We start from the raw sequence: 48,009 nt of genomic DNA on the forward strand, positions 1-48,009 counted from the left end.
ACAACCGCACCGGCGAGTCGGGCGGACGGGGCCAAAACAGACCGTCCTACCGGGGCCAAATCAACCTGTCACAGCCAGGTTATCGACGTCTGTGAGCACCATTGGGGGAAATTCGTCACGCTCAGGCATGGGTTGATGATGCCCGTCAGGGGTGAAACGGGGCGGGTGCGGGGTCGTGTGACCAGGGCGTGGGGTTCGAGGCGGCCGGTGCCGGGATGGTTGGGGTGTCGGCCGACCAACAGTTGTGTTCGCTGATGCGGTGTGCATCATCGGTATGTGTCGCGGGTGATTGAGGGTTACTTTCGGTGCCCGTTTCCGTTCACGGTGATCACGTCCGCGCTGAGCGAGGAATTTGCGATCGAGGTCGGTGGCCACCACGCCGCGATCACGCTGCCGTCCGCGGACGGAGTGACGCCCGATCACATTGCGTTGACTGAGCCCGACTGGTTCTACCGTGAGGCCGAAGTCCCGCAGAGCCGGCTTGCGGGTGTCGATCCGTTTTGGGGGACCGCCGCCTTGTGGCGGGCAGACAACACTCCATTTGCGGTGCACATCGACAGGTTTCGGTTATGTATCGAGGTCGATTCCGATGGCGCGGGCAGCTCGCGGGTGGCGCGGGAGGTCGCGGAAGCGATGCCAGCGTGGTGGCTCACGGTTGGCGGCTGGGTGGAGGTCCTCTACGAGCAGGATCTGTCACGGCTCGGACCAGTCGATCCGGGTGTTCACTTCAACGGGACCACGTTGTGGACCAAGCTCGACCACGTCGACGAGGGCTTGTCGCGGGTGGATTCGACCTTGGGGCGGTACAACATGATCCGCTACACGCCAGTCGACGCCGCCGGGTTGCGGCGCTGTATCGCGCTCGGGCAGAAATCCGGGCGGCCGCCAGATGAGTGGCTGGTGATCCGGGACGCGCGGTCGTTCTTCAACGGCTACGACTTTCGTCGTGCGGTGCTCGACGCTGGCCTGGCCGCCGAGCTGGCCGTAACACGGCTGATCACCGCCCGACTCACCCAGGACGGGCTCGACGACGCGGCGATCGAGCAGACGTTGTCAGACAACCGGATGCTGGGTCGGCTCTGCCGCTACTGGATTAGCCGGGGTGGGCCGCTACCTGACGACTACTACGACCGACTCATCGCGCGACGCAATGCCGCCACGCACCAAGGAGCGGTGATCCGCCGCGACGACGCGCGCGACGCGATCGACGTCGCGACGCTGATCGTGCGGCAGGCGTTGCCGCTGCCCGATTAGGGCTGGATATCGCTATCGACTACTCACCACGCGACCATCGCAGTTTTGGCGCCGGGGGCCGCTGCGCCGCTTCTGCCCGCGCTCGTCAGGTCGCCACCACCTCCGTGGGTCCGAGTACCACCACGGAGTTGTGTCCTGCCCATTGACAGCGTCCGCTTCAGCCATTGCCCGCTCACCTCGGCTCGCGTCGGTGCGGGGAGCATGGTGTGCCGTGACCCGGCTGAGAATGTCGGCTTCCGACGCCGGATTGCGATTCATTCTGCGGTTCCGCCGAGGGCCGTCGTTAACGCCCGATCCAGACTCGTCATCGCCGCGACGAGGTCTTCAACGATCTGAAGATGCTTGGCGGCGCTGTCCTTTTCTTTTCGGGCAGCGGTCAGGGCGGCTTGGCTTGCGCTCCTCGCGGCGGCATGCGCGGCGCGCGCAACAGCAGCCAGATTCTGTGGCTTTGATGGTTGGACCGCTTCCTCGGTGAGGCCGGCGTTGCGAATGTGGTCGCGTGCGCGCGCAACCGCGGGGAGTCCAGGGTGGGCGTCGAGGAACGTGATCAGGTCGCCCCAGCGGATCAGAATCCGCCCACCGCTTTTCCGGAACGCCAGCGGCGCCTGGTGACGTTTGGTCCAATTCGTGATGGTTGTAGTGCCGAGCCCCAACATCTGCGCGAGGTGCCGCGCCGTGTACTGCTCTGAATCTTGAGGGGGCGCCACTCTGCCAATCCGTTCAACTGTGCATACTCGCGTGTCTAAGCGTCTCGCATATGTGCACATGTGACAACCTGCCGAAGTGGGCTTGCCGATGCACGTCGCAGAACCGGTAACGCCGCTACAGCTACAGATTGGGCGGTGGCTGCCGGTGCCAGGCGGGGCGATTGCCGCCGGCCACCGCGCCGACGCGTTGGTGACCATCGATGATGACGAACACGCTCGCCGACAGTCGGCCGGGATAGGGGCTGTAACGGGCCGCGGGCTCCTGTACGTGCTGTTGTCTCTTCCGTGGGGCACACCTGTGCACACTGGTGCGCTGCACGTGCGGGAGGTGGAGATTCTGCGCGCCGCACCGGCGGGGGTCGTTGATCTCGACGGAGATTGGGTGATCCGCCGGTTGCAGACTCCGCTGACGGTGGCCGCGGCGGTGGTCGAGGGCACGAACTGGCGGCGCGTCCTGGGTCGCGTGGTGCAATTCGCACCATTTTGTCAGATGGTCGCGGTGTTTCCCGCCGCACCGACCCGGTTCGGCGATGTGGCGTGGGAGGCCCGCTTCGACGGGGTCGGGGTATGGGTGCGCGACGACGGTGAGCTAGTGGAAGTGGTGCGGCCCGAACCGTTTCGGCTGCGCTGCCAAAAAGCCGCGGGATGGGCATTTCACGAAAACGCCTACCGCCGCTGGATCAGCACCACGCACCCTGTGGCGTCGTCACCCTGCCCTGAGGATCGTCCAGCTCGCACAGCAGCCGAAGCGTCAGATCCGCTTCAACTGGCGCTACCAACGGCTTGAGGCCGACGTGGCGCGTCAGCGCTTCGTTTCGGCGGTCGCTGAGATAGGCCGCGCGCTGAGCCCTCGGGCGACCGATCACTTCGGCGGCCAGGTCACCTGTGGCGTGCAGGTTGTGCTTGATCACTGCTATACGGTCGGCCTCGATGGCGTCGAGGCGGTCGGGGTCTAGGCCGCAGTCTGCGCACGTGCCCAGCGGGCGGTTGGCGAACCAGTCGGCCAGCTTGCGCGCACTGCGATGTTCCAGCAACGGCAGATAGAGCATCCCGGGCAGGCGATCAAGGGAAAAGCCGCGGGTGTTGTCGCCGGGACCGTCGGGGTGGCGGGTGGAGTGCCCGGTGCCGACCGCCACCAGGGCTGCACCGTGCGCCAATGCGTCGGTGCCCACCAGCGGATCGACCCCCAGGATCCAGAGACCGCGGTGCTGGTCGAGCAGTACACGCAGACCGGACAGTCGCTCCTTGTCGGCCAGCGGCCTTTTCGGACCGGTGAAGGTGACTGCCAACCGGCGACCGCGCGCGCTTTTCAAGCACGACAACAGCGATGAGATGCTCGCCTTCTCAAGGGCTGCGGCGTTAATCGGCACAAACGTGATCAAGCGGGGATCGGTTGCCCGTGCGGTGGTCTGCAGCAGCGCGTCGAGGACTTCCCATGCGTGGGGACGGATGTGATAGCTGGGGGTCAGCACGGCGGCCGCGCCAGTCGTGGCGGCAATGGTCGCCGCCCAAGTGTCCAGGTCGACGAGATCCAGGCCGCTGTGCAGTGCGGTGGGTTCGTCAACCGACGCGGAGCGACCACGCCAGTCACCGCTGTCGGCGATCAGAAAGGCTCCGCGGGCGGTCGCGCGCAGCCTCGCGGCTCCTGCCTGCCCGGAGTACGGGCCGGTCACCAGAGCATGACCGCTGCTGCGGGTGTGCTCGGCGGCCGTCGCCACCGCGTCGGTGCCTGGGGCGTGGGCAGCCACAAATCCCACATTCGGCACCTTCGGCTGGTCAGCCGGCGCAGCGCGCATCGCATCAACCCTTTCGTATGACCCCAACTGGGGATGCCGCAGAACACACCGGCTCCGGTGTATCACTCGCAGCCGACGTCCATTTTGGACCGCGCGTATGCCGCGCCTTTTGCAACGGAATATCTCGGCGCGTCACCGGCATCTACACGTGATCTTGCTCAGCCATATGGTTTGCATATCCGCAGTTCAATCACGGATCAGTGGTACATTTGGGGAACCTTTTACGCACGATTTACGCGGAGCTGATGGACGGTCGAGTGGTGCCGCTGCGGCGGTCGCGGGGCGTCGGCAGACCTACGCCGCCCGACACCGTGACCGCGGTCTGCGCTCGCCCGAAATGCCGCAACGAGTTCCAGCGCAACCTGACCCGAGGTCGACGCCAGCTCTACTGCACTGAGGAATGCCGACGCGAAGTCGACGCCGAACGCCGAAAGACCCGCGCCCGCCTGAGGCACTACGAAGACAACGTCGCGAAACTTCGCGCCGACAACAACACGTATGCACCCGACGGCGCCGACGCGGTGGCTGGCGCGGGCAACGCCGAGGAACTGCTGCGCACCCAGCTGGCCCGGGTGCAGGGACTACTGGTGTTCGCCGATGACGACGACCCGGTCGTGCAGCACCTCGCTGACCTGGCCACCGCGGTGGCGCAATACCTCGGCGCCGACGCCGAGGAGATCGGTTGACAGCCCAATCACCCGCAGCGGGGCGCCCACCTGGGCTGCGCCAGCGGTGGGGCTGCCTCAGCGATAACCGCCAAGACACCCGGTGGCGCCGTCGGAGTGTTGTCGGATGGCCATGCTTGACTCGAATCGATCATTCCGGGGGCGAGGGTCGGCACAATGGCCAGGTGGAGCGCGGTCGAGTCAATGAGCTGCACTACATGACGCCGATCGCCAATTTGGCATCCATCGTTCATTACGGCTTGCTGAGCCATCACCGCGCCGCTGAGGTCCCGCACGATTCCATCGCCGATCCATCGGTGCAGGGCAACCGGGTCGGCAAGCGCGTACCCAACGGGCGCCTGCTGCATGACTACGTCAACCTCTACTTCGACGCCCGCAACGCCATGATGTATCGCCGCCGAAACGTCCGATCGACGATTGCGGTGTTGCGTGTGTCGTCGGCGGTCCTCGACATGCCCGGAGTCGTGCTGTCCGACGGCAATGCCGCATCAGGTGCAACCCAGTTCCTGCCGTGCCCCGCCGGCCTGGCCGCATTGAACCAAGAGCGGGTCTACACCGACGACTGGGACCACTCCGACCCCTGGATCAAGCAGGAACAGAAGCGGCAACGCTGCGCTGAAGTGCTTGTACCCGACCGGGTGGGACCCGAACATTTCATCGGCTGCTATGTGTGTACCAACCAGGTTGTTGCCAACTGCGCCACGGTCGCGGCTGAACTCGCGGTGGAGGTGAACGCTCATGTCTTCTTCCAGTGACAACAACGTTCGGCTGGTGTCCGGCAACATTCTGGACTCATCAGCACAAACCCTGGTCAACACCGTCAATTGCGTCGGCGTGATGGGCAAAGGCATCGCCCTGGCGTTCAAACGCCGATACCCAGACATGTTCGACGACTACGTGGCACGCTGCGATCGCGGTGAGGTCCGCCTGGGCCGTCCCTACCTGTTCAAGGCTGACGACCACTGGGTCATCAACTTCCCCACCAAGAACCACTGGCGCGCAGTCTCACGACTACAAGACATCGTCGACGGCCTGGACTACCTGCAAGCCCACTACCAAGACTGGGGGATTACGTCGCTGGCCGTGCCCCCACTGGGATGCGGCAACGGCCAGCTGGAATGGAAGGTGGTAGAGCCAACCCTCGCAAGACATCTCGCGCGGCTAGACATCCCCGTCGAGCTCTATGTGCCTGCCGGCGAGTCACCCGACGTCGAGCAGCTGGCCCTCATGCCCGCCGAGCGCGCTACGACTGACCGGACCCAAGAACGGTTCGTTCCGCCCGAATGGGTGGCCATTATCGCCGTTCTCGATCGCTTGGAGCGCCAGCCACACCACTGGCCAGTCGGTCACACCATGTTCCAGAAATTGGTCTACTTCGCATCCCAGACTGGTATTCCCACCGGGCTGCAGTTCGAACGCAACAGTTACGGCCCCTTCGCGCGAACACTCAAAGGCCACATCGCCCGCCTACAGAACAACGGCCTCGCGATCGAGCAGCAGCATGGCAGGCTTTTCGAAATCCGCGTCGGCCCTACCTACCGCGATGCTGTCGAAAACTACCGCGGCCGAATGGAATCGTGGCGTGAAGCCGTGGACCGTACTGCCGATCTGATGTCACGAATGAATACCTCGACCGCCGAGGTCGCCGCGACGGTGCACTACACCGCGGCCGAACTCGCCGGCCAATACGATCGCCGCCCTACCGCCAGCGAAGTGATCGCCGGGGTCGAGCGATGGAAGGCCCGACGTAAGCCGCCGTTGGATCGCCGCGCCATAGTCGAAGCCCTGACCGTTCTTGGACTGCGCGGCTGGCTTGAGGTCGACCTCGACGAGGATGCTGAACAGCTCATCGACGAGTTCGCGGACGCCTGACCGACCCCATGCGCTAGCTGCGTGGCAGCACTGAGCTTGTAGCGGCACCGCAACGCAAGTCGTGCACTCCGGATATGCGGAGCCGACGATCACACTGATGCTTCGCCATGAGCATCGGCAAATACCGTGGCATTTTCCTGCTCAGGATGTTGTTGGTCGGTCAGCAAACCAGTGTCGGTCGGCACTCCTACTATGAGACGACGTTGTCCCGTCGGCGTTGCGGTGGATGTGCATGCAGGAAAATGGCAGTGACTGGCAGCTCCCGTCCGCGCCCGCGGAGGGGTGGACAGTCACGATTCCCACCGATGACGAGTCGATCTCGCGACGGCGGCGCGCGTTGGCGCCGATCCAGGTGCTGACCGACGTCGAGAGGAACAAGGCGCAGTACGACGGGGACTTCTGGGGCAGCTACGACTTATTCAACATCGCGCTGGCTGTGATCGATCAGGTGGCCTTGGCCATGGGAATCTCGGCTGGTCAGACATGGGATGAGGCGGTCGATTACGCCGCCGGCCAGGCGGCTCGACAAATTCCCGACGCCAGCGGCGATGAGTGGATGGCGGTGGCCGAGCGCGTAGTGGTGTCGCTGGTCACCACCGATGTACACATTGTCCCGTACGTGGTGCACGCCGAGACCGGACCGCGGTGGGTGGCGCAACGGTTCAGGCTGCTGTACGTGCATTCCGGTGGCGACGACGGCGGTGAGCATCTGCGCGCCTCCGAGCAAGCGATCAACATCTTTGTTGAAGCCCTCGATCTCGATATCGAAGCCGCACAGATCGCCAATGAAGCGCAGTTGAGTGCGTTGATCGCGCGGGGTGCGGTGGCTTCAGCGGTGCAGATAGCGCGGCACGCGCGGTACCGGTCGATCCAATACCAGGAGCGGGTCCGGCGCATCGTGGCCGACACCTTGATCAATCCTGATGCCCATGACTGGCTTGGCGATGTTCCTACCTTGCTGGAATCAGCGCTCGCGCACGTGCGGGCCAGGCTTGAAGCTGAGGCAGCGCTGATGGATGCGGTGGCCGAGCGACGTTCGGTCGTCGATGACTCGGCGCAGCTCATCGCGGCCAACCAGTTGATCGAAATCCTGCGGGAATGCCGGCATCGCCACAATGAGCTGCACCGGCACCTGATCGGCGCGCGCAGCAGACTTCGGGAGGCACTCAACGACCGGTTCGCTCGGCCGCCGCAGGCTGCCCACCGCGTCAACGTGGGGTCAGACCTACTCGGCCCGTTTCTGGCCCGCCCTATCAGCGATTGTCTGGTGGCCAGCGGGCGACTGCTCGCCGCCGTCGGCGGGGTGGGCATGCGTTGGTGGCCGGCATTGTCAACCCTCACCGACGAGTTGTGCGCCCCGCCCCGCACTCCCGACGCAGGAGAGGAGATCAGCGAACCCGAGTTCGGCGACGACGACCAGCCGCAGTGGTGGGAGCCTTACGAAGACACGACTGAGGCGTTGTTGACCAGTCTTGACACGCCAATTCGGCTCTCCCAACTCTTGACCCGCGCTCGCGAGGCCGAGGTCGCTGACTGCGACGGCCAACCGTTGGACTCTGATCTGTTGGCGGCGGCCGTTCTGCATGCCGCACATCGTGCGTGGGCAACCCATCTGTCGGGGCGCGCGGCCGGGGAACAGTTGGTTGTGGCGATGGCAACCGGCGACTTGATCGACGCCGATGGGATCCGTTCGGACGATCTGCTGCTCGTGCCGGCTGTGGTGTCTGCCGATATCGACACAGCGGCTGAGACCAGCGATGCGGGTCAGCTACTGGTTGAGGACCTCGAGGGTGCCTCCGAGGAGTTGAGTGCATGAGCTTCACTCGAGATGCCGCCGACATCGGCAGGTTGCTGGGCTGGGCGGCGCGGCCGCGAGAAACGCCGGCCCGCCACGAGGACTACCACCGGCTGGTCAGTCGCTACCGCGGCGATGCGGATTTCGCGTCCGCAGTCGACGCCGCTTTCGCCGCCGCTGGGCTGTATGTGACCGTCGATGAACGTGAGGGCGCCATTGTGGCGGCGGCGCCCGACTCACCGCTGCGGGTCACGTTGTCGGATGTGATGAAACGTGCGCAGCCCCTCCAGCGCGCGGTGGTCGGCGCGGTGATCCTCGCAATCGCTTACACGACCTACCCGGAGGCGGTGATGCTCGATGATCCCGATCGGATGGCGGTGTTCACCACCCGATCGGTGGTCGACGCTCTCGACCGTGCCGTGCAGGCCCACGCCGAAGCCGCCACCGGTGACGGCGGCGTGGATGAGGAGATGCTGGAGGCCTGGCGTGGCTGGCTGGCGCTGGCCCCGGCGCGCCCGAATGCTGCGCGCCGCTCAGGCAACGATCGGCCCGGGGTTGTCGCCAGGGTGTGCCGGCTGCTTGTCGAGGCCGGCTATCTCACGTCGCGTGGTGATGTTGATGGCGGCACATGGGTGGCGAGACCGCGGTTCCGCCACGCCGTCGCCGCACTGTGTGAGGACTCAGAGCTGTACGTGCTCGTCAACGGACTCGCAGACAACAGCGTTGAGATTACCGCTGCCGGCGGCGACCATGAGTAGCGCAGAGGCGGTGTTGCCGGTGCCACCGCTGCGGCTGCGGCGTCTACGGCTACAGGGTGTCGGACCGGACGGCGCCCGCTTCGATCCGCTGGATCTGGACTTCGCCACTGCCGCTGGCGCAGCCAGCCGAGTCCTGTTGTCCTTGACCAACACCGGCGGCAAGTCGACTCTGATCACCCTGATCTCCAGCGTGATCGTGCCCGCATCGAGAGAACAGGTCGGTAGAAAGAACCTCGGAGACTATGTGCTGACCGGTGACACGGCGCATGTGGTGTGCGAATGGGAGGACGCCTCCACCGGGGTACGCACCATCGCAGGAACGGTGATGGAATGGAAGGAGGGTCGTCGCCAACCCGGTCACAAGCAGCGATCGACGACGAACATGCACCGCGCCTGGTATCTATTCCGAACCGGCCCGGGCCTGCCCGGCATGGATGACCTCCCGTTCGTTAGCGATAGTCACCGCACCGTGTACGCGGCGTTCATCGACGCGGTCCGAGAACTGATAGCGCAGTACCCCGAGGCTCAAGGGGTGGCCCCCACCACAAACCAGAAGGACTGGGAACAGACACTGCAAGACCGCACCAGCATCGACCCGGAACTGTTCCGCTATCAGATGCGGATGAATGACTCCGAGACCGGCGCCGAGAAACTGGTGTCGTCGTTCAACTCACCCGACAACGTGGTGCGGTTCTTCATCGCCGCACTCAACGACGACCGAGACATCGCTGATTTCACCTCCAAACTCGCGGCCTACGCGGACCTGGCCGCTGACCGCCCACGCCTAGAGGCGCTGTACGGATTCAGCGTCGAGGTCGCCCCACGCATCGAACAGATCGCTGACCGAGACCAGGCAGTGGACGCGACGGAAGCGACAGCGATACGGGCCAATGCCGCCGGCTCCGATCTTGCGGGCGCACTAAAGAATCGCCTAAATCGTGATAACGCCGACCTAGTCGAACAACGTGCCGCAGTAGAGAAGGCCAGCGAAGAGCTGGGGGCGGCACGCAGAGACTACGGCCAGGTCAGCGACATCCGTCTGCAGCTGCAGCTCGAAGATGCCCGTGCGAGGGTGGTAGTCGCGAAAGAACATGAGACACAATGTGTTACCGAGGCCGAGCGGGACGGCCACGAGGTTGCTGCGTGGGAGGCGGTCGACGTCGTGATCGACATCGCGCAGCGTACCGCAGAACGCGATGAGGCCAAACTTGCCTACGACAACGCGCAAGCCGGTCTAGAACCGCTGCGCGACAACGTCACCGCGAAGGCCGCCTCCTTGGCTGGGCGACTGGATGCCCTGATCTCGCAGGCCCGTGTCGCCGCCGGCGCAGCCGAGCAACGTCAGATCGCCGCGAAGGCCATGTTGCAACAGGCGATAGATGCCGAGAAGGACGCCGACCAACGACTGCAGTCGGCTCGCCGCGAACTAACCGACATCGCCAACACGGTGCGCACCGCCGACGAAGCCACCGCTGCAGCCCAGGCCACCGGATGGCTGACGGCCGACGAATCACCCACGCAATGCCAGCGCCGCTGGCAAGACACCCGGCGCAGTGCCCGCCAGCGCGCCGAACAGGAACACGCACGAGCGCAGGAGGCCGAGCGCGCCCGCAGCGAGTGTGACATCCAGATCGGCACCGTTGACACCGAACTTGTTGAGCTGCGAAGTGTTGCGCAATCGCACCAGCGGAACTTCGACGACTACACCGCAGGCATAGACGAACTGTCGACACTCGATGCCATCGGCGCCCTGCTCGGCGGGCCGGCGCGATCCAACGGAGACGTCACGCGGGCCCGTGAATTGGCCGAGCAGGCAGCCCGCGACGCCGACCGGCGATACCACGACCACGAGACGATCGCCCGCGAGGCGCGCGAAGAACTGGCCCAGCTCGATCAAACCGGGACCGCGCCCACTGGCATCGACACAATCGCCGTCCTGGACGCACTGCGCGCCGTTGGCGCAGGGGTAGTCACCGGACTGGACTGGATTCAGCGCAACGTCGCCAACCCCGACGTGCGAGCCGAATTCATCAGAACACACCCCGACATCGGCGGCGGCGTGATCGTCTCTGACGCAAAACGATTCGACTCGGCGGTCGAGCATCTCAAACAGGCCCCACCGCGCACGCGGACCCCGGTCACAGTGACGACCCCGCCGTCCGGCATCAACGCGACAACCGATTCCGACGATCGCTCCCAGTACGTGGTGCTGCCGCACCGAGCCACCTGGGATCAGCAATGGGCCGAGGCGACCCGCGCTGAACTGGTCGACACTGCGAACAGCGAGGGTGCTGCCGCATCGCGCGCACGCGCGGCGGCCACCGCGCATCGCGAGGCCGCGGCAATGTGCGCAGCCTTCATCAACCGTTGGGATGCGACGAGCGACGATGCTCTGCAAGCCCTCGTGGCCAGTGCAACCAAAGCAGTGGAGGCGGCCGCGGAGCGGCGCCGGGGATTACTCGCCGATCGGGACACCCACGCCGCGACAGCACGTGAGGCCCGCGCCACAGTGATCACGGCGCGCGACGACGCGGCGCGCGCCGACGGACACGCATCCGAGGCGGGCCGACTTGTGACGCTGGCGGAGAGTGCTGGCGCAGCCGAAGCACGGCGTCCCGCCGCCGACGATGCACGCCGGAGCGCCGAACATGATGCGCAGATCGCCGCCGAGAACAGAGAGGAGGCCTCCAGCACCATAGCGTCCAGCGCCGAGGATCTCGCCCGGGCCAAGACCGACGGCGACAATTGGAAAAAGGAGCGCAGCGAGCTCGCGGTCGACGGTGCCCGCCCTGACCCGGGTGGCAATCTCGAAGTGTTGCGCGCGGCGTGGACAGCGGCTCGCGACGAATTGTCCACCGCAGCAGCGGGGATAGTCGAGATCGAACTACTGCGCCGTGCCGAACGCGTTCTCGGACAAGCACAGCGCCGCCGAGAGCGGGTCGACCCACCAACGTGGGCCCGCGCGGAGACGCTTGCCAGCACCACCGAGGCGTCCTCGCCGGAATCACTCATCGCCGCTCAACACCGCGCACAGCAAGTGTGGCAGGCACGCGAGCGACGACGGCTGCAGGCCGAGCATCAGCGCAGAATCGCCGAGGATGCAGTGCGTAAGGCGCAACCGGCATCCGGACACAATTACGTCGACCTCAGCAATATCCCCGAATGGAAACCGGCTACTCCACAAGACATTCCAGAGTTGCTGGTGCGATTGGAACGGCGAAACGTCGAACTGCTCGCCCGGCGCGATACCGCAGAGAAAGCAGAGACCGACGCAATCGAATTGCGCGACGCCTACGAAGCTGACGTTAAGACCATCGGCAGACTGCTGACGATGTGGCCGTACGGCGCTACCCCCACCGAGGACGTCTACACCGGTCCGGTAGACGACGCCGGCGACAGAATGGGGGCGCTCCTTGAAGCACGCAACAAAGCCGAGGAAGCCGCCCGACTGGCGCGTGAGCAATTGTCAGAGGCAGTCAACACCGCGCGGGCGATTGCCAACAGTGCGACTTGGCGCGATCTCGATGAGCCCGTACTCACGCGGATCCGGCTGTTGCGCGACGATGAACTCGTAGCCGAAGCCACTCTGCTGGGGCAGCGGGTGCGAAAGGCGGCCACCGCCGCCCGGGGCGACTTAGACGAGATGGACACCCACCGCACGATCTTGCGCGACGGCCTCGTATCCCTGTGCCGCGAACAACGCCGACTGCTGCGTGAGGTATCGCGATCTTCGCAACTGCCCGCGGGGCTGGGCGAACTCACAGGTCAGGCAGCGATCAAGATCCGATTCGACGAAGCCCCTGATGACGTTGCAGCGTCACGGCTCGCCGACCGCGTCGACGGGTGGGCCGTGGAGCTGGCTGACAACCCCAAACGCGTCGCCTCACCCGAGATCCGCACCCGCTGGCTGGCCGACGCCGTCCGCGACACCGTCGTCGACCGGTCCCGGGCAGGCGCGTGGACAGTGGAGATCCTCAAACCCCGCATCGACGGACGAGTGATGTACTGCCCACCAGAGCGCATCCCGGACGAGTTCTCCGGCGGCCAAGTCCTCACCCTGGCGGTGCTGGTGTACTGCGCGCTGTCGCGGGTCCGCGCGGCGCACCGCGCCGGCGGCGCCCGGCCACCGGGAACCTTGTTGCTGGACAACCCATTCGGCGCAGCATCGGCCGAGGCCCTGATCAAGATGCAGCATTGGCTGGCCGCACATACAGGTCTGCAGCTGGTGTGTGCCACCGGCCTCAACGACGCCAACGTCGACAAGGCGTTTTGCGGGCCTGGATCCGTGATCATCAAGCTCCGCAACGACGGCGACCTGCGCCGCAACTTGTCCTACCTCCGGCTGCGTGACCGCGTCGTCGACGGCGTCGATGTCGTTGAGGGGCTCACCTCCGGCAGGCCCGTCGATGCCGAGCGGAACTGGGTCGACGCCACGCGCTACGAAGTACTGCAATGACAGCTGCAGTGTCCAAATCCGAAATTCGCAGCTTGGCTGAAGCGCTCGTCGCCAGCGGCAAAGTCAGGGTGACCCGGCGTGAACTCACCGCTCTGTGGGCCAGGACGGCTCCTAAGCTGGTGGGCGAACCCGGCCAAGTTGCGGGTCTGGCCGCGGCACTGACCGAACTGGCCAGCGACGGAGTCATCAAGCTGCCCGCCGGGGCGTGGGATACCTCAACCTTTCCGGCCCTGCCGCGGTCGGTGAGAATTCCCGCTGCGCGGCGCGATGTTCGAGCACGCCCGTGGACACAGTTCCCGTGGTGCGGAGAGTTGGGCTGGATCGCGTCGCTGCGGACCCTGTCGAACGCGCAGTTCAATGATCTTGTCGCAGTGAATAGTTGGCTTGCAGACACCCGTGGCATCGATGTGCCCATTGTGCCTATGCGATACCGGTCAGTGCAGCTATTCGGTGACGAGAAACGGTTGGAGCGCTTGGCACGCTCGTCGCCGCTGTTTGGCCCGGGGCTACTGAACCTGGAGCTGCTTGTTTGCCGGCGCTTTCCGCCGCCACTGGCCGCCGCCGAGGTCGGATCCGGCCTGGACCTGCTGGTGGTCGAGAATAGCGATACCTACTGGGTTGCGGTTGAGGCTCTACGCAATCACTTAACCGCGCACCCCGTCGGTGTCGTCGCTTGGGGTTGCGGCAAGTCATTTCCCGCCCAAACACCCACGCTCACCATCGATGTCGCCGGCCGCGGCCCTGTCGGCGGCACCGTGTGGTACTGGGGTGACATGGATCCAGAAGGGCTTGCGATCGCCGTCGATGCCGCCACCGCGTCCACGCACCTCGGCGGACCACCCGTACGGCCCGCTACCGCACTCTGGGCAGCCATGGCCGACCGGCCAGTACAAGCCGTCGGCACCGTCACGTGGTCGGACATCGGGCGCGAATGGCTTGGGCGGGATTTGCACGCCAACTTCGCCGCGGTTCGCTCAGCGCGCGGCCGTGTCGCCCAAGAAGCGGTGCCAGCCACTGTCATCACAGAGTGGGCGGCCGCATTGCGCCCGCACCGCGGCGAGCCAGCTTGAGTCGACACACACCGCTCGTTGTCGAGCGGTCGCGAAGGCCTTTACTAGCGGGCTCTCTGGGCGGATCGTGGCTGGTGCCCGGCGAGCGGTTGATCGATGGGCGTTTCCGTCGGGCCTGGTCCACTGTGACCCGCGTCCAGATGCAATCAAGCCTGCACCCGACATCTTCGACTCAACTCTGACTGCTACGAAGCCGTTCGTTTTCTGCCTCCAATTGCTGTATCCGTGTTTCAAGTTCGGCACGAGTAGGTTTGCGGGCCGCAGGTGTCGGTGCTTGGTGCGGTGGTTTCTCAGCCGGCCTGATCGCACGGGCATCGATTACTGTCGCCGGGTCAAGGCCGCATTGCTCACATCGGACTGCGCCACAAAAGGCGGCGTGGATGGTCTTGTGACTCGAATGGGCGGTGCGCTCAACGGTGTGCCCGCAGTACAGGCGCAGATGCCAAACCATCAATTCATGTGAGGGGGTTGGTCTCAGTAACACGCCAAGCCGGGCAATCTGGGCGGGAGACAATGGTGGCATCGGACAGCACCTGCCGCAATGCATGGGCAGCGATCCTGAGACCCTGTGGCGATGGGATCCGCACGAACCGTGGGTGGCTTTGAACAGGGTCTCTTCGTCGTCGTACCGGGCACGCTCGGCGTCGGAAAAATGCATTGTGCCCTTGTTCTCGAACCGCTCCGCATCCACATACGGACGTCGGCATCCAGGGCAGGGCGCGCCCTCACGGTACTGCTCGTAACTCAGTGGTGCGACGTCGCATCGCATGGAGTCACGCACCCGCTGTCGATCCTGTTGCCGGCGTTCGTCTTTGGCTGTCACTGTGAAGGGGGCCTCGAGGTCGCCGAGGCATTCGTACGCGTCGTGGTCAGGGGCCACGGTCAGAAACTAGATCTGATGGAAGTCAATGGGATTACGTCGATGCGGCTCCGAAGAAAACACTCGCTTGGAACCGTCCGGGCCGGACACTTGTCGTGTGACGACCACGGAACATCACCCTCAGGTTGGTGAGTCATGGGCCTATCGTGCCCGCCAGATCGATGACGTCGTCGAAGTCGAGGTGCTCAAACTGGGGACACAGCGACCACCCCGGGTGCTGGTGCGGTTCGTTGACGAAAGGTTCGAGGGCCGCCAGGAGTGGGTCTCGCCGGCGCGTTTGAAGGTGCGCTGGGCCGCGGTCGACGGGTTCCGAGAACACGAGGCGCGCTGGAATCGCATCGACGAGTTGGGTATCGGCGACGATTCGGTCGGCAGAGCCGCAGAGGTGGTCTTCGAAACGCTGGTCGAGCACGATGTCGCGCGCCTGGAGTATCGGGAGTCCGGCGCTTGTCGTATCACAAAGTCGAGTCGCCTGGCCGAGATCACCGGCCTGGATGAGGTGTTGTGGACGCAATGTCCCGATGGGTTCACCGAGCGTGAGGACCTGGTGGCGCCTTGGCCGGTCACCGAAGCGATTGCGGCGGCCGCCGCGCGGCGTAACCCGACCCCGATCCTGGAGGCCGTGCAGAAAGAGGAGGGCGAGGCGCGCTATGAGGCGATCCACGGGCGTTGGTATCGCGGTAGAGGTTCCCGGCCGGACTACACCATTCCAGCCGATATCTGCATCCAGACGGACAACGAGTACTACAAGCCGCGCCGGGCGCTCCTGCGGCAATGGTGCGGCGCCGGGGCGGTCGATCGGTACGACGAGTTGGTAGAGCTGCGCAAGGAGATTCACCGCGTCGGGCAGATCGCCGAGTCCGCGATCAAGGCGCTGCGTGCGGCGGGCCGAAAGCGGGAGGCCGAGCATCTGGCCCGCCAGCTGGGAACCCCGGTGGAAATGCTGCGTCACGGCGAGTCCTAGTCACTGCGTGGGGCGCCGGTGTGCGTTCATGCCTTGGGGCATGAACGGCGCGTAGTCGTCGGGCGAAATGGTGTCGGGTTCGAGATGGCAAAGCATGTCGGGGTTGTTGATCGGGTCGATCCTGTCGGCCTCGTCGAGAGCCGATCGCTGCCACCTGCGGATCGGCTCGGCCGCCGACGCGTCAGCGCAACCGGCAAGGACGCCGTCGAGGGCGCCGGCATAGTCGCGTTGAGCCTGCGCCTGTGCGAACTGGGCGGCCTGCTCGTGCAACCGCCGCCGGTTGAGGTCGACCAGGTAGGCCTGCTTCGCGCCGAGGACTGCGGTGTCCCACTCCTGCTGTCGCCGTGCCAGATCGGCCTCGCGTTGCTGCCGCTGCGCGGCTGCTTCGGCCACCCGGCTGTCAAGTTCGGCGAACAACGCGCCCAGCTTGCTGTCCAGTGTCCAACGGCTTCGGTCCGACCAGGACCTCGTGCGGTAGTACTGGCCCAGCTGCAGTGTCAGCCGTCCCGACCCAATCTTCTTGACCTGTAAGGGGACTCGCTGCCAGGAATACTTCGCCATGCCGAGCTTCTCGTCGTCGGGCACCTCGCGGTCGACGAGTTCTTCACGGAGGCCCAGTTCGAAGGAACACCCGCTGGTGCTGATCTGGAACCGGCGGTCGTCTCGTGGATCACGGTCAAGTGTCCAGCTCCGGGATGCGCACTCGCCGGCGATGGCCTGCAGGATGCGCAACGCCCGCTCCATCGACGGCTCAGTGACCGCCATCCGGACTGCGGATCCCAGCGTGCGCACCTCGTCGCTGACCTGACTCGTTGATTGCGGCACCACCACTTGGGGTGTCAGAGCGGGCTGCGGTTCGTCGGCCTCGCGGATGAGGCGGATGACGAGATCGCCGCGATCGCGTCCGGTGTGCCGCAGCGCGAACCCCTGAGGAACCTGGTGGTCGGTAATCAGGTGGTGAATCGCCCGCCGATAGCGCGCCCGCTGACGATCGGTGGGCGACACCACCGTCAGTTGCCCGTCCCAGGTTCTGAGCTCAGCGAGGAGCTTCGTCGCGAAATCATCTGCACCCGAAATGCTCTCGGATGTTTGAAGATCGTGTTCGGGTGCGGCATCCGTGGGGAATCGGCCGTGCGAGAGGAAGAAGTCGCCCTCGGGGGTGATCGAGGCTGACCACTGCTTGCGGCGCCGATCGACTGTCACCAGCCCGCGTGCCGCCAACGCGTATGCGGTTGTCTTGTAGGTAAAGTCCCGCCAGACGCCGTCAGGGCAACCTTCTGAGATCCACGTCAGGACCTGAACCTGCCGAACGGTCAGAGGCTGGTCGCGGCGCACACGGTCAGGATCGCACTGACCGAGCCCGGCCCCGCATGTTTCTGTTTGGGATTTCGTGCGTCGACGGGCGCGCCGATTAGGTGCTGGTCAGCATGCGAACCGTCTCGATGCAATTCCTGATCGGTGGCTCGGGCCCCTCGACTCACGGTCCAAGGCCCGTCGCCGCGCAGCCGTAGCGCGGATGCCTAAGTTCGGCGGGCACGCCGTCGGCTGACCGTCGATGCCGCGGATGCCTGTGCGAGCAGATCCCGCAGTCCAGGCGCTGTGTTGTACTCATTCTGCGCGTCGCTTAAACCGAGCTTGATGTTGGCTTGGTGGACCATCATCGCGTAGCCGTCGACGTCGAAGTGGTCCTGCAAGCCTTTGTCGGTGTAAGAGAGCGTCGCGTCAGCGCGGTTCGATGCCGACGAGGAACCAATCCCGGGATTCTGGTCAGCGGCGAGGTCGCCGCGATCCGCTTTGCCGACCATCGTTAGACAATATCCGCGCGACCGACGGACAGCACGATGAGTCGGCGTGTGCCGAGATAGTCGGCTGTTATCGGTAGTAGTTGCTCCCGCATAGTTGGACGGGCACTGGTCAAGGCTGACAGAGCGGATCGTTCTCGGCGCGGTGGTTGCACATGCCGTCAAAAGGGCGACCTCGTGTTCCTGTACAGGTGATGCTAGGCCGGAGCGTGGACACCGGGACGCACCGGTTTCGCGCCGTCGGGAGAGGCCGGGGCGCTGGATAGGTGTCGCACCAGGGGTGCATCATCGAACCGGACAGCGGGCCTGTGGGGCAGCGGAGGGGAACGGGATGGCCGAAGACGTCGAGAAGTTGCGGCGCCTAGAGGGGGAGGTGCGCGCGACGGTCAAGGCGCGCACCGATCTCGAGCAGCGTTTCGCAAACCCGGAGGCACTGCGATCGGCCACGGCGCGCGCCTACCGGGACCGCGACGCGGTGACCAGCCCCCTGTTGGAGGAGGCGCGCCGCAAGGTTGCCGCCGACATCGCCGCCCTCCATGAGGAGTGGCGCCAGCCTGATCAGATCGCCCGCAACATTGAGCGGCTCGGCGCCGTGCTGGACGAGGCGCCGGTGCACATCCGGGAGCACCGCGACGCGATCGTCGACGAGCTGCCCGAGGCGTATCGGGGTCGCGCTCGAATCGCCGAGCGTCTCAGATCGGCCGGTTTGGAAAGCCTCCTTCCGGAGGAGCGTGAGTGCGATGGCCAAGGGTAAGTACAAGTCGCGCAAGCAGAATCGTGATGCGTCTCAGCTCGGCGAAGATTTGGTGCGGTTGCGCGACCAACTGGTGGAGGAACAGCGGCGGTTGGCCGAGATGCGCGAACGCTCCGAATTGGATGCTCGACTGCGTGCCGATCTCGCCGAGGCGATCGCGGCGCGCGACGCCGTGTGTGCACCGCAGTTGCAGCGGATCACGGACGACCGCGAAGTGATCCGGGCCGTCACGCGTGACCGGGCCGCGGCGAATCGGTCGATCCGGCGGCATTCGCAGAAGGTCACCGAGTGGGGGTTGCGGGAACTGGGTGCGGAGTACTTCTACGCCCTGGTTACCGGCAATCGGATGCGCTTTCTGGAGGGTGTCTATTCCACCAACCTCAAAGGTGAAGCGGTGGACACGATTCAGCGGGCGCGTGGGTTGCGGACGCGGCCACAGTTGGACTTCACCGCCGAACAAAAGAAGGCCCTTACCGATGTGGCCGCCGCGGCGGCGGGGATCGCATTGCCCGACGATGTGACCGACGTCGACGACTCGGCGTGGGACCGATACACCGAGATGGTTGCTGCGGATTCCGCCGCCTTGATCGCGTTCAGAACACCGGTGCCGTGGCTGGACATCGCCGAAGACCATGAGCATTCGGCGAGCAGGATTCTCGGCGCCAATCCGGTGACGTCGGCTGTGACCGTGACCGCGCCTGAGTCGGTGCCGACCATCACGGAGTTGTCCACTGGCTCCGCGGCGCAGCGAGACGCTGCGACGGCCGCCGGCGCGACGAAGGTTGCGGACGCTTTCATTGACACCCTGCAGCGCAACGTGTTTCTTGCCGCGGAGTCGTCGATTCCGTCTCCGGTGGCAGACGGTCCTGCCTACCCTGCCCCGGCGGACGCGGCGTCGATGCATGCCTGGTATGCGGCCTCTGCGATCGGCGCGTGGGGTCGTCATCGCACCGAGGTGAACGGGCGGGTGGCCGTCGCCTCGGCTGCAGCAGTGCCGTTCTGGCTGCCGCCTGGTCACACCATCGCTTACCTGGATTCCGAGCCGCTCTCGGGTGAGGACATCGAGGATCTGCGCATGCCGTTCCCGCAGGTCCTCGTCACATTCGCCGAGCCCGCGCGGCTTCCAGCCATTGACCCGAGTGTTCTCGACGGCGACCCGCGGATGCGCTGGATCGACCATCTGGCGGCAACCAGCAAGGTGTTGCCCGACGGCCGAGACATGTTCATCGGTGCCACCAACAGCTTTCAAGCGCCGTTGCCGACGTTGTGGGATGCGATCGCTTCCCGCGGCGCGCACATCGAGGCCGTCTTGCTGATCGCCGATTCCCACGGCCACCTGGACGACCTTTTCGCCTGGTGTGTCGCCGTTCCCTCGGCGGCCGCGGGCCGCGTCCTCGGGCGTTGGGTGATTCCGGCGTCTCGGCAGGCCACCAGTTACGGCAATCTCGTCGCTAACGCCGCAGCGGTGGCAGCGTGGGCGGACTGGCATCGTCCTGGCCATTCCCGCAGCGCCGAGGAGCAGCGTGAGGAGCCGGAAGGCAGCGACACAGGTGCCGCACGCAAGCGCGAAGACACCGTGCATGTCCTCAACGTCACCGCGACCACCCCGGTGGAGGAGCAGCCGGCGGTCAAAGGTGAGCCCACGGGTCGCACGACGGCCCCGCACCGCCGGCGCGGGCACTGGCGCCGCCAGCACTTCGGTCCCGGCCGCACCCAGACCCGCCGCGTCCGGATCGCGCCGGTGATGGTCAACGCAGGCCGCCTCGGTGCTGACCGGCCTCAAATCTATCGGCTGCCGGAACCCAAGCTGTCGGAGTCTGCGGCCATCAGTTCATAACCGCATCAGCGGGTTTGAACAAGACTGCTCGCCCGCCCCAGCGCCTGCGCAGATTCGTAACCCGGACTGCGCATAAGCCGCTGCTACTTCCGGCGGACGCCGCCAGCGACGGCCAACGCGGCGACCACGACTGACAGCAGCGTGGTGTCGCCGATGTCGGCCAGGCCCTCGACGCTGCCCGTGCGGTGCACGACGTAGAAGCACAGCCCCAGGAAAGTGCCCGCCACTGCGGCGAGCATGATGACGATCGCGATCTTCACGAACTTCAGTTGTCGACGTCGGCGCGGCCGGGGTCCGTCGGTATGGTCGCGGCGTATCGCGTCGTCGCCACCGACGTCGTCGACATCGGTGCAGTCCAGCCCGGCCGGTCCGGAGTGTTCCCGCGCGACAGGCAGTTTCATGGGGTGTCAGCCCCCTGTCTTGTTTTGTGAATCTAGTGACGGTTTCCGGGGGGATCCTGTCGCCAGATGCACAAAAGGCGCTGACCCCTCGACCGATCCCTCGGCCTGGGCGACTTCCCGAAAGTTGGCGAAAAACCGACACGAAAGCGCTTGCGCAAGCGCTTTCGCGCGGGCTAGTGTGACCCAGAACACGCGGCGCGGCCGGGCGTCGCCTGGGGCAAGGGAGTCCACACATGTTCGGAATCGCCAGCAGAAGCACCCGCACCGTCGGGGCCGTTCTCATGGCAGGCTCGTTGGTTCTCGGCGTGACCGCCTGCGGCGGCTCAGGTTCGGACAGCGTCAAGATCGGTCTGATCACTAAGACCGATTCGAACCCGTACTTCGTCAAACTTCGAGAGGCCGCCCAGGCCCAGGCCGACAAGGACGGCGCCGAGCTCATCGCGGTGGCGGGAGCATTCGACGGCGACAACGAAGGTCAGGTCTCGGCCATCGAGAACATGGTCGGCCAAGGCGTGAAAGGCATTCTGATCACCCCGAATTCGTCCACCGGCGTGCTCGATGCGATCAAGAAGGCGCGCGACGCCGGTGTCGTCGTGATCGCCCTCGACACCGCCACCGACCCCGAAGACGCAGTCGACGCCACGTTCGCTACCGATAACAAGGCCGCAGGTGTCAGCCAGGGCAAATGGGTGCGAGCCGCCCTCGGTAGCAAGCCACCGCAGGTGATCATGCTGGACGGAACCCCGGGCGGAACCGTCGACACGTTCCGCCACGACGGATTCCTCGAGGGCTTTGGCATCGCCGACAACTCGCCGGAGATCGTCGGCCGGGAGAACACCAACGGCGACCAGACCAAGGCGCAGACGGCCATGGAGAACCTGCTGCAGCGCGCACCGGGGGCGAATGCGCTCTACACCATCAACGAGCCCGCCGCCGCCGGCGCCTACCAGGCCATCCAGTCAGCCAACCGCGTCGACCAGATCACCATCGGATCGATCGACGGAAGCTGCACGGGAGTCGCCGACGTGAAAGCCGGGAAGATCGGCGCAACGGTGATGCAGTTCCCGGCGAAGATGGCCGAGCTCGGAGTGCAGGCCGTGGTCAAGTTCGCCCAGGACGGAACCAAGCCCAGCGGCTTCAACGACACCGGTTCGGAGCTCATCACGGACAAGCCGATGCCCGGCATCGAGTCCAAGGACACCGCCTGGGGCGAACAGAACTGCTGGGGCTGAAATGTCTGTGACCACAACGCCTGCCGCGACTGCGACGGAGCCGACTGCCAACCGGTTCGGTGTGGGACGCCTCCTGCGTGAGCCGCTGGTCGGTCCGCTGCTGGCGCTCATCATCGCCGTCGTCATCTTCAGCTCGATCTCCGACTCGTTCCTAAACCCGCAGAACGTGTCGCTGATCCTTCAGCAGTCGGTGGTCGTCGGCATCCTCGCGGTCGGCCAGACGCTGATCATCCTGACCGCGGGCATCGACCTGTCGATCGGCGCCATCGCCGTCTTCGGAACCATCGTGATGGCGCAACTCGCCGACGCCAGCGGACCGTTCGTGGCTCTGCTGGCGACGCTGGCCGTGTGCGTGGCCTTTGGCGCGATCAACGGCGGCCTTGTCACGACCCTGCGACTGCCACCGTTCATCGTCACGCTGGGGACGTTCACGGCGATCCTGGCGGGCACCCGCCTGCTCGCCGGCTCCGAGACCTACCGCGTGGAGCCGGGATTGCTCACCTTCCTCGGCACGTCCTTCCGCATCGGGTCGTTCTCGACGACGTACGGCGTGGTCGCGATGCTGCTGGTGTACGCCGTCATGTGGTACGCGTTATCCCAAACAGCTTGGGGCAAACACGTTTACGCCGTCGGCGGCAATCCGCAAGCCGCGGACCTGTTGGGCGTCAAGTCCGGTCGCGTGCTGCTTTCGGTCTACATCGTGACAGGCCTGATCGCCGCCATCGCCGCGTGGGCGGCGCTGGGTCGAATTCCCAACGCCGACCCGAACGCCTATCAGAACGCCAATCTCGAAACGATCACCGCGGTGGTCATCGGCGGAACCAGCTTGTTCGGTGGGCGCGGAGGCGTCGGCGGCACATTGGTGGGCATGTTGATCGTCGCTGTATTGCGCAACGGTCTCACGCAGGCCCGCGTCGACAGCCTCTATCAGAACATCGCCACTGGGATCCTGGTGATCGTCGCGGTCGCGGTGGATCAGTTCGCGCGCAGGAGATCACGATGACGACCGCAAAGAACGGGGCGCCGGTTCTCGAAGCGCGCGGGCTGGTCAAGAGATACGGCAACGTCACCGCGATCAACGGCGCCGACTTCGAACTCCGCGAGCGCGAGGTTCTCGCGGTCGTCGGCGACAACGGCGCCGGAAAGTCAAGTCTGATCAAGGCTTTGGCCGGGGCGATCGTTCCCGACTCCGGCCAGATCCTGATGAACGGAAAACCCGTGTCGTTCAGGAACACCCGCGACGCCAGAGCGGCCGGAATCGAAACGGTGTACCAGGATCTGGCGGTCGTAGCGGCGCTCGACATCGCGTCGAATCTCTACCTCGGTCGCGAGATCCGCCGTAAAGGCTTTGCGGGCAGCCTGTTTCGCCGACTGGACATGCCGGCGATGCGTCGCGACGCGTCACTACACCTCGCCGACCTGAAGATCGGGATCAAATCCGTCACCCAGGCGGTGGAGACGTTGTCCGGTGGGCAACGTCAGGGTGTCGCGGTGGCAAGGGCCGCCGCGTTCGGCCGCGGCGTGATCATCATGGACGAGCCGACAGCCGCCCTCGGCGTGCGCGAGTCGGGCCAGGTGATCGAGCTGATCAAGTCCATCCGCGACCGCGGCATCCCCGTGGTGCTCATCAGCCACGACATGCCGCACGTCTTCGAGGTGGCCGACCGGATTCACATCCATCGGCTCGGGCAACGCGCCGGAGTCGTCGACCCGAAGAAGCGCTCGATGTCCGAGGTCGTCGCGCTCATGACCGGCGCAGAGGAGCCGACGGATGAGGAACGCGCCGGTCTCTGACAGACCCCCGGTCGGGGTCTTCGTCGGCTTGGCCACACTCGACGTGATCCACCGCATCGCCAAACCGCCTGCGGTGAACGAGAAGATCACGTCGACCGCGCAGTTCGTCGCCGCGGGCGGACCGGCGGCGAACGCGGCCGTCACCTTCGCGGCGCTGGGTGGCAAAGCGATCCTCGTGACGGCCCTCGGTGCGGATCCGATCGCCAGTCTGGTCCACGCCGACCTCGCCGAGCATGACGTCAGCGTCGTCGACGTGGCCGCAGGAACGAAACGCGCGGTGCCGGTATCCGCGGTGTCGGTCATTGAATCCACGGGGGATCGGTCGGTCATCTCTCAAGACGCGGTGAACCCCGACGCGTCACCACCGGAGAACCTCGATGACCTGGTGGCCGACGCCGACGTGGTACTCGTCGACGGGCACCATCCGCTGATCGCCAGCGCGGCCGCTCGATGCGCGGCAGAACGCGGGACCACGCTTGTCGTCGACGCCGGCCGGTGGAAACCCGTGATGGCCGACATCATTCCGCACGCGACGGACATGGTGTGCTCGGATGACTTCCGAACGCCGGGCGCCGACAGCCCGGAGGCCACCGCCGCGGCGCTGCTCGAAAGCGGTGTCCCCACCATCGTCATCACGCACGGTGGTGAGCCCGTCCAGTGGTGGTCGGGCGGCCAGTCCGGCTCGGTGCCGGTGCCACGGGTGGCCGCCGTCGACACCCTCGGCGCAGGCGACGCTTTCCACGGCGCGTATGCCTTCTACTCCACACGGGGCGACAGCGGTGTCGCCGAGCGCATCGCCCGAAGCGTGGGCGTCGCCGCACTACGGTGTTCGGTGGTCGGACCGCGGGCGTGGCTGAGAAAACTCTCCGCAGATTCGAAAGTGAGAAAGTGACCATCGAGCAGGACATGCAGGACGCCACGCTGGACCAGCTGGTCGAGTGGGCGAAGGCCCTTGTCGTTCCGGGCGAGCGCCGCATTCTCGGCCTCAGCGGAGCCCCGGCGGCCGGGAAGTCCACCGTTGCCGAACGCATCGTCACCGCGCTGGGGCCGGACACCGCCGTGCTCGTCCCGATGGACGGCTTTCATCTGGCCAACGAGGTCTTGATCGCCCTCGGCCGGCGAGACCGCAAGGGCGCGCATGACACCTTCGACGACGGCGGGTACGCCCGGTTGCTCGCGACCTTGCGCGCGCAGGGGCCGGACGACCCCGTCGTGTATGCGCCGCGGTTCCGACGCGAGATCGAAGAGCCCATCGGATCGGCGATTCCGGTCCGGTCGACGGTGCCCCTGGTCGTCACCGAAGGCAATTACCTCCTACTGGATTCCGGTGCGTGGCCCGCGGCGCGCGCCTGCATCGACGAAGTCTGGTTTCTGGCGCTCGACACCGAGGTCCGCCACGCCCGGTTGCTGCGCCGCCACGAGGCGTACGGCAAATCCCCGGAGGACGCGGCGCGGTGGGCTTTCGGGCCCGACGAGCGCAACGCTCAACTGATTGAGTCGACGGCATGTCGCGCGGACCGCATAGTGCGGCTGTCGTGACGACGATGGATGACGTCGCCCGCATCGCGGGCGTCTCAGCCTCGACGGTCTCGCACGTTCTCAACGGCACACGCAAGGTCAACGACGAGACACGCCAGCGCGTGGAGGCGGCTATCGAGGCGACCGGGTACCGGCGCAACGTCGTCGCACGCTCACTGGCGGCCGGCCGAACCAACACCGTCGGGCTGTCGATCTCCGCCTTGACCAACCCGTATTTCGGGAGCCTGGTCCACGCGGTGGAACGGGCACTGTCCGACGCCGGCTACGTGCTGATCGTCGGCGATTCCCACGACCAGGCCGAATCCGAAAAACGGGTCATCGATTCGCTTTTGGGCCGCAAGGTCGACGGGATGATCGTCGCGCCTGCGGCCGGGTCGGAACGGACCACGCTGCCCGAGATCATGCGCACGGGAACGCCGCTGGTGCTGATCGACCGCGGCGCCGACATCGACCGGGACCAGGTCGGGCCGGAGAACTTCTCCTCGGCGCGGTCGTTGACCGAGCATCTGATCGACCTCGGGCATCGACGGATCGCGGTGGTACGCGGCCTCGCCGGGATCTCGTCGACGACCGAACGCTTCGACGGATATCAAGCCGCGTTGGCGGACCACGGCATAGCGGTCGACCCCGACTTGATCCTCGACGGCGAATCCAACACCGACGTCGCGGAACGCGAAGTGCTCACGCTGATGTCGGGTGCGAATCGGCCTACCGCGATGGTGTCGATGAACAATGCCATGACGATCGGAGCGCTCAAAGCCCTTCGCAGGCTTGACTTGTCGATTCCCGGCGATGTGGCGTTCGTGTGCTACGACGACTTCGAGTGGTCGGATCTGTTCGAACCACAGCTGACCGCCGCGGCGCAGGACGTCGAAACGATCGGCGCGACAGCGGTGCGACTGCTTTTGAGCCGCATGCGGGGAGACGACGGGCCGCCGCAGCTCATTCGCGTGCCGACGACGTTTCAGCACCGCAATTCCTGTGGATGCGCCTGAGGCCCCGTGCGCCTCCACACCGCGAGCGCTCAACTACGTACAGTTTTGGGCCCGAAACCTGTACAAGGATGAGCGCTGGCGGCTTCGTAGTAGTCTCGTGCGCGCAGTCAGCTGGAATCCGATTGCGTCTCCACTGTATGGGCTATGGACGCGAAGAGCGGTTTCGACGTCCATAGCCCATACGCTCGCGACGAAGTGACGAGTCGGAGCCGTCACGCTAGTTGTAAATGAACGGCAGCGGTGACGAGAACGGCCCATAGATCCGAGGCGACGAAACCTGAGGCGGGGCCGCGTCGATCGCGGCGTGGCCGGATTTCTGGCAGATCGTCGCACTGCCTCCGCTCGTGCAGGTTTGAACGTTGGCCGCAGACGCCGTCGGGCCGCAGCGATTGCCGCGCCGATGGCACCACTGACAAGCACAGACGCGAGAAGCCGAAGTTTCATTGTCATTCTTGATCTCTCCCTACTCTGCACTCGAATATGTTGTGCAGTAGCGTGATTGCTTACGTTCACCACGCTAGGCAGAGGGACACTGCAAGTCGTCTGCTTCATAGCGATTGCATATGAAGCACAACGGTATTCGGCCTATCAGACCGACGATATGAATTGTCTATGACTTGTTTGCGCCGGCGTCGGCCTGCGTGTACTCAGTGCAAAGTGGGCCGGTAGGTGAGTTCCTGGATGCGGCCGTCGAGCGTCCGGCTCTCGATCAGCTCGAGGTCGAAATCGGCCGCGCCGTGAAAGATCGGACCGTCACCCGTCTGCCCGGTAATGACAGGAAACAGCGTCACCTGCACGCGGTCCACCAGGCCCGCAGCCATGAGTGCGGTTCAGAGCGAGGCTGCCGTGTGAGCGCAGCGGCACGTCGGACACTTCCTTGAGCCGCGCCACGGCGTCGGCGGCGTCGCCGCGGGCAACGGTCGCGTCCGGCCAGTCGAGGGGCTCGTTCAGGCTGTTCGAAACCACCGTCGCCGGTAGGTTCCTCATCCGGGTCACCCACGGATCGCGCACTTCGGAGTCCTCGGTGCTTTCGGCGAGCATTTGCGCGAACAACCGGTAGGTGTTGGCCCCCAGCACCATTCGCTGCTGTTCGCCGTACTGGGCGAAACGGTGGGCGAGAAGTTCCGGTCCCTGCTTGCCCCAGTATCCGCCCCAGTCGCCGCCGCTGACACTGCCGAAGCCGTCAAGGCTGGAAAAGACGTCGAAGGTGTACATCGCGGTCATGAGGGTCTCCTCGGCATTGTTGATGGCGTCGGAGATACAGACTGCCGGTGACGGTGAAAGTCACCGCGGCGAGTAACGCTCCTGGTGCACCACCGTCTGCAGCGGCGAGCGATCCCGCCATCCGTATCGCTCGAGGTCGGGTGTGCCGGGCAGTTCGCTGACGTGGCCGACGCAGAGCCAGGCGACGGGCCGCACGTGACTGGGCATCCCGACGAGGTCGCGCAGGAATTCCTCGCGGTAGAACGAGACCCATCCGACGCCGAGGCCTTCCGCGGTCGCCGCCAGCCACAGGTTCTGGATCGCGCACACGACCGAATAGAGGCCGGCGTCATCGATGGCATGCCGGCCGAGAACCTGCGGGCCGCCGCGGGTGGGGTCGTAGCCGACGACGATGCCGAGCCCCGAGTCGCAGATGCCCTCCACCTTGATCCTGGCGAAGGTGTCGGCACGCTCGCCGTCCAGCGACGCGGCGAAGGCGTCGCGCTCGCGCATGACGTGGTCGCGGAACCTCGTCAGTGTGTCCGGTGAACCAACGAGGATGAAATCCCACGGCTGCGACATGCCGACAGAGGGTGCGGCGTGCGCGGCGCCGAGCACACGTTCAAGGACGTCGGGGGCGACCGGGACTCCGGTGAACTCGCGGCGGGTGTCGCGCCGTCGGTGGATCACGTCATAGAGGTTTGCCGCAGCGGGCAATCGGACAGTGCTCATCGCAGGCCACCTAGTTGTTCGGTCGGTCGGTAACGATAGTCGGTGGGCTCACCGCACCCATCGCGGCGTCCACACTCGACCGGATGATGTCAGACGGGTGGTTGAAGCGCCCACGAGCACAAGACATTTCATGTCGATGGTGTCGGTGTCCATGTCGTCGAGGGTGGTCACCTGCAGCGACTCCTCGGCGCGCCCGACGTCGCGCCCGATGACCACGACGGTGTCACCGGGCCGATGTGCGAGCAGGATCTTTCGCGCCACGGCGATCTGGTCGGGCCGCGACCGCGACGCGGGGTTGTAGATGGCAAGTACGAGATCGGCCTCGGCGACGGCCCGCAGCCGTGCCTCGATGACCGGCCACGGCTTGAGCCGGTCGGACAGGCTGACGACGGCGAAGTCGGCGCCGATCGGCGCACCGGCCCGCGCGGCGACAGCCTGAACCGCCGACACCCCGGGCAGCACGCGGATCGGGACATCGGCGTAGCGAGGATCGACTGCTGCTTCGAAAACCGCTGCGGCCATGCCGAATACGCCGGCATCGCCGCCGGAGACAACCGCCACCTTCTCGCCGCGGAGGGCCAGGTCTAGCGCGAAGCGCGCGCGGTCGAGTTCGACGGTGTTGCCGGAGGCGTGCCGCTGCAAGCCTTCCCGCTGGGGTACGCGGGCTATGTACGGTGCGTAGCCGACGACGTGGTCGACGTCGTCGAGCGCCGCTGTCGCCTCCGGCGTGAGCCAGTCCCGCGGCCCTGGTCCGAGTCCGATGACGAGCAGCTCGCCTGTCTCACTGCGAGTTTCGTCGGCAGGAGTTACGACGGCGCGTGAGCGTCGACCGTTGAGGGAGTCGCCGTTGACGACGATGAGAGACAGGTACGGCACCGACGCCTCGTCGACGTCGGCGACCGGTAGCCAGCGCTGTTCGGCGTGGCTGGCCCGTTCCACGTAGACCGCATGCGGTAGCCGACCCGCCGCCGCGAGGGCGCGTCGCACCGCGGGGAAGGTGCGGCGGCCGAGCTTCATGATGATCGCGGCGTCGGTATCGGCGAGACGACGCGCGAGTTCTGCTTCCGGCAGGGTGCCCGGCAAAACGGTCAGCACGTCGGTCTGCCGAACAAGCGGTGATGCCGTCGCGGCGGTGGCCGCGACGAACGCGGGCAGCCCGGGAATGACCTCGGTCGGATAGGCGCCGCTGAGCCGGTCGTGCATGTACATGAACGAGCCGTAGAACAGCGGATCGCCTTCGGTCAGCAACGCGACGGTGCGGCCCGCGTCGAGGTGGTTGGCCAACCGCGCCGCCGATTGCTCGTAGAAATCCGCCAGCGCACCCGCATAGCCGCCCGGATGGTCGGTGGTTCCGGTGGTGACCGGGTAGCGCAGTTCCTCCTCGATGACGTCGTCGGGAATGAGGTGCGCGGCGATGCCGCGGGCGTAGGACCGCTTGTTGACTCCGGCGTGATAGGCGATGACGTCGGCGTCGCCGATGACCCGCGCAGCCTTGAGGGTGATCAGGCCCGGATCGCCCGGTCCGAGGCCGACGCCGTAGAACCGTCCGACGGCTGTGGCCGCGACCATGACGCCTCCCGCTCTGTTGCACAAATCACCGCGTCGTCTCTATGGTAGAACCACGCTGTGGTCAACCTATAGCCGGGGAGGTAGTCGTGACGACGTCGGTGAAGCGAACTCCGGCAGGCGAACCGCGGGTCGGGACGGCCCCGCAGAGGTCGTAGCGCATGGTCAACCTCACGCGGATCTACACCCGAACAGGAGACGGCGGAACGACCCGTCTCGGCGACATGAGCCAGACGTCCAAGCTGGACCCGCGGCTGGAGGCGTATGCCACCGTCGACGAGACCAATGCCCACATCGGTGTCGCGCTGAGCGCATCGAGGATCGACGACGCGGTCGCCGCTGTCCTGCTCCATGTACAGAACGATCTCTTCGATGTGGGCGCGGACCTGAGCACGCCGGTCGTCGCGGATCCGAAGTACCCGCCTCTTCGGGTCACACAGGCCTACGTCGACCGCTTGGAGAAGTGGTGCGACGAGTTCAACGAGCACTTGGCACCGCTCAAGTCGTTCATCCTCAACGGCGGCTCACCGACGGCCGCACACCTGCACGTCGCCCGCACGGTCGCCCGTCGCGCCGAGCGCGCAGCATGGCGTGCCTATGAGGACTTCGCCGACACCATGAACAAGTTGACGATCACGTACCTGAATCGGCTCTCGGATCTGCTTTTCATCCTGGCGCGTTACTGCAACCGCGAGCAGGGCGACGTCATGTGGGTGCCCGGCGGAGCGCGGCACTGACCATGCGTCTCGCCACGCTCGGCTCCGCGCGGGGCTATCGCGCGACGTTTGAGATGGCGGGACGGGCAGCGATCGTCTTCGGCGGGCGAGGCGCGGCGGTGCGCCATGTCGCGGCGCTCCTGCAGGCTCACGCGACGGTTACGGTGGTCAGCAGCGAGGCCGATGCCAGCATCGAGGACCTCGCCCGCCGTGGCCACATCCAATGGCGGCGACGCGAATTCGTCGAAACCGACCTGCAGGACACGTGGCTGGCGGTGGCCGCAACCGAGCAGCCCGACCTGGACAACGCGATCGCGAGATCCTGCGAGGAGCGCCGGCTCTGGTGCCTACGAGATCCCGTCGTCGATCGCGGCGACGCGCGAGTCGGTCGGGTGACGCTGGTGGGCGGCGGTCCGGGCGCACCCGGCCTGCTGACGGTGGCCGGCCTGGAGGCATTGCGCGCCGCCGACGTCGTCGTCACCGACCGGCTGGCGCCCGTCTCGGTGCTCGCCGAACTCGGCCCAACCGTGAAAGTCATTGACGTGGGCAAGATCCCGTTCGGCAAGGCCACGCCGCAGCAGCGGATCAACCAGATCCTGATCGATCACGCCCGCGCGGGTCGTTCCGTCGTCCGGCTCAAAGGCGGTGACAGCTTTCTGTTCGGCAGGGGAGGCGAGGAGTTGATCGCCTGTGCCGCCGCAGGTGTGCCGGTCTCGGTGATCCCTGGAGTCAGTTCAGCGCTTGCCGTTCCCGCGTGTGCCGGGATACCCGTGACGCATCGCGGTGTGACGCAGGGTGTCACGGTTGTGTCGGGCCACGTGGCACCGGATGATCCGACCTGCACCCTCGACTACTCGGCGCTCGCCAGGGCGGGCACCACGTTGGTGTTCCTGATGGCGGTCACCAACCTTGAAGCCATCACTGAAACACTTATGCGGCATGGACTTTCACCCGACACCGCGGCGGCGACGATCGCGGACGGGTCTCTTGACCGGCAACGCGTCGTGCCAGGCACCCTCGAGACGATCGCCGCGAAAGCGGCCGCGGCAGGCATCAGGCCGCCGGCGGTCACGGTCATCGGGGCGGTCGCGGATTTCGACGGCGCGGCATCCGGGGACGCCGTGACCGATCTGTTGGCCGCCGTTACCAGTCGCTGAACCGCAACGGTTTTCCGATGGGTGCGAAGAAGCGTTCGACGTCGACTGGCGAAACGTCCGCCAATGTTGGCGGGCACCAGTTGGGCTTGCGGTCCTTATCCACCACGCGCGCGCGGATACCCTCCGTCAGGTCGGGATGCCGCGCGCAGTGCTGGCCCACCCGCAGATCCTGGTCGAGGCATTCCGTCAAGCCGTGCATGTTTGCGGCCCTGCACAACGCCTCGTAGGTCACGCACAGCGCCGTCGGAGACGCGGCGGCCAGTGACGCCATTGCGATTTCGGCAACGGCACTCTTTTCTTCGAGTAGCCGCGCCGATTCCAGGATTTCGAGAACGGAGTTCGCGCCGAAGACGCGGTCGATGGCGCCGCGATGGTCAGCGACCCACGAGGGTGGCTGCGCGTCGAAACCCTCGAGCGCTTCTGCGGGGTGCAGGTACTGCAGCCGCTCGACGACGTCGTCGATTTCGCCGTGGGGCACATAGTGATCGGCCAAACCCATGTAGAGCGCGTCGCCCGCGCTGAGATGGGCCGCGGTGAGCGCAGCGAACGCTCCGGTCCGCCCAGGCGCTCGCGAGTACAGCCACAGTCCGCCGATGTCAGGCGACAGCCCGATCAGCACTTCGGGCATGCCCAACCGCGTCGAGTCGGTGACGATGCGGTGCGAGGCGTGCGACGCCAGGCCCACGCCGCCGCCGAGCGTCAGACCGTGGGCGATCGACACCACGGGCTTGGGGCAGGTGTCGATCAAATGGTTGAGGCGGTACTCGTTCGCCCAGAACTCCGCCAGCGCATCCACCTCGCCCGACGCGATCATGGTGCGGACCCGCTTGATGTCACCGCCCGCGCTGAACCCGCGCTCGCCCTCTCCGCGGATCAGGATGGTCGCCACGGACGCGTCGGCGACGGCCGCCCGTAGCGCCGCGGTGACGGCGTCGATTTCCTCCGGACCGATCGCGTTGATCGCCGCCGGCTTGCGCAGCGTGATCGTGGCGAGCCGGCCGGTGACCGTCAGCGCCGGTCCGGTGCCGGCGGTTGACCTCAAGCGGTGACGGCTGGCGCCGCCTTGGTGGCGGGCGCTTCCTCGAGGACGTTGTTCTTGGTCTCCGGCAGAGCCAACACACAGAGCAGGCTGACTGCCGACAGCGCCGCCAACAGCACACCGACCCAGATGCCGTCGTGGCTGGCCACGATCTGCGACGCCAGGATCGGCGGAATGGCGCCGCCGATGATGCCGCCGAGGTTGTAGCTCAAGCCCGCGCCGGTGTAGCGGAACCGGGACTGGAACATCTCCGGCAGTAGCGCACCGGCCGGCCCGTTGGCGACGCCGTACACCGACAGCGTGACCGTGACAGCGATCAGGAAGGCGATCGGTGAACCGGTGTCGAGCAAGGGGAACATCGCGAGCGACCACACCACGGTCAGGGCGTACGCGCCCGCGATGACCTTCTTGCGGCCGACTTTGTCGGAGTAGATGGCCGCGAGCGCGGTCACGATGCCGAGCACCACCGAGGCGATCATGCCGAAGCCGAGGATCATCGTCCGGGTGAACTCGAGCTTCGAGGTTCCGTAGCTCGTCATGAACGTGGCGCCGGTGTAGAACATCGAGAACACGGTCGACATCGCCAGGCCGGAGATGAGGATCTGCTTCCACTGCACGCGGATCGCGTCGGCGAACGGCAGCGTCACCTCCGCGGCTTGCCGTTCCCGATTGCGCTTGTGGGCCTCGAACACCGGCGTCTCGTCCACCGACAGCCGGATGTAGAGACCCACCATCACCAACAGCAGCGAGGTGATGAACGGCAGCCGCCAGCCGAAGTTGAGGAACGCCTCGCTGGTGTCGCCGACGGTGATCGAGGCCAGGAAGAACGTTCCGCTGGCCAGGAAGAACGCGCAGGCGGGTCCGAGCTGCGGGTACACCGCCATTCGTCCGCGCTGGTTCTTCGGGGCGTATTCGGCGGTCAACAGCGTCGCGCCGGCCCATTCCCCGCCGAGCGCCAAACCCTGTAGGAACCGCATCACCACCACGATGAGCGGCGCCCAGAAGCCGATGCCGTTGTCGAAGACTCCGAACACACCTGTGTCGAATCCGGGCAGGAACCCGATCAGCACGGTCGACAGACCCATGATGAGCAGCGTCCACACCAGGGTGCGCTTCCGGCCGATCTTGTCGCCGAAGTGGCCGAACAGAATCGAGCCGACCGGCCGGGCGAAGAACGCCACACCGAAGGTGGCGAACGACGCCATGGTCCCCATCGCCGGGCTGACGTCAGGAAAAAAGATCTTGGGAAACACCAACGCAGCGGCGGTGCCGTAGACGAAGAAGTCGTAGTACTCGATCGTCGTGCCGATCAGGCTGGCCCCGCCCACCTTGCGGAGGCGGCGATCAGTGATCTTTTCCGGAGCTGCCAGATTCGAGCTCGGTGGATTCATGTGGTCTCCAAACTGGATGGATCTCTCTATGGTCCTACCACAATTGTGGTAAGCGCCACAAGTGTCGTCCACGAGTTGCTCCGGCCACACGCTACCTTGACCGCCTGACCTGGTCACATGTATGGTCCGACCACACGTTGGTCGTCCAGCGTGGGCGACCCTACTTAGCTGAGTGGAGATGAGCCGTGGCAGCCGAGATGTTCTACGACGATGACGCCGACCTATCGCTGATTCAGGGCAAGCGCGTGGCGGTGATCGGATACGGCAGCCAGGGACATGCACAGGCGCTGTCGCTGCGGGACAGCGGTGTCGACGTCCGCATCGGGCTGCAGCCGGAATCGAAGAGCCGAGCCAAAGCCGAGGAGCAGGGCCTGCGCGTCGTCACGCCCGCCGAAGCGGCCGCCGAGGCCGACGTGATCGTCGTCCTCGTTCCAGACCAGCATCAGCGCACGCTGTACACCGAGGAGATCGCGCCCGCATTGCGCGCAGGCGACGCGCTGGTCTTCAGCCACGGCTTCAATATCCGATTCGGCTACATCGCACCGCCGGGCTACGTCGACGTCTTCATGGTCGCCCCGAAGGGTCCCGGCCACCTCGTGCGGCGCGAGTACGAGAACGGGCGGGGTGTGCCGGTGCTCGTGGCCGTCGAACAGGATCCGTCGGGCAACGCATGGCCGCTGGCCCTGTCATATGCCAAGGCGCTGGGCGGGTTACGTGCCGGTGGGATCAAGACCACGTTCGCCGAGGAGACGGAGACCGATCTGTTCGGTGAGCAGTCCGTGCTCTGCGGCGGCGCGTCGCAACTGGTGATGTACGGGTTCGAGACGCTGATCGAGGCCGGCTACCAACCGGAGGTGGCCTACTTCGAGTGCCTGCACGAGTTGAAGCTGATCGTCGACCTCATGTACGAAGGCGGAATCGCCAAGCAGCGCTGGTCATGTTCGGACACAGCCGAATTCGGCGACTACGTATCGGGACCGCGGGTGATCACGCCCGACGTGAAGGAGAACATGAAGGCTGTTCTCGCCGACATCGTCGACGGCAGCTTCGCCAAGCGGTTCATCGACGACCAGGACCGTGGTGGGGCGGAGTTCCAGCAACTTCGCGCACGCGGTGAACAACATCCGATCGAGAGCACGGGCCGCGAGCTGCGCAAGCTCATGAGCTGGATTCAGCGCGACGAGGACTACGCGGGCACCGCAGCGCGGGTCTGATGACTGTCCTCGGCGACCGCGACGTACGGCACGACCGGCCGTCGGCGTCGCCACCGGTGACGTGGAAGGTGATCGTCGCCACCGACGGCGCCTGGACGGGCGAGCTCTACTCCAGCCGTCCGGGGCGCGGCCGCATCGGCTTCACATCGGTCGAATCCTTTTGCGCCGCAATGATGGTTGTCACCGACTGGCCGCTGGGGCCAGTCGGTGACGCAACGGCACCACCTGTTCAATCAGCCCGGCCACGTCCAAACGCACGTGCGCACACCCGCAAATTCATCGTCGCCGCGAGCGGTTCGTGGATCGGTGAGCTGTACCGGACCCGACCGGGCCTGGGGCACCTTCACTTCGGCACGTTCGAACAGTTCCTGCGCGCCGTCATGGACATCACCGGCTGGTCGCTCGACTAGCCGGCGCGCCTCCTTCGCCTCTCAGTGTGGGTTTTCGTATTACTCAGATTCCGGGCGACGACTCGTTACTGGGCGTCGTTCGCTGTTCGACGATGTCGGAAAATCGCCGCGCGATGTAGTCGCCCGCTCGCACCGCCAATGCTCCTATGGTCGACGTGGGATTGACCGCTCCTCCAGTGGTGAGAGAACTTCCATCGACTATGAAAAGGTTTGGCACATCCCAAGTCTGGTGCCATTTGTTCGTCACAGAGTCCTGCGGGTTGTTGCCCATCCTGCACGTTCCCATCAGGTGCCATGCCGGCGGCGGGTTGAGTACGCCGGTGTCGTTGGTTTCGACGGCGCCGAGCGCGCGCGCTGCGTCGAAGATCCTGTCGATCCCGAAGTTGGACAACGCGATATCGTTCGGGTGAGGCTCCCAGTTCACGTGCGCGGCGGGCAGGCCGCTCGAGTCCTTCACGTCGGGATCGAGCGTGACGCAATTCGTCTCTACAGGCAGATCCTCGCCAAACATGAACACCATGAGGTGGTTGCCGAAATGTTCGTTGAAGAACTTGCGGTGGTCTTTGCCCCACGGGGCGATGTAGCCCGTATGACTGCCCATCGCCGCGAAAGCGGCTCCGAAGCTGCGCGCCACCTGCATTCCGAATCCGTTGACGAAACCTCGGTTCGTATCGGTGTGGTAGAACTCGTGCGAGTACAGCGGGGCACCGAAGGCACCCTTGTACCCTTCCATGGGCTGGTCGAACCACGCGTCGCAGAACGCGAAGATATGGTGCATCAAGTACTTGCCGACCAACCCATTACTGTTTGCAAGCCCGTCGGGGTGTCCCTTCTGGGCACTCATCAACAGTAGGCGTGGAGTGCCGATGCCGTTGGCGGACACAACGACAATCTTTGCCTTTACCTCGTGTCGTTGGCCGGTACGCCTATCCAAATAGATGGCGCCCGTTGCCTTTCCGTTCTTGGCGACGATCTGCTCGACCCGTGCGTGTGTTCGCAGGTCTGCTCCCAGTGCGACCGCTTTCGGCCAGTGGGTGTGCGTAGGCGTGCTCAACGACCCGGTTGGGCTGCCAGAGAGTTCATTGCCGGCCGCGATATCGGCGTCGCGACCTTCGCGGGGACGGGTGATGATTGCGTTGTCGGAGGGCCACCAGTGCCAGCCCAGGCTGCTAAGGGCAGAAGCGAAACTGCGGCCGAGCTTGCCGGGGCGGACAGGCGGGTCACGGTCTACGCCCGTGCGGTCCGGGTATGACGGGTCGCCGACCATCCCCGAGATGCCGTATATCGCATCATTCTCGTCGTAGTACGGCGCCAGCTCTTCGTAGCTGATGGGCCAGTCGATAGTGCCTTCGAGGCCGTGCTCGGTGCCCTTGCGGAAGTCGACCGGTTTGTACCGGGGCCAATGACCCGCGTAATGCATTGTGCTGCCGCCGATGTTGTTCATCAGGTACGGCGTGGTGAATCCGGTGACCGGGTAATCCTCGGGAAGTCCCCTTACGTTCGGGTCGTATGCCCAGCCGCGCTGTTTCTCGATCTCCCATTCGCGGTGGTGATGCGGGTGCTCGGTCGGGGTTACCCACGGACCCTGCTCCAGGCATACCACCCGGTAGCCGGCCTCCACCAACTTGAGGGTCACACCGGCCCCGCCCGGGCCCGATCCGATGACCAGGACGTCAGTTTCGTTGGCCACTGCCGTCATTTCTCCTCTTCCTTGGTCGTGCGGCCGTTGAGCCACGTGAGCTTGCTGAGGTCGACACGGACGACATCTTCGGTGCGGATGTAGCCCGCCCCCTGGCCTGCAGTGGCAAGTGACTCGTCGTCCCAGTCCTCGATGCAGTGCAGGTACCCGTAAGGGAGCGGAGGACCGTGATAGTCGCGCCCAGCCGGGATTTCTCGCTGGATCGCCGCAATCACACTGTCAGCGCAGTAGTAGCCGTAGTAGACGAGGCTTCGCAGCTGCCCGAATATCTCTTCGTCGTCCTTTTCCATGCGTTGCAGTACTTGGGTGCGGGCTTGGGCGTCGGAGTCGGCGAATTCCTCACCAAGAACGGCCAATGTGCTCTTGAGGCGGTCCTCGCCGAGGTAGGGATAGTGCTTGGGCCGGAATCCGCTGGGCGTGGTGTAGCGACCGAAGAAATTGGCGATCCCTACTTCGCTGGGTGCGGGAAATCCATTGCCCGGAGGGATCAGCGTGTCGGCGATGGCCGCGATGATCTTGGTCTCGGCCTCATCGAACTGCACGGGTACGGCCAGTCCTCCGAGCCGAGGGCGTCCCGTCTCGAAGTCCGGCTGCTCAGACCGATCTGTTCCGAGAGCTGGCGCTCCTGAAGGACCGGCGATCGTATCGTCCTGCGTCATCTTCTCTCCTTCAGCCGTTTATGGTGATCTCCGTGAATGCTTGAGGTCGACGCAAAAAGCCGCCGCACGGCCGGTAGTCACAGCGGTGCGCCGGCCCAATCGGTCGACTTCGCCAGCGACCGGTCGAGATTGATGCCGATGTGCTTGACCTGCGTGTAGCCGTGCACGGCTTCGAGGCCCTCTTCTCGGCCGACGCCGCTTTGCTTGTGGCCTCCGTGGGGCGCCATGGGCAGTTCGCCGAACCAGTCGTTGATCATCACGGCGCCGACTTGCAGGCGCTTGGCGGTGTCGAGAGCATTGGTTATGTCCTGACACCACAGCACGGCGAAGAGGCCGTACTCGGAGTCGTTGATTGTGGCAATCAGGTCGTCCACCGAGGACCAGCGCATCACGGCGGTGACCGGACCGAAGATCTCTTCGCGTGCGATCCGTGCGTCCTTCGGGACGTCGACGAAAACCGTTGGCTCGACGAAGAAGCCGCCGCGCGCTGTCTGGGAAGGTCGTCCTCCGCCGTAGAGCAGTCGCGCTTCCTGTTTGCCTATCTCGATGTATTCGCGAACACGGTCGTAGTGCTTCTTGGACGCTAAGGGACCCATCTGGGTGTTCTCGTCGAATGGATCACCGACTTCTGCCATCTCGAGTCTGGCGACGAGCATCTCGAGGAAGCGGTCGGCGATTTCTTCGTGTAGGAAGAGCCGGCTGCCTGCTACGCACACCTGCCCGGCGCGAGAGCAGAATCCTTGAACAGCCACTTCGACGGCATCGTCGAGGGCCGCGTCAGGGAACACGACAAGGGGGCTCTTTCCGCCGAGTTCGAGATTGACTTGGGCAATGTGCTGTCCCCCGAGCCGCGCCACTTCGCGACCGGTTTCGGTGGAGCCGGTGAACGTGATACCCCGCACTCCTGGATGCGCAGCCAGGGCGGCGCCGGCCTCTTCGCCATATCCGGTCACCACGTTGAAAACACCGTCGGGCAACCCGGCTTCATGGACGAGTTCGGCGAATTTCAGCGCTGATAAAGAGGTGTCCTCGGCCGGCTTGACCACACAGGTGTTACCCAAGGCGAGAGCGGGGGCAACCGAGCGAATCAGGATGAGCAGCGGGTAGTTCCAGGGAATTATGTGGGCGGTCACCCCGAGCGGTTCAAGCAGCGTGAAGCTCAGTTTGTTGCCGGGAACGGCGATCGTGCGGCCGCCGATTTTGTCAGCCGCCCCAGCCCAGTACTCGAGCCATAGTGGGAGAGCAGCGACGAGTTCACGCGCTTTGGCGAGGTAGTGCCCCGAATCCATGGCTTCGATGGATGCAAGCTCATCGGCATTCTCGGTGACGAGTTCGGCGAGCCGCCGAAGCATTGCGGCGCGCGCGACCGCGTCGGTGAACTGCCAGGACACGGCGGCGCGTTCGGCTGCCCGCACCGCAGCGTCGATATCGACGGCGTTGCCTCGGGGCACCTCGGTGATGGTCGACCCGGTGCTCGGTTCGACAGTTGGGAACGTGGCGCCGTTGTGAGCCGGTGTCCATCGGCCGTTGATGTACATCAGAGCCGTGGTGGCGGTGCGCCTTTGAGTGTTCGCTGAGAGTGTTTGTGTCATGCTTCTCCTCTTGGCCTATTTCGAGCACCGCATGGATGTCGAGTTCTCGCGGTACGAAGGATGTTCCGGGTTGGCGTTTGCTATTCGCCCACGCAGTTGTGCGAATTGCGGCGGAATCTCTTGCCGAACCGTGATGGCGGACGCTTCCGCTGTTCCATGTGAGTCAGCACACAGCCGGGCAGACGTTCGGCGCAAGAGTTACATTGCGTTACACCGCTGCTTGCAGTCCCGGGCGGCAGTACTTCAGGCGGTTACTGGCGTGCTGCCGAGGCGTCACGCACAATGCAGATGTGCATGGTCCGACCACACCGGAGCCGGCGATCGCACCTGGGCAAGACCCGCGTCGTTACGCCAAGTTGATGGCTGAGGTGTACGACGCCACTATGGCCGGTCGCCGGGCCAGGACGCGTCCGAGGCAAGTGATCTGGGATTCGTGGCAGCGGCTGATGAAAAAGGGACTCCGCCCAGACCGCCAAACTCCGCCTGTTGCGGACGCGAGCACCGTGAAGATGCTGCGTCAGGAGTCCGGATTGATGTCGGTCGTCGAACTGGTGTCACACGGTTTAGGCTCGATGATTTCGAGCGGTGAGAATATTCTCGCCATCGCGGATGCCCAGTGCACGGTGTTGTGGCGGCAGGGCCCGCCGAAGGTTCTCGCGTCCGCAGATAGGCTCGGTTTCGTCGAAGGAGCGCGCTGGTCCGAGATCGCTGTGGGTACTAACGCGCTCGGCACTGCCTTGGTCTCGCAACGCGCGGTCCAAACGTTTTGCGCCGAGCACTACAACCGCAACCAACACCCGTGGACATGCGCTGGGGCGCCGATTCGCAACTCCCGGAGCAACAAGGTGATTGGCGTAATCGACGTAACGGGCCCCGCGGCGACGGTCCATCCGGCCACTGTGGCCTTGATCGATGCGGTCGCGCGGCTCGCGGAATGCCATCTGCGCGAGCAGCATGACAACTCGATGAATCGGCTACGGGCTGTCGCCGCCCCCATCATCGCGCGGGTGGGTGCACCCGCTCTGGCGGTCGATACTGACGGGTGGGTGGCGGCGGTGGACTCGATACCGGTGCAGAAGCGGATCCTGTTGCCGGCAGAACTCGCCCCTGGTAGCGCTTGGGTACCAGAGGTGGGTCTGTGTGAAGTCGAACCACTGCCCGGCGGGTGGCTGGTCAGACCCGTCGACGACGGAGTCGAGCCGACGATCGCCAAAGTGACACTTGATCTTCGGGATAGCGCTGTGCCGGTTCTTGAGATGCACGGCGACTTCGGAACCTGGCGGCACGATATCTCACTGCGGCACGCCGAGATCCTCTTGATTCTCTCCTCGCAGCCACGGGGGCGGTCAGCACCCGAACTGGCCGCCGACCTGTACGGGGATCGCGCCCGAGTTGGGGCGGTGAGAGTCGAGATGTCGCGTCTACGTAAGCAAATCGTCGGGATAGTGGCCAACCGGCCTTATCGGTTCGTCGACCGCATCCCTGTGGAGGTGCGTCGCCCGGCAAACCCAATGGAGTTGCTGCCCGGTTCTCAGTCCCCTGCTATCCGCGCATTGCGTCACTCTTCGGGCAGCAACCAGACGACGGCGCATTGATGAGCACTCGTCTCGGCAACTTCGAAGCTCCTGCATTGATCAGGAGGCACGCCCGAGCCTGCTGAGTCCGGTCGGTCGGCGGCTGGCTTCCCATACCGCGGTGAGCAGTCGTGCCGCACCGTGTCCATCACCGGCCGCGATCGCGTCAACGATGGCCGTGTATGCCATTGCCTGTGAGCCGGTTTCAGGAGTATCCGGTGGGGGCACAGACTTGTTCATGGCGCCGGCCAGCATGACAGCCAGCGCGTTGCCCGACATCTGCAGAAGACGCGAGTGGAAGTCGGCCTTGAGGTCGTCGAGGATCTTGTGATCCTGCGTTAGGTTCATCCGGTCGACCAGGGAGCGCAATTCGGCGATGTCGGAGCCGTTCTCGGCCACTTCCGCCGCCTTGCGGGCGGCGACTTCCTCGAGCAGCTGGCGCACCTCGACGAGATCGTCAGGGCTGAACGAGCCCACGTGCAGATGCATGCGCAACACCATCGCCATCCCGGTCGTGTCGCGGCTGACGACCACCGATCCCGACGACGGGCCTGCACCGGTGCCGGCTTTGAGGACGCCGACCGCTTCGAGAATCCGCAACGCCTCGCGGACCGCCCCGCGGCTGACTCCGAGCACTTCCGCGAACTGGCGCTCAGGCGGCAGACGATGGCCGACCTTCAGTTCGCCGGTGCTCAACTGTGATTCGATCTCGGCCACGACCATTTCGTGGGTCCGTAAGCGCGCCAACGGTTTCCATCGCGCCGCAGAACTGGTTTCGGCTGCCGCCATGATGACCTCCCGCAGGGATTCGGCGTCCCTGATCCGTGGATGTGACAGCGGGCCTTCAGGTCTGACTTCACCCCCCAATCGAATGGGGATGTCACAGTAGCGCGACTGTGCTGGATTCACACCAGCTTCATCCGGCCCGCAACGATGATCCTACGGCATGGCCGATAGCGGCTGCGCGGTCCGCCGTGAGGTCAGCCGGCCCACTTCATTTCGGTGAAGCCGACGGCGCGGTAGAAGTCGCGGATGTGCTTGGTGACGCGCTCGACAGCCAGATCCCCGTCGCGGGAGGCGATGGCGTCGACGATCGCCTCGTGTTCGTCGGTCACCTGCTTCATGGTCCTCTCTGGGTCTTCGAGAGTCTCGAATGCGCTGACCATCGCCTGGCGCAGTGCTTCCCGCAGCGCCGCCATGAGCACGGCCGCCAGCCCGTTGCCCGATGCGCGGGCGATGCGGACGTGGAACGCGGTATCGAGGTCGTTGAACGACGCGGTGGTGTGCACCCCGCGCATCTGCTCGACCAGCTCGCGCAAGTCGGCGATGTCCTCGTCGGTGGCGCTCTGCGCCGCCTTGCGCGCGGCCAGCCCCTCCATCTGCAGGCGAACCTCGATCAGGTCCTCCAGCGTGAACGACGCCAGCTGCAGATGGAGCCGCATGACCATCGCCATGCCGGCGACACTGTCCTTGACGATCATTGACCCCGACGTCGGACCCGAGCCGGTGCCCGCTTCGACGACGCCGATAGCCTCCAGGATGCGCAGTGCTTCGCGCACCGCGCCGCGACTGACGCCGAGCGCCTCGGCGAACTGGCGTTCCGGGGGTAACCGATCGCCGGCCTTGAGCGTGCCCGCATTCAACCGGGCCTCGATCTCGGCCATGACTTGCTCATGGGTGCGCAAGCGAGGAAGAGGCTTCCACACCGACAGAGGTTCCTCGGTCACCCTTCCACCCTTTTCCTTGGAAAACTCCCGTGCCCCGATGGTAACGACCACACGGTGGTTTGACCGTACTCCGGGTCGCTACCGTCGGGCAGGTCTTAGAACACCGGCGTTTCCTGGTAGCTGCCGAACACCTCGCGCAGCGCCCCGGTGATCTCGCCCATCGACAGGTGCGCCCGCACCGCTTCGATGGTCGCGGGCATCAGGTTGGCGCTGTCGTCGCGGGCGACGGCGAGGAGGTTGTCCATCGCCGCCTTCGCCCGCTGCGGATCCCGGTCCGCGCGGACCTGCTTGAGCCGGCGGATCTGGCGTGCCTCGGACTCCGGATCCAGCTTGTGGACCTCGATCTTCTGGTCCTCTTCGGCGTCGACGTACTTGTTGACGCCGATCACCGGCCGGTCGCCACTGGCCTTGCGCTTGGCGTAGTCGTAGGCGCTGTCGGAGATCTCCTTCTGGAAGAACCCCTGTTCGATCGCCGGGACGACGCCGCCCATCGCCTCGACCTTGTCCATGTATTCGCCGATGCCCTTTTCGATCTCGTCGGTCAGGGCCTCCACGTAGTAGGAGCCGCCGAGCGGGTCGATCACGTTGGGGACATTGGTCTCGTCGGCGATGATCTGCTGGGTGCGCAGGGCCAACTTCATCGCCAGCTCGCTGGGGATGGTGTAGGCCTCGTCGAGTCCATTCGTGTGGATGGACTGCGCGCCACCGAGCACGGCCGACAGCGCCTGCAGCGTGGTCCGCACGATGTTGACCATCGGCTGCGGCTTGGTCAGCGTCGCCGCGGCGGTCTGCGCGTGGAAACGCAAGCGCATCGAATTGGCCTTCTTGGCGCCGAAGTGCTCCTTCATCATCTTCGCGTAGTACCGGCGCACCGCACGGAACTTGGCGACCTCTTCGAAAAGGTCGGCCTGCGAGACGAAGAAGAACGACAGCCGCGGCGCGAAGGTGTCGACATCGATGCCTGCGTTCACCACATCCTCGACGTAGGCCTTCGTGATCGCCATCGTGAAGGCGACTTCCTGCACCGCGTTGGCGCCCGCCTCGCTGATGTGGTACCCGCTGATGTTGACCGGGTTGTAGCGTGCCATGTTCTCGGCGCAGTAGGCGATGCAGTCACGCACGATGCGCATGCTCGGCCGCACCGGGAAGATCCATTCCTTCTGCGCCACATACTCTTTGAGGATGTCGTTCTGGATCGTGCCGGACAGCTTGTTGAGGTCCATGCCGCGGTCCTCGGCGACCGCGATGTACATCGCCAGCAGGATCCACGCCGACGGGTTGATGGTCATCGACACCGAGATGTTCTCCAGATCGATGCCGTCGAAAAGCGCTGCCATGTCCGGCAGCACGTCGATCGCCACGCCCTCACGGCCGACCTCGCCGAGGCTCATCTCGTCGTCGCTGTCCAGACCCATCAGGGTGGGCATGTCGAAGTCCACCGAAAGACCGGTCTGGCCTTGGGCGATCAAGTACTGGAAGCGCTTGTTGGTTTCCTCCGCCTGACCGAATCCCGCGATCTGACGCATGGTCCACTTCCGCCCGCGATACATCGTCGGGTAGGGGCCGCGGGTGAAGGGGTACTGACCCGGAAAGCCGATTTCCTCGAAGCTTTCCGGCAGATCCTGCGGACCGTAGACGCGCTTGACGGGCAGGCCCGCGCCGGTCAGATAGGTCTCCCTCGACTCCGGGGCACGCTTGATGAACTCGGCGAGTTCATTGCTCTCCCACGCCTCGAGATCGGCCTGCGCCCGCTTGCGCAATGCCTCGGACGCAAGCCGCAGTTCCTCGGGGGTCGACATGTCGTCGGTCATTGGTTTCCTCTTCCGTTGATGTCAGTGGGGTCTACGGACATGGCGGTCAGAAGGCGGGCGGCGGCTTGCCGCGGTTCCTCCGTGCGGGCGATCAGGGCATCGACGGCGTCATCGAACCCGCGGTAGCCAGGCCGAAGCCGCTCGGCCATGAGAGCCTCTGCGGCCCAACGGATCCGGGTCGCCGCATTTCGTCGCTCGACTTCACGCAACCCGCCATGGTTGCTCATCCAGCTGCGATGCTCGGCGGTCTGGTCGAGAAGGTCGGCCACGCCTTCGCCGGTGGATGCGGTGGTCTTCTGGATCGGCACGTTCCACTGATGCGGCTGGCGATGGCTCAACCGAAGCGACTCGCGCAGTTGCTTGACGGTGAGGTCGGCGCCCGGCCGGTCGGCCTTGTTGACGACGTGGATGTCGGCGATCTCGATGAGGCCGGCCTTGATCGCCTGGATGTCGTCGCCGAGGCCGGGGACGCTGACGACGACGACGGTGTGGGCGACGCTGATGACGTCGACCTCGGCCTGGCCGACGCCGACTGTTTCGAGGATGACGACGTCGAATCCGGCGGCGTCGAGCAGCACGATGCCGTCGAGCACCGCCCGTGACAGGCCGCCGGTGGCTCCGCGCGAGGCCATCGAGCGGATGTAGATGTCCTGGCGGCCGGCCAGCGCGGTCATGCGGATCCGGTCGCCGAGGATCGCTCCGCCGGAGTAGGCGCTCGACGGGTCGACGGCAAGGATCGCCACGCGCTTCCCGCGCGCCACGTACTCCTGAGCCATCGCGGTGACCAGCGTGCTCTTCCCGCTGCCCGCGGGTCCCGTGATGCCGACGACGTGGGCGCGTCCGCTGTCCTTCCAGATCTCGGCGAGCAACTCTGACGCCGCATCCGAGCGGCTTTCCACCAGGGTGAGGCCGCGCGCCAGCGACACCTGCGAACCCGCGCGGATGCGTTCTGCCAGTGCGCCGATCGAGTCGACCGTCGTCGCGATGTTCGTCACGTCTGCCCCCGGTCGAGGGACTCGAACAGGTTGCGGTCATCGATCACGCGGCGCGCCTTGAACTCGGTGCGCTCGAACGTCGCTGGCGGAACCGTCACCACCTTGGCGCCGACGCCGAGCACGTTGCGCAGGTCGTCGCCGACCTTCTTGATCCAGACATCTTCCGCGACAGACGTTTTCTGGGCGTCGAACTCGCACTGGACCACCAACTCGTCCATCGCGGTCTCACGGGTGATGATGATGCGGTGCTCGCCGCCGTAGCCTTCGGCGCTCATCACGATCTCGTCGATCGCGTTGGGATGGACGTTCTCGCCGCGGATCTGGAACATGTCGTCGAGCCGCCCGTAGATGCCTTTGGGTAAAAACGGGTAGGTGCGGCCGCGCGCCTTATCGGGCGCCTCCCAGCTGGTGAGGTCGTTCGACAACAGCCGGATCATCGGTTGAGAGGTGCGCTCGAGGGTGGTGTACACCGGTGTGCCCTCGCTGCCGTAGGGCACGCGGCGCATCGTCTGCGGGTCGCATACCTCTGTGTAAACCAGGTCCTGCCAAGCGAATACGCCCGGGGCGTTGTCGCTCGCGCCGAGATGCATCCACGGCGCGACTTCCCCCATGCTGCCCGAGTCGTAGACCTCGACGTCGAAGGCATCGATGATGCGCTGGCGGATCGCGGGCACACTCGCGCCGGGCTCACCCGAGAAGAACATCTTGCGCAGACCGAGTCCGCGCGGGTCGATGCCGTTCTCCACGGCGACCTCGGCCAGGCGCAGCGCGTAGGACGGGGTGCCGTAGAACACCGTGGCCGACATCTGGCGCATCCACTGCAGCGTGCGCAGGCTCTGCCCCGCGAAGCCGGCGCCGAACGGAAAGACCGCGGCGCCAAGCCTTTCCGCGCCGCTGTAGGCGCCCCATGAACCCCAGTACTGCGTCAGCGGCGAGCCGATCAGGACGACGTCCTCCGGCCGGATACCCATGCCCCACATGACGCGCGCGTGCGCATTGGCGACCGCCACCCAGTCGCGTTGGCTGATCCCGAAGGCGGTGGGCCGACCGGTGGTGCCCGAAGTGCCTTTGATGTGAGTGACTTCCACGGGGTCGATGCACAGATAGCTGCCGTAGGGCTCGTTGGCCGCCTGGTCTTCGCGCAGCTCTTCCTTCTTGACCACCGGAACCTGCTCGAAGAGTTCGAGCGAGGTGATGTCGCCGGGTTCCAACCCGGCCTCGGTCCACTTGCGGCGGTAGAAGGGGGCGCGCTCCCAGGCGTATGCCATCAGCTGTTGGATCCGGGCCAGGATCGCCTCGTCCCGCTGCTCGGGATCCATCGTCTCCCGGATCGGGAACCAATGCTCCTGAGTGGCCGGCGGCCGATAGTCCGGGTCGTATGACGGAGGCCAGCCCCAACACTCCATCTCGGCCATCAGAACTTCGCCTCCACCGGGGCGACCGCCCTGATGGTCTCGACGATCCTCTCCGGCGTCGTGTCCTGCCCGAGTACTGCCGCGACGCCCATCTTCTGCAGTTCGACCACGTCCTCGTCGGGCATGACGCCGCCTGCGACGATCGCGAACCGCGGCCGCTCCTCCATCTGACCGAGGATTTCGAAGATCTTGGTGAAGATCGGCATGTGCGCGCCGGACAGCAAGCTGACGCCGAGGACGTCGACGTCTTCCTGGACGGCGGCCTCGATGACCTGCCCGGGGCTGCGGTGAAGTCCGGTATAGATGACTTCCATTCCGGCATCGCGCAACGTGCGGGCGACGACTTTGACACCGCGGTCATGCCCGTCGAGGCCGATTTTCGCCAGCATCACGCGAATGGGGAGCGCCGACGGTTGATTCATAAGCTCACCTGTTCTATGGGAAAACCAATCTGTGGTTCGACCATAGAACAGACAACGTGACCGGCGCAACAGCAGAGCCCACCCCCGCCCCGCAC

At 65.4% G+C, this 48,009-nt stretch carries 41 protein-coding genes and 1 pseudogene; 23 read left to right on the forward strand and 19 right to left on the reverse strand.

Features of this window, described 5'->3' with window-relative positions; all coding sequences use genetic code 11:
* The first annotated feature begins 276 nt into the window (after window positions 1–276).
* Complete coding sequence (locus tag CQY20_RS21990) at window positions 277–1,254, forward strand: hypothetical protein (RefSeq protein WP_133119103.1); 978 nt, start codon at window positions 277–279, stop codon at window positions 1,252–1,254.
* A gap of 254 nt (window positions 1,255–1,508) precedes the next feature.
* Here CQY20_RS21990 and CQY20_RS21995 read toward each other — a convergent pair whose 3' ends face one another.
* Window positions 1,509–1,961 carry a helix-turn-helix domain-containing protein gene (locus CQY20_RS21995; RefSeq protein ID WP_097942206.1) on the reverse strand — a complete coding sequence of 151 codons (453 nt, stop codon included), beginning with the start codon at window positions 1,959–1,961 and terminating at the stop codon, window positions 1,509–1,511.
* Window positions 1,962–2,037: 76 nt separating this feature from the next.
* Here CQY20_RS21995 and CQY20_RS34535 point away from each other — a divergent pair, with 76 nt between their 5' ends.
* The gene (locus CQY20_RS34535) at window positions 2,038–2,748 is read left to right on the forward strand and encodes a hypothetical protein (protein ID WP_133119104.1); all 711 of its coding nucleotides are present in this window, start codon (window positions 2,038–2,040) and stop codon (window positions 2,746–2,748) included.
* On the opposite strand, the gene CQY20_RS22000 is transcribed toward CQY20_RS34535, so the two are convergent.
* Window positions 2,642–3,718, reverse strand: coding sequence for a hypothetical protein (locus tag CQY20_RS22000; protein ID WP_133119105.1), 1,077 nt, complete (start codon window positions 3,716–3,718; stop codon window positions 2,642–2,644). The genes CQY20_RS34535 and CQY20_RS22000 overlap by 107 nt on opposite strands.
* Before the next feature lie 284 nt (window positions 3,719–4,002).
* Here CQY20_RS22000 and CQY20_RS22005 point away from each other — a divergent pair, with 284 nt between their 5' ends.
* The 8 genes from CQY20_RS22005 (at window position 4,003) to CQY20_RS22040 (ending at window position 16,238) form a co-directional block, all read left to right on the forward strand.
* Entirely contained in the window at window positions 4,003–4,443 is a 441-nt protein-coding gene (locus tag CQY20_RS22005) for a hypothetical protein (RefSeq protein WP_097942208.1), read from the forward strand.
* Window positions 4,444–4,607: 164 nt separating this feature from the next.
* The gene (locus tag CQY20_RS22010) at window positions 4,608–5,198 is read left to right on the forward strand and encodes a DUF4433 domain-containing protein (protein WP_097942209.1); all 591 of its coding nucleotides are present in this window, start codon (window positions 4,608–4,610) and stop codon (window positions 5,196–5,198) included.
* Entirely contained in the window at window positions 5,182–6,315 is a 1,134-nt protein-coding gene (darG, locus tag CQY20_RS22015; protein WP_097942210.1) for a type II toxin-antitoxin system antitoxin DNA ADP-ribosyl glycohydrolase DarG, read from the forward strand. Before CQY20_RS22010 ends, darG begins: the two co-directional genes overlap by 17 nt.
* Before the next feature lie 232 nt (window positions 6,316–6,547).
* Window positions 6,548–8,131: a hypothetical protein gene (locus tag CQY20_RS22020; protein WP_097942211.1), complete on the forward strand. Its 1,584-nt coding sequence runs from the start codon at window positions 6,548–6,550 to the stop codon at window positions 8,129–8,131.
* The gene (locus tag CQY20_RS22025; protein WP_097942212.1) at window positions 8,128–8,868 is read left to right on the forward strand and encodes a hypothetical protein; all 741 of its coding nucleotides are present in this window, start codon (window positions 8,128–8,130) and stop codon (window positions 8,866–8,868) included. The genes CQY20_RS22020 and CQY20_RS22025 overlap by 4 nt, the downstream gene beginning before the upstream one ends.
* Window positions 8,861–13,324: a coiled-coil domain-containing protein gene (locus CQY20_RS22030; protein WP_133119106.1), complete on the forward strand. Its 4,464-nt coding sequence runs from the start codon at window positions 8,861–8,863 to the stop codon at window positions 13,322–13,324. Before CQY20_RS22025 ends, CQY20_RS22030 begins: the two co-directional genes overlap by 8 nt.
* 32 nt (window positions 13,325–13,356) lie before the next feature.
* Window positions 13,357–14,394, forward strand: coding sequence for a Wadjet anti-phage system protein JetD domain-containing protein (locus CQY20_RS22035; RefSeq protein ID WP_133119107.1), 1,038 nt, complete (start codon window positions 13,357–13,359; stop codon window positions 14,392–14,394).
* Between the two features lie 977 nt (window positions 14,395–15,371).
* Window positions 15,372–16,238: a hypothetical protein gene (locus CQY20_RS22040; protein WP_097942215.1), complete on the forward strand. Its 867-nt coding sequence runs from the start codon at window positions 15,372–15,374 to the stop codon at window positions 16,236–16,238.
* Here CQY20_RS22040 and CQY20_RS22045 read toward each other — a convergent pair whose 3' ends face one another.
* Both CQY20_RS22045 and CQY20_RS22050 read right to left on the reverse strand, forming a co-directional pair.
* Entirely contained in the window at window positions 16,239–17,441 is a 1,203-nt protein-coding gene (locus CQY20_RS22045; protein ID WP_133119108.1) for a hypothetical protein, read from the reverse strand. It lies immediately after the preceding gene.
* A gap of 317 nt (window positions 17,442–17,758) precedes the next feature.
* On the reverse strand, window positions 17,759–18,043 hold the full coding sequence (locus CQY20_RS22050; RefSeq protein WP_097942217.1) for a hypothetical protein: 285 nt from the start codon (window positions 18,041–18,043) through the stop codon (window positions 17,759–17,761).
* Between the two features lie 328 nt (window positions 18,044–18,371).
* On the opposite strand from CQY20_RS22050, the gene CQY20_RS22055 reads away from it, so the two are divergent.
* Window positions 18,372–18,794, forward strand: coding sequence for a hypothetical protein (locus tag CQY20_RS22055; protein WP_097942218.1), 423 nt, complete (start codon window positions 18,372–18,374; stop codon window positions 18,792–18,794).
* A complete protein-coding gene (locus CQY20_RS22060) occupies window positions 18,781–20,631 on the forward strand; it encodes an AcrVA2 family anti-CRISPR protein (RefSeq protein ID WP_097942219.1) in 1,851 nt (616 codons plus the stop codon). Before CQY20_RS22055 ends, CQY20_RS22060 begins: the two co-directional genes overlap by 14 nt.
* An 83-nt stretch (window positions 20,632–20,714) precedes the next feature.
* Here CQY20_RS22060 and CQY20_RS22065 read toward each other — a convergent pair whose 3' ends face one another.
* Window positions 20,715–21,032, reverse strand: coding sequence for a hypothetical protein (locus tag CQY20_RS22065; protein ID WP_097942220.1), 318 nt, complete (start codon window positions 21,030–21,032; stop codon window positions 20,715–20,717).
* Between the two features lie 233 nt (window positions 21,033–21,265).
* Between CQY20_RS22065 and CQY20_RS22070 the strand changes: the two genes are divergently transcribed.
* Genes CQY20_RS22070 through CQY20_RS22095 form a run of 6 tightly spaced genes read left to right on the forward strand, consistent with a single transcriptional unit; the run spans window position 21,266 to window position 26,592 of the window.
* The gene (locus CQY20_RS22070; protein WP_097942221.1) at window positions 21,266–22,264 is read left to right on the forward strand and encodes a substrate-binding domain-containing protein; all 999 of its coding nucleotides are present in this window, start codon (window positions 21,266–21,268) and stop codon (window positions 22,262–22,264) included.
* Between the two features lies 1 nt (window position 22,265).
* Window positions 22,266–23,267, forward strand: a complete 1,002-nt coding sequence (locus CQY20_RS22075; protein WP_097942222.1) for an ABC transporter permease — start codon at window positions 22,266–22,268, stop codon at window positions 23,265–23,267.
* Complete coding sequence (locus CQY20_RS22080; protein ID WP_097942223.1) at window positions 23,264–24,058, forward strand: ATP-binding cassette domain-containing protein; 795 nt, start codon at window positions 23,264–23,266, stop codon at window positions 24,056–24,058. Before CQY20_RS22075 ends, CQY20_RS22080 begins: the two co-directional genes overlap by 4 nt.
* Complete coding sequence (locus tag CQY20_RS22085; protein WP_097942224.1) at window positions 24,036–24,950, forward strand: PfkB family carbohydrate kinase; 915 nt, start codon at window positions 24,036–24,038, stop codon at window positions 24,948–24,950. The genes CQY20_RS22080 and CQY20_RS22085 overlap by 23 nt, the downstream gene beginning before the upstream one ends.
* Entirely contained in the window at window positions 24,947–25,597 is a 651-nt protein-coding gene (locus CQY20_RS22090) for a nucleoside/nucleotide kinase family protein (protein ID WP_097942225.1), read from the forward strand. The genes CQY20_RS22085 and CQY20_RS22090 overlap by 4 nt, the downstream gene beginning before the upstream one ends.
* Before the next feature lie 5 nt (window positions 25,598–25,602).
* Window positions 25,603–26,592 carry a LacI family DNA-binding transcriptional regulator gene (locus CQY20_RS22095; RefSeq protein ID WP_234816357.1) on the forward strand — a complete coding sequence of 330 codons (990 nt, stop codon included), beginning with the start codon at window positions 25,603–25,605 and terminating at the stop codon, window positions 26,590–26,592.
* 647 nt (window positions 26,593–27,239) lie between these two features.
* Here the strand turns inward: CQY20_RS22095 and CQY20_RS22100 are convergent.
* The 3 genes and pseudogenes from CQY20_RS22100 to CQY20_RS22110 form a co-directional block, all read right to left on the reverse strand.
* A pseudogene (locus tag CQY20_RS22100) lies at window positions 27,240–27,816 on the reverse strand (dihydrofolate reductase family protein).
* A gap of 60 nt (window positions 27,817–27,876) precedes the next feature.
* Window positions 27,877–28,527 carry a 5,6-dimethylbenzimidazole synthase gene (bluB, locus tag CQY20_RS22105; RefSeq protein ID WP_097942227.1) on the reverse strand — a complete coding sequence of 217 codons (651 nt, stop codon included), beginning with the start codon at window positions 28,525–28,527 and terminating at the stop codon, window positions 27,877–27,879.
* Between the two features lie 48 nt (window positions 28,528–28,575).
* Window positions 28,576–30,096 carry a precorrin-2 C(20)-methyltransferase gene (locus tag CQY20_RS22110; protein WP_097942228.1) on the reverse strand — a complete coding sequence of 507 codons (1,521 nt, stop codon included), beginning with the start codon at window positions 30,094–30,096 and terminating at the stop codon, window positions 28,576–28,578.
* A gap of 158 nt (window positions 30,097–30,254) precedes the next feature.
* On the opposite strand from CQY20_RS22110, the gene CQY20_RS22115 reads away from it, so the two are divergent.
* Together CQY20_RS22115 and cobA are read left to right on the forward strand one after the other, a co-directional pair.
* Window positions 30,255–30,830 carry a cob(I)yrinic acid a,c-diamide adenosyltransferase gene (locus CQY20_RS22115; RefSeq protein WP_097942229.1) on the forward strand — a complete coding sequence of 192 codons (576 nt, stop codon included), beginning with the start codon at window positions 30,255–30,257 and terminating at the stop codon, window positions 30,828–30,830.
* Window positions 30,831–30,832: 2 nt separating this feature from the next.
* The gene (gene cobA / locus CQY20_RS22120; RefSeq protein WP_097942230.1) at window positions 30,833–31,966 is read left to right on the forward strand and encodes a uroporphyrinogen-III C-methyltransferase; all 1,134 of its coding nucleotides are present in this window, start codon (window positions 30,833–30,835) and stop codon (window positions 31,964–31,966) included.
* On the opposite strand, the gene CQY20_RS22125 is transcribed toward cobA, so the two are convergent.
* Window positions 31,953–33,008 carry an enoyl-CoA hydratase/isomerase family protein gene (locus CQY20_RS22125; RefSeq protein ID WP_163701066.1) on the reverse strand — a complete coding sequence of 352 codons (1,056 nt, stop codon included), beginning with the start codon at window positions 33,006–33,008 and terminating at the stop codon, window positions 31,953–31,955. The two genes, cobA and CQY20_RS22125, sit on opposite strands and share 14 nt — an antisense overlap.
* Window positions 33,005–34,396, reverse strand: a complete 1,392-nt coding sequence (locus CQY20_RS22130; protein ID WP_097942232.1) for an MFS transporter — start codon at window positions 34,394–34,396, stop codon at window positions 33,005–33,007. The genes CQY20_RS22125 and CQY20_RS22130 overlap by 4 nt, the downstream gene beginning before the upstream one ends.
* A 197-nt stretch (window positions 34,397–34,593) precedes the next feature.
* Between CQY20_RS22130 and ilvC the strand changes: the two genes are divergently transcribed.
* Both ilvC and CQY20_RS22140 read left to right on the forward strand, forming a co-directional pair.
* The gene (ilvC, locus tag CQY20_RS22135; protein ID WP_097942241.1) at window positions 34,594–35,610 is read left to right on the forward strand and encodes a ketol-acid reductoisomerase; all 1,017 of its coding nucleotides are present in this window, start codon (window positions 34,594–34,596) and stop codon (window positions 35,608–35,610) included.
* A gap of 56 nt (window positions 35,611–35,666) precedes the next feature.
* Window positions 35,667–36,020 (forward strand): hypothetical protein, encoded by a 354-nt coding sequence (locus CQY20_RS22140; RefSeq protein WP_133119109.1) that lies wholly within the window; start codon window positions 35,667–35,669, stop codon window positions 36,018–36,020.
* A gap of 43 nt (window positions 36,021–36,063) precedes the next feature.
* Here CQY20_RS22140 and CQY20_RS22145 read toward each other — a convergent pair whose 3' ends face one another.
* The 3 genes from CQY20_RS22145 to CQY20_RS22155 form a co-directional block, all read right to left on the reverse strand.
* Window positions 36,064–37,719 (reverse strand): GMC family oxidoreductase, encoded by a 1,656-nt coding sequence (locus tag CQY20_RS22145; protein ID WP_097942234.1) that lies wholly within the window; start codon window positions 37,717–37,719, stop codon window positions 36,064–36,066.
* Complete coding sequence (locus CQY20_RS22150; RefSeq protein WP_097942235.1) at window positions 37,716–38,378, reverse strand: gluconate 2-dehydrogenase subunit 3 family protein; 663 nt, start codon at window positions 38,376–38,378, stop codon at window positions 37,716–37,718. The genes CQY20_RS22145 and CQY20_RS22150 overlap by 4 nt, the downstream gene beginning before the upstream one ends.
* 77 nt (window positions 38,379–38,455) lie before the next feature.
* On the reverse strand, window positions 38,456–39,970 hold the full coding sequence (locus tag CQY20_RS22155) for an aldehyde dehydrogenase family protein (RefSeq protein ID WP_234816356.1): 1,515 nt from the start codon (window positions 39,968–39,970) through the stop codon (window positions 38,456–38,458).
* Window positions 39,971–40,260: 290 nt separating this feature from the next.
* On the opposite strand from CQY20_RS22155, the gene CQY20_RS22160 reads away from it, so the two are divergent.
* Complete coding sequence (locus CQY20_RS22160; protein ID WP_371871114.1) at window positions 40,261–41,565, forward strand: GAF domain-containing protein; 1,305 nt, start codon at window positions 40,261–40,263, stop codon at window positions 41,563–41,565.
* 39 nt (window positions 41,566–41,604) lie between these two features.
* Here CQY20_RS22160 and CQY20_RS22165 read toward each other — a convergent pair whose 3' ends face one another.
* The 6 genes from CQY20_RS22165 to CQY20_RS22190 all read right to left on the reverse strand — a co-directional run bounded on the left by CQY20_RS22165 (window position 41,605) and on the right by CQY20_RS22190 (window position 47,914).
* Window positions 41,605–42,333, reverse strand: coding sequence for a FadR/GntR family transcriptional regulator (locus tag CQY20_RS22165; RefSeq protein ID WP_097942238.1), 729 nt, complete (start codon window positions 42,331–42,333; stop codon window positions 41,605–41,607).
* Window positions 42,334–42,524: 191 nt separating this feature from the next.
* Window positions 42,525–43,271: a FadR/GntR family transcriptional regulator gene (locus tag CQY20_RS22170; protein WP_097942239.1), complete on the reverse strand. Its 747-nt coding sequence runs from the start codon at window positions 43,269–43,271 to the stop codon at window positions 42,525–42,527.
* A gap of 95 nt (window positions 43,272–43,366) precedes the next feature.
* Window positions 43,367–45,082: a methylmalonyl-CoA mutase family protein gene (locus CQY20_RS22175; RefSeq protein WP_163701069.1), complete on the reverse strand. Its 1,716-nt coding sequence runs from the start codon at window positions 45,080–45,082 to the stop codon at window positions 43,367–43,369.
* A complete protein-coding gene (gene meaB / locus CQY20_RS22180) occupies window positions 45,079–46,077 on the reverse strand; it encodes a methylmalonyl Co-A mutase-associated GTPase MeaB (protein ID WP_207767306.1) in 999 nt (332 codons plus the stop codon). Before meaB ends, CQY20_RS22175 begins: the two co-directional genes overlap by 4 nt.
* Window positions 46,074–47,492, reverse strand: coding sequence for a phenylacetate--CoA ligase family protein (locus CQY20_RS22185; RefSeq protein ID WP_207767307.1), 1,419 nt, complete (start codon window positions 47,490–47,492; stop codon window positions 46,074–46,076). Before CQY20_RS22185 ends, meaB begins: the two co-directional genes overlap by 4 nt.
* Window positions 47,492–47,914: a cobalamin B12-binding domain-containing protein gene (locus CQY20_RS22190; RefSeq protein WP_097942240.1), complete on the reverse strand. Its 423-nt coding sequence runs from the start codon at window positions 47,912–47,914 to the stop codon at window positions 47,492–47,494. The genes CQY20_RS22185 and CQY20_RS22190 overlap by 1 nt, the downstream gene beginning before the upstream one ends.
* Window positions 47,915–48,009: the final 95 nt, after the last annotated feature.

This window comes from Mycolicibacterium agri, assembly GCF_002553505.1.
In the GTDB taxonomy this organism is placed as follows: Bacteria; Actinomycetota; Actinomycetes; order Mycobacteriales; family Mycobacteriaceae; genus Mycobacterium; species Mycobacterium agri.

Excerpts from the sequence above, each read along its gene's own strand:
- CQY20_RS22145 (WP_097942234.1), bottom strand. The coding sequence starts at position 37,719 with ATGACGGCAGTGGCCAACGAAACTGACGTCCTGGTCATCGGATCGGGC.
- CQY20_RS22185 (WP_207767307.1), bottom strand. The coding sequence starts at position 47,492 with ATGGCCGAGATGGAGTGTTGGGGCTGGCCTCCGTCATACGACCCGGAC.
- CQY20_RS22155 (WP_234816356.1), bottom strand. The coding sequence starts at position 39,970 with ATGACACAAACACTCTCAGCGAACACTCAAAGGCGCACCGCCACCACG.
- CQY20_RS22005 (WP_097942208.1), top strand. The coding sequence starts at position 4,003 with ATGGACGGTCGAGTGGTGCCGCTGCGGCGGTCGCGGGGCGTCGGCAGA.
- CQY20_RS22130 (WP_097942232.1), bottom strand. The coding sequence starts at position 34,396 with ATGAATCCACCGAGCTCGAATCTGGCAGCTCCGGAAAAGATCACTGAT.
- ilvC (WP_097942241.1), top strand. The coding sequence starts at position 34,594 with ATGTTCTACGACGATGACGCCGACCTATCGCTGATTCAGGGCAAGCGC.
- CQY20_RS22165 (WP_097942238.1), bottom strand. The coding sequence starts at position 42,333 with ATGGCGGCAGCCGAAACCAGTTCTGCGGCGCGATGGAAACCGTTGGCG.
- CQY20_RS22150 (WP_097942235.1), bottom strand. The coding sequence starts at position 38,378 with ATGACGCAGGACGATACGATCGCCGGTCCTTCAGGAGCGCCAGCTCTC.
- CQY20_RS22030 (WP_133119106.1), top strand. The coding sequence starts at position 8,861 with ATGAGTAGCGCAGAGGCGGTGTTGCCGGTGCCACCGCTGCGGCTGCGG.
- CQY20_RS22065 (WP_097942220.1), bottom strand. The coding sequence starts at position 21,032 with ATGAAACTGCCTGTCGCGCGGGAACACTCCGGACCGGCCGGGCTGGAC.
- CQY20_RS22020 (WP_097942211.1), top strand. The coding sequence starts at position 6,548 with ATGCAGGAAAATGGCAGTGACTGGCAGCTCCCGTCCGCGCCCGCGGAG.
- CQY20_RS22070 (WP_097942221.1), top strand. The coding sequence starts at position 21,266 with ATGTTCGGAATCGCCAGCAGAAGCACCCGCACCGTCGGGGCCGTTCTC.
- CQY20_RS22110 (WP_097942228.1), bottom strand. The coding sequence starts at position 30,096 with ATGGTCGCGGCCACAGCCGTCGGACGGTTCTACGGCGTCGGCCTCGGA.
- cobA (WP_097942230.1), top strand. The coding sequence starts at position 30,833 with ATGCGTCTCGCCACGCTCGGCTCCGCGCGGGGCTATCGCGCGACGTTT.
- CQY20_RS22095 (WP_234816357.1), top strand. The coding sequence starts at position 25,603 with ATGGATGACGTCGCCCGCATCGCGGGCGTCTCAGCCTCGACGGTCTCG.
- CQY20_RS22175 (WP_163701069.1), bottom strand. The coding sequence starts at position 45,082 with ATGACCGACGACATGTCGACCCCCGAGGAACTGCGGCTTGCGTCCGAG.
- CQY20_RS22060 (WP_097942219.1), top strand. The coding sequence starts at position 18,781 with ATGGCCAAGGGTAAGTACAAGTCGCGCAAGCAGAATCGTGATGCGTCT.
- CQY20_RS22055 (WP_097942218.1), top strand. The coding sequence starts at position 18,372 with ATGGCCGAAGACGTCGAGAAGTTGCGGCGCCTAGAGGGGGAGGTGCGC.
- bluB (WP_097942227.1), bottom strand. The coding sequence starts at position 28,527 with ATGAGCACTGTCCGATTGCCCGCTGCGGCAAACCTCTATGACGTGATC.
- CQY20_RS22085 (WP_097942224.1), top strand. The coding sequence starts at position 24,036 with ATGAGGAACGCGCCGGTCTCTGACAGACCCCCGGTCGGGGTCTTCGTC.
- CQY20_RS22075 (WP_097942222.1), top strand. The coding sequence starts at position 22,266 with ATGTCTGTGACCACAACGCCTGCCGCGACTGCGACGGAGCCGACTGCC.
- CQY20_RS22190 (WP_097942240.1), bottom strand. The coding sequence starts at position 47,914 with ATGAATCAACCGTCGGCGCTCCCCATTCGCGTGATGCTGGCGAAAATC.
- CQY20_RS22080 (WP_097942223.1), top strand. The coding sequence starts at position 23,264 with ATGACGACCGCAAAGAACGGGGCGCCGGTTCTCGAAGCGCGCGGGCTG.
- CQY20_RS22025 (WP_097942212.1), top strand. The coding sequence starts at position 8,128 with ATGAGCTTCACTCGAGATGCCGCCGACATCGGCAGGTTGCTGGGCTGG.
- darG (WP_097942210.1), top strand. The coding sequence starts at position 5,182 with ATGTCTTCTTCCAGTGACAACAACGTTCGGCTGGTGTCCGGCAACATT.
- CQY20_RS22050 (WP_097942217.1), bottom strand. The coding sequence starts at position 18,043 with ATGGTCGGCAAAGCGGATCGCGGCGACCTCGCCGCTGACCAGAATCCC.
- CQY20_RS22115 (WP_097942229.1), top strand. The coding sequence starts at position 30,255 with ATGGTCAACCTCACGCGGATCTACACCCGAACAGGAGACGGCGGAACG.